The sequence below is a fragment of the Levilactobacillus namurensis DSM 19117 genome (genome assembly GCF_001434785.1).
GTDB classification, from domain to species: Bacteria; Bacillota; Bacilli; order Lactobacillales; family Lactobacillaceae; genus Levilactobacillus; species Levilactobacillus namurensis.
In genome coordinates, this window is sequence record NZ_AZDT01000062.1 from 1 (window position 1) to 57627 (window position 57627).

48 protein-coding genes, 8 tRNA genes and 1 riboswitch are annotated in these 57627 nt (G+C 51.4%); of the genes, 15 read left to right on the forward strand and 41 right to left on the reverse strand.

The features are described 5' to 3' along the window. Positions 1-110: 110 nt before the first annotated feature. The 3 genes from fusA to rpsL form a co-directional block, all read right to left on the reverse strand. Positions 111-2210 (reverse strand): elongation factor G, encoded by a 2100-nt coding sequence (gene fusA, locus FD30_RS09065; protein ID WP_056944768.1) that lies wholly within the window; start codon positions 2208-2210, stop codon positions 111-113. A 187-nt stretch (positions 2211-2397) separates the two neighbouring features. Then, positions 2398-2868, reverse strand: a complete 471-nt coding sequence (rpsG, locus tag FD30_RS09070) for a 30S ribosomal protein S7 (protein ID WP_024746865.1) — start codon at positions 2866-2868, stop codon at positions 2398-2400. Between the two features lie 76 nt (positions 2869-2944). Next, positions 2945-3358, reverse strand: a complete 414-nt coding sequence (rpsL, locus tag FD30_RS09075; protein ID WP_024746864.1) for a 30S ribosomal protein S12 — start codon at positions 3356-3358, stop codon at positions 2945-2947. A gap of 275 nt (positions 3359-3633) precedes the next feature. On the opposite strand from rpsL, the gene FD30_RS11455 reads away from it, so the two are divergent. The 3 genes from FD30_RS11455 to FD30_RS09090 all read left to right on the forward strand — a co-directional run bounded on the left by FD30_RS11455 (position 3634) and on the right by FD30_RS09090 (position 5393). Next, positions 3634-4305, forward strand: coding sequence for a prepilin peptidase (locus tag FD30_RS11455; protein ID WP_162255435.1), 672 nt, complete (start codon positions 3634-3636; stop codon positions 4303-4305). 103 nt (positions 4306-4408) lie between these two features. Beyond that, positions 4409-4756, forward strand: a complete 348-nt coding sequence (locus FD30_RS09085; RefSeq protein WP_056944770.1) for a PadR family transcriptional regulator — start codon at positions 4409-4411, stop codon at positions 4754-4756. Continuing rightward, positions 4728-5393, forward strand: coding sequence for a DUF1129 domain-containing protein (locus FD30_RS09090; protein WP_056944771.1), 666 nt, complete (start codon positions 4728-4730; stop codon positions 5391-5393). The genes FD30_RS09085 and FD30_RS09090 overlap by 29 nt, the downstream gene beginning before the upstream one ends. Positions 5394-5497: 104 nt before the next feature. On the opposite strand, the gene rpoC is transcribed toward FD30_RS09090, so the two are convergent. From rpoC to FD30_RS09175, 17 genes are all read right to left on the reverse strand, one after another. Further along, positions 5498-9145 carry a DNA-directed RNA polymerase subunit beta' gene (gene rpoC / locus FD30_RS09095; RefSeq protein ID WP_056944772.1) on the reverse strand — a complete coding sequence of 1216 codons (3648 nt, stop codon included), beginning with the start codon at positions 9143-9145 and terminating at the stop codon, positions 5498-5500. Between the two features lie 21 nt (positions 9146-9166). Continuing rightward, positions 9167-12790 carry a DNA-directed RNA polymerase subunit beta gene (gene rpoB / locus FD30_RS09100; RefSeq protein WP_056944773.1) on the reverse strand — a complete coding sequence of 1208 codons (3624 nt, stop codon included), beginning with the start codon at positions 12788-12790 and terminating at the stop codon, positions 9167-9169. A 235-nt stretch (positions 12791-13025) separates the two neighbouring features. Then, complete coding sequence (locus tag FD30_RS09105) at positions 13026-13631, reverse strand: TetR/AcrR family transcriptional regulator (RefSeq protein WP_056944774.1); 606 nt, start codon at positions 13629-13631, stop codon at positions 13026-13028. Positions 13632-13764: 133 nt separating this feature from the next. Continuing rightward, entirely contained in the window at positions 13765-16251 is a 2487-nt protein-coding gene (locus tag FD30_RS09110; protein ID WP_056944775.1) for an ATP-dependent Clp protease ATP-binding subunit, read from the reverse strand. Positions 16252-16268: 17 nt separating this feature from the next. Then, a complete protein-coding gene (locus FD30_RS09115) occupies positions 16269-16736 on the reverse strand; it encodes a CtsR family transcriptional regulator (protein ID WP_024746856.1) in 468 nt (155 codons plus the stop codon). Between the two features lie 341 nt (positions 16737-17077). Further along, a tRNA-Pro gene (locus FD30_RS09120) sits at positions 17078-17151 on the reverse strand. Between the two features lie 47 nt (positions 17152-17198). Then, positions 17199-17272 (reverse strand) — tRNA-Pro (locus tag FD30_RS09125). A 33-nt stretch (positions 17273-17305) separates the two neighbouring features. After that, positions 17306-17379: transfer RNA gene (locus FD30_RS09130), tRNA-Arg, on the reverse strand. Between the two features lie 22 nt (positions 17380-17401). Then, positions 17402-17487, reverse strand: a tRNA-Leu gene (locus FD30_RS09135). Between the two features lie 12 nt (positions 17488-17499). After that, positions 17500-17571: transfer RNA gene (locus FD30_RS09140), tRNA-Gly, on the reverse strand. Positions 17572-17596: 25 nt separating this feature from the next. After that, positions 17597-17669 (reverse strand) — tRNA-Thr (locus FD30_RS09145). 35 nt (positions 17670-17704) lie between these two features. Then, a tRNA-Leu gene (locus tag FD30_RS09150) sits at positions 17705-17786 on the reverse strand. A 36-nt stretch (positions 17787-17822) separates the two neighbouring features. Next, positions 17823-17895: transfer RNA gene (locus FD30_RS09155), tRNA-Val, on the reverse strand. A gap of 368 nt (positions 17896-18263) precedes the next feature. Next, positions 18264-19535 (reverse strand): serine--tRNA ligase, encoded by a 1272-nt coding sequence (gene serS / locus FD30_RS09160; RefSeq protein WP_056944776.1) that lies wholly within the window; start codon positions 19533-19535, stop codon positions 18264-18266. A gap of 281 nt (positions 19536-19816) precedes the next feature. Then, positions 19817-20449, reverse strand: coding sequence for a deoxynucleoside kinase (locus tag FD30_RS09165; protein WP_024746854.1), 633 nt, complete (start codon positions 20447-20449; stop codon positions 19817-19819). Positions 20450-20655: 206 nt separating this feature from the next. Beyond that, a complete protein-coding gene (locus FD30_RS09170) occupies positions 20656-22167 on the reverse strand; it encodes an amino acid permease (RefSeq protein ID WP_371862350.1) in 1512 nt (503 codons plus the stop codon). A 117-nt stretch (positions 22168-22284) separates the two neighbouring features. After that, positions 22285-22464: riboswitch (Lysine riboswitch) on the reverse strand. A 66-nt stretch (positions 22465-22530) separates the two neighbouring features. Then, positions 22531-23067, reverse strand: coding sequence for a GNAT family N-acetyltransferase (locus FD30_RS09175; protein WP_056944777.1), 537 nt, complete (start codon positions 23065-23067; stop codon positions 22531-22533). Positions 23068-23156: 89 nt separating this feature from the next. Here FD30_RS09175 and FD30_RS09180 point away from each other — a divergent pair, with 89 nt between their 5' ends. Beyond that, positions 23157-23948, forward strand: coding sequence for a lp_1002 family arylesterase (locus tag FD30_RS09180; protein ID WP_056944778.1), 792 nt, complete (start codon positions 23157-23159; stop codon positions 23946-23948). 61 nt (positions 23949-24009) lie between these two features. On the opposite strand, the gene FD30_RS09185 is transcribed toward FD30_RS09180, so the two are convergent. The 7 genes from FD30_RS09185 to FD30_RS09215 all read right to left on the reverse strand — a co-directional run bounded on the left by FD30_RS09185 (position 24010) and on the right by FD30_RS09215 (position 29559). Beyond that, a complete protein-coding gene (locus FD30_RS09185; protein ID WP_056944779.1) occupies positions 24010-24678 on the reverse strand; it encodes a phosphatase PAP2 family protein in 669 nt (222 codons plus the stop codon). A gap of 101 nt (positions 24679-24779) precedes the next feature. Next, entirely contained in the window at positions 24780-25235 is a 456-nt protein-coding gene (locus FD30_RS09190; protein ID WP_034545019.1) for a threonine/serine exporter family protein, read from the reverse strand. A 12-nt stretch (positions 25236-25247) separates the two neighbouring features. Then, positions 25248-26003, reverse strand: a complete 756-nt coding sequence (locus FD30_RS09195; RefSeq protein ID WP_024746848.1) for a threonine/serine exporter family protein — start codon at positions 26001-26003, stop codon at positions 25248-25250. Positions 26004-26147: 144 nt separating this feature from the next. Then, on the reverse strand, positions 26148-26795 hold the full coding sequence (locus FD30_RS09200) for a metal-dependent transcriptional regulator (RefSeq protein ID WP_024746847.1): 648 nt from the start codon (positions 26793-26795) through the stop codon (positions 26148-26150). Positions 26796-26853: 58 nt separating this feature from the next. Further along, positions 26854-27753, reverse strand: a complete 900-nt coding sequence (locus tag FD30_RS09205; protein WP_056944780.1) for a cation diffusion facilitator family transporter — start codon at positions 27751-27753, stop codon at positions 26854-26856. A gap of 302 nt (positions 27754-28055) precedes the next feature. Then, positions 28056-28622, reverse strand: a complete 567-nt coding sequence (locus FD30_RS09210; protein WP_056944781.1) for a GNAT family N-acetyltransferase — start codon at positions 28620-28622, stop codon at positions 28056-28058. Positions 28623-29154: 532 nt separating this feature from the next. After that, positions 29155-29559 (reverse strand): MerR family transcriptional regulator, encoded by a 405-nt coding sequence (locus FD30_RS09215; RefSeq protein WP_235803263.1) that lies wholly within the window; start codon positions 29557-29559, stop codon positions 29155-29157. Between the two features lie 243 nt (positions 29560-29802). On the opposite strand from FD30_RS09215, the gene FD30_RS09220 reads away from it, so the two are divergent. Beyond that, positions 29803-31296 (forward strand): MDR family MFS transporter, encoded by a 1494-nt coding sequence (locus FD30_RS09220; RefSeq protein ID WP_056944782.1) that lies wholly within the window; start codon positions 29803-29805, stop codon positions 31294-31296. Continuing rightward, positions 31293-32018, forward strand: coding sequence for a DUF4811 domain-containing protein (locus FD30_RS09225; protein WP_056944783.1), 726 nt, complete (start codon positions 31293-31295; stop codon positions 32016-32018). The genes FD30_RS09220 and FD30_RS09225 overlap by 4 nt, the downstream gene beginning before the upstream one ends. A 168-nt stretch (positions 32019-32186) precedes the next feature. Here FD30_RS09225 and FD30_RS09230 read toward each other — a convergent pair whose 3' ends face one another. Next, positions 32187-32423: a MerR family transcriptional regulator gene (locus FD30_RS09230; RefSeq protein WP_024746842.1), complete on the reverse strand. Its 237-nt coding sequence runs from the start codon at positions 32421-32423 to the stop codon at positions 32187-32189. A gap of 217 nt (positions 32424-32640) precedes the next feature. Here FD30_RS09230 and FD30_RS09235 point away from each other — a divergent pair, with 217 nt between their 5' ends. Together FD30_RS09235 and FD30_RS09240 are read left to right on the forward strand one after the other, a co-directional pair. After that, the gene (locus FD30_RS09235; protein ID WP_056944784.1) at positions 32641-33345 is read left to right on the forward strand and encodes an AzlC family ABC transporter permease; all 705 of its coding nucleotides are present in this window, start codon (positions 32641-32643) and stop codon (positions 33343-33345) included. Next, positions 33336-33668: an AzlD domain-containing protein gene (locus tag FD30_RS09240; RefSeq protein ID WP_056944785.1), complete on the forward strand. Its 333-nt coding sequence runs from the start codon at positions 33336-33338 to the stop codon at positions 33666-33668. Before FD30_RS09235 ends, FD30_RS09240 begins: the two co-directional genes overlap by 10 nt. A 400-nt stretch (positions 33669-34068) precedes the next feature. Here FD30_RS09240 and FD30_RS09245 read toward each other — a convergent pair whose 3' ends face one another. From FD30_RS09245 to FD30_RS09260, 4 genes are all read right to left on the reverse strand, one after another. Next, positions 34069-34473 (reverse strand): hypothetical protein, encoded by a 405-nt coding sequence (locus FD30_RS09245; RefSeq protein WP_056944786.1) that lies wholly within the window; start codon positions 34471-34473, stop codon positions 34069-34071. 93 nt (positions 34474-34566) lie between these two features. Further along, a complete protein-coding gene (locus tag FD30_RS09250) occupies positions 34567-35103 on the reverse strand; it encodes a GNAT family N-acetyltransferase (protein ID WP_051413252.1) in 537 nt (178 codons plus the stop codon). A 233-nt stretch (positions 35104-35336) separates the two neighbouring features. Then, positions 35337-36080 (reverse strand): DUF1003 domain-containing protein, encoded by a 744-nt coding sequence (locus tag FD30_RS09255; RefSeq protein WP_082604878.1) that lies wholly within the window; start codon positions 36078-36080, stop codon positions 35337-35339. Beyond that, on the reverse strand, positions 36077-36982 hold the full coding sequence (locus tag FD30_RS09260) for an RluA family pseudouridine synthase (RefSeq protein ID WP_056944787.1): 906 nt from the start codon (positions 36980-36982) through the stop codon (positions 36077-36079). Before FD30_RS09260 ends, FD30_RS09255 begins: the two co-directional genes overlap by 4 nt. A gap of 175 nt (positions 36983-37157) precedes the next feature. Here FD30_RS09260 and FD30_RS09265 point away from each other — a divergent pair, with 175 nt between their 5' ends. Both FD30_RS09265 and FD30_RS09270 read left to right on the forward strand, forming a co-directional pair. Beyond that, positions 37158-37343: a hypothetical protein gene (locus FD30_RS09265; RefSeq protein ID WP_024746835.1), complete on the forward strand. Its 186-nt coding sequence runs from the start codon at positions 37158-37160 to the stop codon at positions 37341-37343. 251 nt (positions 37344-37594) lie between these two features. Next, a complete protein-coding gene (locus FD30_RS09270; RefSeq protein WP_056944788.1) occupies positions 37595-37840 on the forward strand; it encodes a hypothetical protein in 246 nt (81 codons plus the stop codon). Between the two features lie 143 nt (positions 37841-37983). On the opposite strand, the gene araA is transcribed toward FD30_RS09270, so the two are convergent. The 8 genes from araA to FD30_RS09310 all read right to left on the reverse strand — a co-directional run bounded on the left by araA (position 37984) and on the right by FD30_RS09310 (position 49240). Continuing rightward, on the reverse strand, positions 37984-39408 hold the full coding sequence (gene araA, locus FD30_RS09275) for an L-arabinose isomerase (protein ID WP_056944789.1): 1425 nt from the start codon (positions 39406-39408) through the stop codon (positions 37984-37986). 47 nt (positions 39409-39455) lie between these two features. Continuing rightward, a complete protein-coding gene (locus FD30_RS09280) occupies positions 39456-40184 on the reverse strand; it encodes an L-ribulose-5-phosphate 4-epimerase (protein ID WP_024746832.1) in 729 nt (242 codons plus the stop codon). A gap of 23 nt (positions 40185-40207) precedes the next feature. Continuing rightward, the gene (locus FD30_RS09285) at positions 40208-41812 is read right to left on the reverse strand and encodes a xylulokinase (protein ID WP_056944790.1); all 1605 of its coding nucleotides are present in this window, start codon (positions 41810-41812) and stop codon (positions 40208-40210) included. A 332-nt stretch (positions 41813-42144) separates the two neighbouring features. Then, on the reverse strand, positions 42145-44511 hold the full coding sequence (locus tag FD30_RS09290; RefSeq protein ID WP_056944791.1) for a hypothetical protein: 2367 nt from the start codon (positions 44509-44511) through the stop codon (positions 42145-42147). Positions 44512-44527: 16 nt separating this feature from the next. Beyond that, positions 44528-45439: a helix-turn-helix domain-containing protein gene (locus FD30_RS09295; RefSeq protein ID WP_082604881.1), complete on the reverse strand. Its 912-nt coding sequence runs from the start codon at positions 45437-45439 to the stop codon at positions 44528-44530. Between the two features lie 31 nt (positions 45440-45470). Further along, the gene (locus tag FD30_RS09300; RefSeq protein WP_024746828.1) at positions 45471-46844 is read right to left on the reverse strand and encodes a glycoside-pentoside-hexuronide (GPH):cation symporter; all 1374 of its coding nucleotides are present in this window, start codon (positions 46842-46844) and stop codon (positions 45471-45473) included. Between the two features lie 327 nt (positions 46845-47171). Further along, positions 47172-48254: a GntR family transcriptional regulator gene (locus tag FD30_RS09305; protein ID WP_056944792.1), complete on the reverse strand. Its 1083-nt coding sequence runs from the start codon at positions 48252-48254 to the stop codon at positions 47172-47174. Between the two features lie 95 nt (positions 48255-48349). Beyond that, on the reverse strand, positions 48350-49240 hold the full coding sequence (locus tag FD30_RS09310) for an ArsR/SmtB family transcription factor (protein ID WP_056944793.1): 891 nt from the start codon (positions 49238-49240) through the stop codon (positions 48350-48352). A 273-nt stretch (positions 49241-49513) separates the two neighbouring features. On the opposite strand from FD30_RS09310, the gene FD30_RS09315 reads away from it, so the two are divergent. From FD30_RS09315 to arfA, 3 genes are all read left to right on the forward strand, one after another. Continuing rightward, on the forward strand, positions 49514-50494 hold the full coding sequence (locus tag FD30_RS09315; RefSeq protein ID WP_056944794.1) for a glycoside hydrolase family 43 protein: 981 nt from the start codon (positions 49514-49516) through the stop codon (positions 50492-50494). A gap of 17 nt (positions 50495-50511) precedes the next feature. Next, positions 50512-51789 (forward strand): oligosaccharide MFS transporter, encoded by a 1278-nt coding sequence (locus tag FD30_RS09320; protein WP_056944795.1) that lies wholly within the window; start codon positions 50512-50514, stop codon positions 51787-51789. Positions 51790-51893: 104 nt separating this feature from the next. Next, positions 51894-53384, forward strand: coding sequence for an arabinosylfuranosidase ArfA (gene arfA / locus FD30_RS09325; protein WP_056944796.1), 1491 nt, complete (start codon positions 51894-51896; stop codon positions 53382-53384). Between the two features lie 408 nt (positions 53385-53792). Here arfA and recQ read toward each other — a convergent pair whose 3' ends face one another. Continuing rightward, the gene (gene recQ / locus FD30_RS09330; RefSeq protein ID WP_056944797.1) at positions 53793-55562 is read right to left on the reverse strand and encodes a DNA helicase RecQ; all 1770 of its coding nucleotides are present in this window, start codon (positions 55560-55562) and stop codon (positions 53793-53795) included. Positions 55563-55780: 218 nt separating this feature from the next. Between recQ and FD30_RS09335 the strand changes: the two genes are divergently transcribed. Continuing rightward, positions 55781-56569, forward strand: a complete 789-nt coding sequence (locus FD30_RS09335) for an acetoin reductase (protein ID WP_056944798.1) — start codon at positions 55781-55783, stop codon at positions 56567-56569. A gap of 198 nt (positions 56570-56767) precedes the next feature. After that, entirely contained in the window at positions 56768-57556 is a 789-nt protein-coding gene (locus FD30_RS09340) for an acetoin reductase (protein WP_056944799.1), read from the forward strand. Positions 57557-57627: the final 71 nt, after the last annotated feature.

Below are 57627 nucleotides of genomic sequence, written 5' to 3' on the forward strand. Positions count from 1 at the left end.
GTACATAAAAATGGTGTTGATGGATTTCATCCATCAACACCAAATATCATAGAACCCAAAAAAACGCGCTGCTATCGCTAGCAACGCGTTCTTTGAAGTTTTCGATCAGACTAGTCTTCGACTGGAGTCCCACCGTTCTTCTTGATAATGTCAGCTTGAACACTCTTAGGCGTTGGTTCGTAGTGGTCGAACGTCATCGTAAACGTCCCACGACCTTGCGAAGCAGACCGTAAAGTCGTCGCGTAACCGAACATTTCGGCAAGTGGCACGAATGAGTGAATCATTTGTGCGTTCCCACGAGCTTCCATACCTTCGACCTTACCACGACGTGCGGTAACTTGGCCCATGATATCACCCATGTATTCTTCAGGAACTTGGATATCAACCTTCATGATTGGTTCCAAGATCACTGGGCCGGCACTCTTAACGGCGTTCCGTAAAGCCAAGGAAGCGGCAACCTTGAAGGCTGCTTCACTAGAATCGACTTCGTGGTAACTACCATCGTAGAGCTTAGCCTTAACGTCAACTAATGGGTAACCAGCTAAGACACCATTGGCCATCGCTTCTTGTAACCCTTGGTCAACTGAAGGAATGAATTCACGAGGAACGACCCCACCAACGATGGCGTCTTCGAATTCGTAACCCTTACCACGTTCGTTAGGGGTAAATTCGATCCATACGTCACCATATTGACCTTTACCACCGGATTGACGAACGAACTTACCTTGGACCTTAGTTGACTTCGTGAAGGCTTCACGGTAGGCAACTTGAGGAGCACCAATGTTGGCTTCGACCTTAAATTCACGCTTCATCCGGTCAATGATGATGTCCAAGTGAAGTTCACCCATTCCGGCAATCAGAGTTTCACCAGTTTCAGGGTTAGTTTCCGCCTTGAAAGTTGGGTCTTCTTCAGAAAGCTTTTGAAGGGCCGTGTTCATCTTATCTTGGTCAGCCTTAGTCTTAGGTTCAACGGCAACTTGGATAACTGGATCTGGGAAGTCCATGGATTCCAAGTGCAGTGGGTGATCCGTAGCCGTCAAAGAGTCACCAGTCGTGGTGTTCTTCAAACCAATGGCACCGGCAATATCCCCGGAGAAGACTTCTGGGATTTCTTGACGGTGATTGGAGTGCATTTGCAGCAGACGTCCAACCCGTTCACGCTTGTCCTTAGTTGCGTTCAAGACGTAAGAACCGGCTTCCAAAGTACCAGAGTAAACCCGGATGTAAGTCAAACGACCAACGAATGGGTCAGTAGCCACCTTGAAGGCCAAAGCAGCGAACGGTGCGTCATCATCGGCACGTAATTCAACCGCTTCATCGGTATCCGGAACAGTCGCGTTGTATGGCTTAACATCCAATGGAGATGGTAAGTAGTCCACAACGGCGTCCATTAACATTTGAACACCCTTATCCTTGAAGGCAGAACCGGCGAAGACTGGGAACATTTCCAGCTTCAACGTTGCCCGACGGATAGCAGCCTTTAATTCTTCCTTGGAGATTTCTTCACCTTCAAGGTACTTTTCCATGATTTCGTCATCGACGTCAGCAACGGCTTCGATGATCCCTTCATGGCGCTTTTCAGCTTCGTCCTTCATGTCGGCAGGAATGTCGACCGTGTCCCACTTGGAACCCAGGTCATCCATGTCGTAGACGTAAGCCTTCATTTCGATTAAGTCAACGACACCACTGAAGTCATCTTCGGCACCGATTGGCATTTGTAAAGCAACCGCGTTAGCGTCCAAACGTTCGTGTAATGACTTAACAGAGAAATCAAAGTTGGCACCCAACTTATCCATCTTGTTAACGAACACGATACGTGGAACGTCGAAGTCGGAAGCTTGACGCCAAACCGTTTCGGTTTGAGGTTCAACCCCGGCTTGGGCATCCAGAACGGCTACGGCACCATCAAGGACACGCAGGGAACGTTCAACTTCGACAGTGAAGTCAACGTGTCCTGGGGTATCGATGATGTTAATCCGGTGTTCCTTCCATTCCGCAGTAGTTGCGGCGGAAGTAATCGTAATTCCCCGTTCTTGTTCTTGTTCCATCCAGTCCATTTGTGAAGCCCCATCATGGGTTTCACCAATCTTGTGGATCTTACCAGTATAATACAGGATACGCTCAGTAGTCGTCGTCTTACCGGCATCGATGTGGGCCATGATACCAATGTTACGCGTCTTCTCAAGCGGAAATTCACGAGTATTAGCCATGATTAATGTGTAACTCCTCTCAATTTGATCGTCGATTTAACAAAAGGTGACTACCATCATCACGCGGATTAAGTAGCCACCTCTAATTAAAGGATTGCTCCTTTAAACTAGAGACGTGAACGCTGCAACAGTGTTCCGCCCTAGTATTTTAGCACACTGGGCAACCAGCAGCTTAAAAACTGCCTGATTACCAGCGGTAGTGTGCGAAGGCACGGTTGGCATCTGCCATCCGGTGCGTATCTTCACGCTTCTTAACTGCCGCACCAGTGTTGTTAGCAGCATCCATGATTTCACGAGCAAGCCGTTCAACCATAGTGTGTTCCCCACGTAAACGTGAGTATTGCACGATCCAACGTAAACCTAACGTGGTCCGACGGTCTGGCCGAACTTCGATAGGAACTTGGTAGTTAGACCCACCAACACGGCGTGCCTTAACTTCCAAGACTGGCATAACGTTCTTCATTGCTTCTTCAAACGTTTCAACTGGATCGTTACCAGTTTCGTTCTTAATGATGTCAAATGCACCATAAATGATCTTCGTAGAAGTTCCACGTTTCCCATCCATCATCGTGTGGTTAATCAAACGAGTAACCAGCTTTGAGTTGTAGATTGGATCAGGAAGGACTTCACGCTTTTGTACGTTTCCTTTTCTAGGCATAGTTCAAATATCCTCCTTGAAGTTACTTATGCTGAATAGCTGACGGAAACCGTGCGGCTATTCGTTCGTTTCTTTTTTAGTCCTTAGGCTTCTTAGTACCGTACTTGGAACGGCCTTGACGACGGTCGGTAACACCGGCAGTATCAAGCGCACCACGGATGATGTGGTAACGAACCCCAGGTAAATCCTTTACCCGGCCCCCACGGATTAAGACAACACTATGCTCTTGCAAGTTGTGGCCAATCCCTGGGATGTAAGCAGTCACTTCAATTAAGTTGGACAAACGTACACGCGCGTATTTCCGTAAGGCTGAGTTAGGCTTCTTTGGCGTCATCGTACCAACACGAGTAGCCACGCCCCGCTTTTGAGGAGCTGGATTCTTAACTTGGACCTTCTTGAAACTGTTATACCCGTAGTTTAAAGCTGGGGCATCTGATTTTGAACTATTAGATTTACGACCTTTACGCACCAATTGGTTGATAGTAGGCATCTAACTAGTCCTCCTTCCTTTTACTTTCTAGAATTTAAGTCCACACATCCAGGTGGTTCATTTTTTCTTAAAGAAAAAAGCCACCGAGATGGGTGTCAATTGAAGTGTCCTCCCCGCCGTCCAGTCAGCATGTCTGGTAAGAATACCCGAGACCTGTCTGCGAAAAGCACCTTGAATAGAATACCATGGTCCCCGCAACGTGTCAACTCACGGCCCGGGTCTTTTCCAGAATATTTCCCCCACCATTTCCGGAATTAACCCTTGAGGTGATCAAATTGCAAATCTTACTCTTTCTCTACGGAAGTTGCTGGGGGTCCTTCCTGGCAGTGGTGACCAGTCGTCACCGTCACGCCGAGTCCATCCTATGGCCCGCTTCCCACTGTGATACCTGTCACACCCCGCTCCGCTACTGGCAACTCATCCCCATCCTAAGTTATCTACTGGTTCGTGGTCGCTGCATCAAATGTACCGCCAACATTCCCCCGGAGACCTTCTTGATGGAAATCGGCTGCGGACTACTGACGATGATCGTGACCGATGGTTCTCAAGTCAGCACCTACCTCTTAGTCACCCTGTGGCTCGCTGCTGCTGGGTGCGACCAAGCGACCCTGACGTTTCCCGGCTGGATCAGTTGGACCAGTTTACTCCTAAGTGGCTGGCACTTAGCCCTCCCCTTACAACTATTAGGCCTCCTTGGATTTTGGTTAATTCAGCAGCTCTATCACCACTGGCCATCCCTTCCCCTAGGAAACGGCGACGCGGAACTCCTCTGGTGTTACGGCCTCAGTCACTCACTTAACGCCAGCGCCGCCTGGTTACTGACCGCCTGTGCAGCGGCCCTCGTCACAGCCTCGCGGGCACCGCACCAGCCCATCGCGTTCGTCCCCTACTTAACCGGTAGTGCTCTCCTTTGGTGGCTATGGTCCACTTTGATAACTGTTCCTTGACCCAGATTTGGGGCTTGTTACGAGCTAGGTAGTTTTACAACATAGTTAATCTTTATTACACTCAGGATAAGCCCTAATTAGCAGTGCAAAGGCGGTCCGACGCGTGAAACAGAGTCAACTCATCAAAGGCGTTCTTGAGGGCTGCGTCTTAGCCATCATTTCTCAAGGCGAAACCTACGGGTTGATGCAAGCCTTGCACCATCATGGGTTCCCCTCCCTAGTTGGCGGGACCCTTTACCCGTTACTCGCCAAGCTCGAAAAGGGCGGCGACATCGTAAGTATCAAGAAGCCGTCGCCAGACGGTCCGGCTCGTAAATACTACATGTTAACGCCGCAGGGCAAGGAGACGTTCCAGAACTTTCAACATCAGTGGTCGCAACTCAGCGGTCACGTTAATCAACTCATAGACGAGGTGCATTCCAATGACGAAAACCCAGGCCACCCTGGATGAAATCAACCGCTTAACCGAACAATTGGCTCCCGCCGACCAAGCCTATTTCACTGACTTACAGCTCTACTTGTCGACTGCGGGATTATTTTACGATGAAGCCCAACTTAACGACCAATTACTTAACATGCTCCTAGACTTACGGGAAGCTAACCAGCATGGTCAAAGTGCCCGAGCCTTCTTTGGCAACGACCCACAAACCATGGGCAACCACCTCATTCAACAGTTTCCGCAACCTAAGCTTCGGGATCAACTTGGCCTATTCAGCCTATTGTTGGGCATCTCCTGGGTATTTCAGATCCTCTCTAGTCCCCAAACAGCTGGTGGCCTGTCGCTGAACCTGGTGGCTTTTATCCTGGTCCCCATCCTCGAGATCTGTGCAATTATCCTGATTATCCGTATCCTTCACACCAGTATCTATCCTAACAACCATCATCAATGGTGGCCCTACCTGCTAACCGGTCTCATTGTCACGATCACCATCAGCCTGATCGTCATCTTGAATTCGTGGGTTACCGTGGGCTGGACCTTCCTCATCCCTGACCCCTGGCACACCATTTTGTTAGCCGCCATGGCCATCGGGGCTACCGTCTACTTGCTGGGCGCCCTACTACACCGCTGGCGTCACCACCAAGCTTAAGCCGCTTGCCCGTTCGGTCACATCACGAGTCTCTGACAACTAAAAAAGCAGGTCCATCCCGTTAAGGACGAACCTGCTTTTTTGCTATCATCAGTGTTACCTGATTAAGCTTGGGAGTCTTCTTGCATTTGCTTTTCGAGATCGCTGATTGAGTAAACGCCCTCGGTAGAAGCACTGCCGACTTCCTTGGGTTTGATCTGTCGGTAATCTGGCATCCCAGTTCCGGCAGGAATAATCTTCCCAATGATAACATTTTCCTTCAGACCAACTAATGGGTCGTTCTTGCCGCGGATAGCCGCGTCGGTCAGAACCCGAGTCGTTTCTTGGAAGGAAGCGGCGGATAAGAAACTGTTGGTTTCCAAAGCCGCCTTGGTAATCCCTAAGATCACCGGACGAGCGGTCGCAGCAATTCCACCAGAAATCAACGTCTGGTAGTTAGCGCGCCGGAAGTCTTGGATATCCATCAGGGTACCTGGTAAGACATCGGTGTCACCTGGATCCATGATCCGGACCTTACGAAGCATCTGCCGAACCATGATTTCCACGTGCTTATCACTGATAGCCACACCTTGCATCCGGTAGACCCGTTGCACTTCACCTAAGATATAGGTTTCCGTAGACAACACGTCACGAACCCGGAGCAATTCCTTAGGATCAACAGACCCGTAGTTCAACGCAGCCCCACGGTGAATGAAGTCACCTTCAGTGACCCGCATCCGTGCCGTGATTGGCAACGTGTAACTCCGCGTATCTGCTTCACCCTTGATGGTGATTTCCTTAGTCCGTTCAGCAGGGTTCTCCTCAATGGATTCAACCGTACCCGTAACTTCGGTAATCTCAGCTTTACCTTTAGGGTTCCGAGATTCAAATAATTCTTGAACCCGGGGAAGCCCTTGGGTGATATCTTCGTTCCCGGCAACACCACCGGTATGGAAGTTCCGCATGGTCAGTTGCGTCCCGGGTTCACCGATAGATTGCGCGGCAACCGTTCCGACAGCTTCCCCAACTTCAACTTCGTCACCAGTAGCCATGTTCCGGCCGTAACAACGTTCACAAACCCCATGTTCCGTGTTGCAAGTGAAAGCTGAACGAATCGTCACTTCTTGAACGCCGGCATCGACGATCTTTTGGGCAGTATCTTCAACGATCATTTGGTTCTTCGGCACAATGACTTCGCCAGTCTTAGGATCGTAAACGGACTTTTGCGTGTAACGACCCAAAATCCGGTCGTACAGTGGTTCGATCATTTCATTACCATCAGTGATGGCCCGAATCTTCAGACCACGGTCAGTGCCACAGTCCTTTTCACGAATAATCACATCTTGCGCAACATCGACCAGCCGCCGAGTCAGGTAACCTGAGTTGGCAGTCTTCAGGGCCGTATCGGTCATCCCTTTACGAGCACCGTGGGTCGAAATGAACATTTCCATAACCGTCAGGCCTTCACGGAAGTTCGACGTGATTGGCAGTTCCATGATTTCCCCGTTAGGAGCAGCCATCAAACCACGCATCCCGGCTAATTGCGTAAAGTTAGAAATGTTCCCCCGGGCACCAGAATCACTCATCATAAAGATAGGGTTCTGTTGCTCGAAACTGTGAATCAAGGCGTTTTGAATATCGTCCTTGGCATCGTTCCAAATTCCGATGACCCGTTCGTAACGTTCATGGTCGGTAATCAACCCACGCCGGAATTGCTTGGTGACCGTCTTGACCTTCTTGTGGGCCTCGTCGATGATCACTGGCTTTTCCTTCAAGTCGGTAACGTCGGAAATTCCGACCGTTAACCCAGACTTGGTGGATTCGTCATACCCTAAGTCCTTGATCCGGTCCAACAACTTAGACGTTGCCGTCACTTTGTATTGTTGGTAGACTGCCGCAATAATGTCACTCAAGAAGCCCTTCTTGAACGGCCCAATCAAGTCAGCATTTTGCAGGTAGTCATGAATGTCTTCCCCTGGTTCCAGGAAGTACTTATCCGGCACGTAGCCGTTCAAGTTCGTGTTCGTTGGTTCGTTCAAGTATGGGAACGACTTTGGCAGGATGTTGTTAAAGATCAACTTCCCGACCGTCGTAACCATAATCTTGTGCCGTTGTTCGTCGGTAAATGGCTTGTCCGGCATTGAGGCAACTTGGACCCCAACCCGCGTGTGCCAGTGAACTAACCCATTCCGGTAAGCCAGCGTCGCTTCGTTCAAATCAGTGAAGATCATGCCTTCACCTTCACGACCGGATTCTTCCATCGTCAGGTAGTAGTTCCCGATAACCATATCTTGAGAAGGCGCAACAACTGGTTTCCCAGAAGCTGGTGCCAGGATATGGTGAGCCGCCAGCATCAGCAACCGTGCTTCAGCTTGGGCTTCATCGGATAACGGCACGTGGATGGCCATTTGGTCCCCATCGAAATCGGCGTTGTACGCTTCACATGCCAGTGGGTGCAACCGCATGGCCTTCCCACTAACCAATACAGGTTCAAACGCTTGAATCCCTAAACGGTGCAGCGTAGGTGCCCGGTTCAACAGAACAGGGTGTTCCTTGATCACATCTTCCAAGACGTTAAACACGTCATCTTCCTCACGGTCGATTTGGCGCTTAGCGTTCTTGATGTTAGAAGCCAATCCCCGAGCAACCAATTCCTTCATAATGAATGGCCGGAATAATTCCAGTGCCATTGGAACTGGTAGACCCATCTGGTTGAACTTCAGTGATGGACCAACATCGATAACGGAACGTCCAGAGTAGTCAACCCGCTTACCCAGTAAGTTTTGACGGAACCGTCCTTGCTTACCTTTCAGCATGTGTGACAGGGACTTCAGTGGCCGGTTACCAGGACCAGCAACTGGACGACCCCGCCGCCCATTATCGATCAACGCATCAACGGCTTCTTGGAGCATCCGCTTTTCGTTTTGCACAATGATACCAGGTGCATTTAAATCAAGTAATCGCTTGAGCCGGCTGTTCCGGTTGATGACCCGTCGATACAGGTCGTTTAAGTCGGACGTTGCAAAACGTCCCCCTTCCAACTGGACCATCGGCCGCAAGTCAGGCGGAATAACCGGAATCGCATCCATGACCATCCATTCCGGACGGTTACCCGATGTGACGAAGGCTTCCAAGATGTCCAAACGCCGAACGGCACGCGTCCGCTTTTGGCCAGTGGCTTCCTTCAGCTCTTCCTTTAATTCCTTAACTTCCTTATCCAAATCAACCGCCATCAACAACTTCTTGATAGCTTCGGCACCCATCTCAGCCTTGAAGGCCTTGGAGCCGTATTCGGCAACCTTGTCCCGGTAATCCCGTTCGGACAGTAATTGCTTACGTTCCAACGCAGTATCACCTGGGTCCAAGACAACGTAGGAAGCAAAGTAAATGATTTCTTCCAACGCCCGTGGACTCATGTCGAGGACCAAGCCCATCCGACTTGGAATCCCCTTGAAGTACCAGATGTGGGTAACTGGGGCAGCCAGTTCGATGTGGCCCATCCGCTCACGGCGGACCTTCGAACGGGTAACTTCAACCCCACAACGGTCACAAACGACACCCTTGTAACGGATCCGTTTGTACTTCCCACAAGCACATTCCCAGTCCTTGGTAGGACCGAAGATGCGTTCGTCGAATAGACCGTCTTTTTCCGGCTTCAACGTCCGGTAGTTGATGGTTTCTGGCTTTTTAACTTCACCGTAAGACCAGCTGCGGATCTTGTCTGGTGAGGCGAGTCCGATTTGCATACTTTCGAACTTATTGACATCGACCAAAGAAGCGACCTCCCTTATGAATTAATCTTGCGTATTCGGTTGACTTTCATTGTGACTGGCAGTCGGCGCAGTCTTAGAATCCTTCGCATCAGTTGCCTGTGCTTGGGCCTTCCGTTGTTCTTCTTGCTGTTGCGCATACTTGCTCAACGCATCAACGTTGACCACGTCATCGTCGTCATCATCCATGTCACGTAATTCGATTTCTTCGTTATTACCGTTCAAGACCTTCATGTCCAGTCCTAAGGATTGTAATTCCTTGACCAACACACGGAAGGATTCAGGAACACCAGGCTTTGGAATTGGATCGCCCTTCACGATAGCTTCGTACGTCTTAACCCGTCCAACAACGTCATCGGACTTGTACGTTAAGATTTCTTGCAACGTGTAAGCAGCCCCGTAAGCTTCCAAGGCCCAAACTTCCATTTCACCAAACCGTTGGCCCCCAAATTGCGCTTTCCCACCAAGTGGTTGTTGCGTAACTAAGGAGTAAGGTCCAATGGAACGGGCGTGCATCTTGTCGTCGACCATGTGGGCCAACTTCAAGTAGTTCATGACACCCACAGCGACCCGCTTATCAAACGGTTCACCGGTCCGGCCATCGTATAAGACCGTCTTGGCATCAGAAGCCATCCCAGCTTCCTTAACGGCGTCCCAGATATCAGAATCTTGGGCCCCATCAAAGACTGGCGTTGCCATGTGAATGCCTAACTTCCGTGCGGCCATCCCCAAGTGAAGTTCGAGCACTTGCCCGATGTTCATCCGGGATGGCACACCCATTGGACTCAACATAATATCGATTGGGGTGCCATCTGGCATGTACGGCATGTCTTCTTCAGGAATCACGACGGAAACCGTCCCTTTGTTCCCATGACGACCGGACATCTTGTCCCCAACTTGGATCTTCCGCTTTTGCGCGATGTAGACCCGAACCATCATGTTGACACCTGGTGATAATTCATCACCGTTTTCACGGGTGAAGATTTTAACGTCTTGGATGATCCCGCCACCACCGTGGGGAACCTTTAAGGACGTATCCCGAACTTCACGCGCTTTTTCACCAAAGATGGCGTGCAATAGCCGTTCTTCGGCTGAAAGTTCCGTAACACCCTTAGGCGTTACCTTCCCAACTAAGATGTCGCCGTCTTGAACTTCGGCACCGACCCGGATAATCCCGTCTTCGTCCAAGTTCTTCAAGGCGTCTTCACCAACGTTAGGAATTTCACGCGTCATTTCTTCCGGTCCAAGCTTGGTGTCTCGGGCTTCGGATTCGTATTCTTCAATATGAATTGACGTGTAGACATCATCGCGAACCAACCGCTCGTTGATGGCGATGGCATCTTCGAAGTTGTACCCTTGCCAAGTCATGAAGGCGACTAATGGGTTTTGCCCTAAGGCTAATTCCCCATTTTCCATGGAAGGACCATCAGCTAAGACTTCATCGTTGTCAACTTTGTCGCCGACTTTAACGATTGGCCGTTGGTTGTAGTTCTTCCCACCGTTAGACCGGCGGAACTTCATTAACTTGTAAGTGTCCAGGGCACCGTCGTCCCGCCGAACGCGAATCTCACGCGCATCGACGTATTCGACAGTCCCGTCATGTTGACTGATCAAAGCGACCCCAGAGTCATGGGCAGCCTTGTATTCAATCCCAGTCCCAATCAAAGGTGCGTGTGGGTTCAGCAATGGCACAGCTTGCCGTTGCATGTTGGCCCCCATCAGCGCCCGGTTGGAGTCATCGTTTTCCAAGAATGGAATACATGCCGTCGCCACCGCAACAACTTGCTTAGGCGAAACGTCCATGTAGTCGATGCGTTCTGCTGACGTTTCGATGTTTTCAGACTTCGCACGGGCCATAATCGTGTCAGTTGCGAAGGAGCCATCGTCGTTCAGCGGCGTGTTGGCTTGAGCCACCACGTAGTTATCTTCTTCGTCAGCCGTCAGGTAATCGATCTTATCGGTAACCTTGTGCGTGTCCCATGAGACCCGCCGGTATGGCGTTTCGATGAACCCGTACTTGTTGACCCGCGCATAACTGGACAGACTGTTGATCAGCCCGATGTTAGGACCTTCAGGCGTTTCAATTGGGCACATCCGACCGTAGTGGGTGTAGTGCACGTCCCGGACTTCATAACCGGCCCGGTCACGCGTTAACCCACCAGGTCCCAAGGCGGACAAACGACGCTTATGCGTCAATTCACCCAATGGGTTGGTTTGGTCCATGAATTGAGACAGTTGTGAAGACCCAAAGAATTCCTTGATCGAAGCGACCACTGGCCGAATGTTGATCAATTGTTGTGGCGTTACCGTCGCAGCATCTTGAATCGACATCCGTTCCCGAACGACCCGTTCCATCCGGGATAACCCGATCCGGAATTGGTTTTGCAGGAGTTCACCCACGGAACGAATCCGCCGGTTACCCAAGTGGTCAATGTCATCCGTGGTCCCAATACCAATCTGTAAGTCGAAGAAGTAGTTCATCGAAGCAATGATATCTGCTGGACGAATGTGCTTCAACTTCAAATCGATATTACCGTTCCCGATAACCGGAACTTCTTGTTCAGGATCATCTGGTGATTGAACCTTAATGATTTGTAATTTCAGTGGTTCCGTAACGACCGCTTCATCAGATGGTTGGAAAGTTACCATCTTAAAGTCGTCGCGGTCCAGGTAAGGTGCCAAGTTCTTCATGACATCCTTATCGACCGTAGTCCCCTTTTGAACGATCACTTCACCCGTATCAGGGTCAGCTAACGTTTCAGCTAAGGTCAGACCCAATAAACGCGTCTTTAAGCTCAACTTCTTGTTGGTCTTGTAGCGACCAACCGGAGCCATGTCGTAACGCTTAGGTTCAAAGAACCGTGCCGTCAGTAAGCTCCGTGAAGAGTCCGCCGTCTTAGGTTCACCTGGACGCAACCGTTCGTAGATGTCCTTCAAGGATTCCTCGACCCGTGAGTCGTCGGTATTCTTGTGGATATCCTTTTCCAACGTCGCCATCAGGCTTTCGTTGTCTCCTAAGATGTCCAAGATCTCATCATCAGAACCGAACCCTAAGGCCCGAACCAATTCAGTCATTGGAATCTTCCGCGTCCGGTCAATCCGCACGTAGGAAATGTTCTTCGCGTCGGTTTCAAATTCCAACCAAGCACCCCGGTTAGGAATGACCGTTGCACCAAAAATGGTCCGGCCGTTCTTATCGGTATCTTCATTGAAGTAAACCCCTGGCGAACGAACTAATTGGGAAACAATTACCCGTTCCGCCCCATTAATAATGAACGTACCTTGGTGCGTCATTAATGGGAAGTCGCCGAAGAAGACATCTTGTGACTTGATTTCGCCTGTTTCGTGGTTCGTTAGACGTAATGTGACGTGTAACGGTGCTGAATAGTTGGCGTCATGTTCCCGCGCTTCATCCACCGTATATTTAGGTTCTAATAATTGATAATCAACAAACTCTAACGAAAGGTTTCCTTGAAAATCCTCGATTGGCATGATGTCATCGAACATATCACGTAACCCTTCATCGAGGAACCAATTATAGGAATTGGTTTGAATCTCGATCAAGTTCGGTAAGTCTAGAACTTCCTTGATCCGTGAATAGCTACGACGTGTACGGTGTTTCCCGTATTTCACTAAGTGTCCTGCCAAGTTGTTCACCTCTCCTATTTATTCTGTGACTGGCCTAACCAAATGTTACATTTTGATTACAAATGCTTTTTGACTTGGTTTTTTGGCAAAAAAAATCCAAAAACAAATCATTATTTGCTTTTGGCTTCTTATAATGGATGATGCCGGACAATAGATCGGCTCAACCAATTTCAGTTCACAGTTGCATACAAATGATATAGTACTAAAAATACCTCGGCTTGTCAATGACTAACGCTTACTTTTTAACCGCAATCCCGTACAAAATTAACTGTAAGAGGGTCACGACTTGTTGATGTTGCGAAGCGTCTGCCGGGCCGACATGGTGAAAGTTGTTAAACAGTGGACTCAGACTGGTCAAATAGAACGACGCTGCCTCTTGGGCATCCAATTCTGGTCGCAGGGTCACCAGTCCCTGGTCAAAGAACGCCGCTAAGGGTCGCATATAATCGGTCATAAACAAGCCACCAAGTTGGTGCCGGTTATCCGGCTGCAAGAACCGGAAGCTCCCGTGGAGGACCGTGAAGACGTCTCGCGGATGCACCGTCAGTAGGACTTCCGTTACAGCTGCCAGCGCTTCGACCGGATCAGTCTGTTCACCGGCCTTGACCTGAGCAGTCACCTGATTAATTCCCTGCTGGGCTTCGGCACCAACTTCCGCTACCACGGCCAAGAAAATGGCTTCCTTATCACTAAAATGATGGTACAAAGCGGGTTGCGTGATGCCCACCTGACGTGCGATCTCACGCGTTGAGGTCGCTTGATACCCCAACGTCAAGAACTGTTGCCGGGCTGCCGCAAGAATCGCCGTATGGGTCTGGGTCAGCTGCTCTTTTCTCTTCATCCTGTTTGAGTCCTTTCCTATGAAAACTGTTGCTAGTGTACCACAGTTTAGGACCCCTCTCAACGCAAAACCACGCGCCAATCCCGCTAACTCGAGATCGACGCGTGGTATTCTCTATACCGCTAGTTATCGTTTAGTGATTCGTCACTGGTTTAGGCGTCGCGGTCGGCTTTACGTTGACCGTGATCTTTCCCCGGGTGGCCCCAATGGTCACTTGATCATTGGTCTTGATGTCCCCCGACAGGAGTGACTCACTCAATTGATCTTCGACCTGGGTCTGGAGCGCACGCCGTAATGGCCGGGCCCCATACTCTGGGTCATATCCATCCTTAGCGATGGCATCGATAGCTGCCGGCGTGAACTTCAACTTGATATCTTGTTCCGCGACCCGCTGTACGATCTTCTGGGCCATCAACTTGACGATTTGATGCAGTTCCGGCTTCTTCAAGGCATGGAAGATGACCGTTTCGTCGATCCGGTTCAAGAATTCTGGCCGGAAGGATTGCTTTAACGTCTGCCGAATGGTATCCGCCATCGCGTGGTAATTATCGGCCATATCGGTGGCCCCGAATCCAACGGTCTTCTCATCCCGTAGCTTGGTAGCCCCCAAGTTCGACGTCATGATCAAAATCGTGTTGCGGAAATCGATCCGCCGACCCTTGGAGTCCGTCAGGTACCCGTCGTCTAAGACCTGCAACAAGAGGTTGAAGACATCCGGGTGGGCCTTTTCAACTTCATCGAACAGGACCACGGAGTATGGCTTCTGCCGTACCTTTTCCGTTAACTGTCCGCCTTCGTCGTAGCCCACGTAGCCTGGCGCCGACCCAATCAAACGACTGGTTGAATACTTTTCCATGTACTCACTCATGTCGACCCGGATCATGTTGTCTTCGGAACCAAACATCGCCGCGGCTAACGCCTTGGCCAGTTCCGTCTTCCCGACCCCGGTCGGGCCTAAGAACATAAACGACCCAATCGGCCGGTTCGGATCCTTCAAGCCAGAACGAGCACGCCGAATTGCTCGTGCCACCGCCGAAACGGCTTCATCCTGACCAACGACCCGCTGGTGTAAGATCTTTTCCAAGTTGACCAATCGGTCGGCATCGGTTTGCTTGAGCTGCGTCAACGGCACACCGGTCCATTCAGCCACGACCTGTGCCACATCTTCCCCCGTTACATCCAGGGTATAATGCTTAGGCTCATCTGGTTGCGCCGCTGCCTTGGCTTCTCTAGCCGCAATCTTCTCACGCAACGCGATTTCTTGCGTCCGCAACTGAGCGGCCTTCTCAAAGTCTTGTTGTTCGATGGCCGCGTCCTTATCACTCGCCAGTTGGGTCAACTCTGCGGCTTGTTTTGACGCCGTCGTTGGCTTGTCCATCTGGTCAATGCGGACCTTAGCCGCCGCTTCGTCCATCAAATCGATGGCCTTGTCAGGTAAGAACCGGTCGCTAATGTAGCGTACGGACAATTTCACGGCTTGATCCAAGGCCTCATCCGTGATGTTCACGTGATGGTGGTCCTGGTACCGTGGTCGTAAGCCCTTCAAGATCTGTAAGGCTTCGGCTGACGTTGGTTCGTCAACTTGGACCGTTGCAAACCGCCGTTCCAACGCTGCGTCAGATTCAATATACTTCTGATATTCGTCTAACGTCGTCGCCCCGATCGTTTGCAGTTCCCCTCGAGCCAAAGCTGGTTTCAAAATGTTCGAGGCATCAATTGCCCCTTCGGCACCACCAGCTCCAATCAGGGTGTGCAATTCATCAATAAAGAGAATGACGTGACCATCGTTATAGATTTCTTCAATCACCTTTTTCAGGCGGTCTTCGAATTCACCACGGTACTTGGTTCCGGCAACTAACGACCCCATATCGAGCATCATCAGCCGCTTCTGTTGCATATCTTCCGGCACGTCTCCCGCAACGATTCGTTGGGCCAAGCCCTCGGCAATCGCCGTCTTCCCGACACCGGGTTCCCCAATCAAAACGGGGTTGTTCTTGGTCCGGCGACTCAGAATCTGAATGACCCGCTTAACTTCCTTATCGCGCCCAACCGTGGGGTCCATCCGACCTTCCTTAGCAGCCTGGGTCAAGTCCCGGGCTAAGGAGTCCAAGGTCGGCGTCCCGCCTTGAGCGGCCGCCCGCCGAGAACGGCTATCGTTCCGCCGCTTAGGCGTATCGGCAATCCCCAGCTTCCGCAAAACGACTTTGCGGGCACTGGTCAAATCAACGTTTAAGTTCTTTAAAATCCGGGATGACAGAATCGTCTCGTCACTCAGCAAAGCTAACAACAAGTGTTCCGTCCCAATCTTAGTGGCGCCCAAACGCTTAGCTTCGTCCCCGGCCATCGCCAACATGGCTTTTGCCTTGGGCGAATATGGCAAGTAACTGTCTTGGTCCGTGCTGGCTAAGGTGCCATACCCCGTAAAGCGTTCAATTTCTTCACGAACATCGTCGTCCGTCACTGAAAACTGCTGTAAGACCTTGTTGGCGATCCCGTTCTTTTCAATGGTGAGGGCTAGCAGCAGGTGTTCAGTACCCACCGCCTGATGCTTAAAATACTTGGCCTGTTCCTGTGCGAGAACGAGTACGCTCTTAGCACTGGGTGTAAATAGGTTATCCATTGCAACTCCTCACTTTCTTAACTCTCGTAACGTAGGTGGTCGAGGATTGAGATTAATACCCGAGCGCGGATGCGTTCATCCACCTCGCGGCTCCCAGTATTAATGGCGCTTTTATCAATCGCCGCCAACATAATGTTGGCCTCTCGCCGATTGATTGAGCCCGCTTCAAACAAGCTCCGGACAATTGCTAACCCGTCATGGCGCGTAATCTGATCACCCACGGCCGTCACTAGTGAATCAATGAAATCTAGGTTATCTAGTAATTTCACCTTTTCGATTCGAATGTAGCCACCGCCGCCCCGTTTACTACGTACCACGTACCCATCCTGGATCGTAAAGCGCGTCTTAATCACGTAGTTGATCTGGGAGGGAACCACGTTAAATTGGTTCGCAATTTCTGAGCGCCGAATCTCAACCTCCTGGGAATCAGCCAGGATCTGCTTGAGGTAAGCTTCAATAATATCCGAAATATTTTGATTCTCCATTATCGTCACCCCTTTGCGCAGTTTTCTTGACTAATATTGACTAATATTATACGAACTTCCAGTAGAAAAGCAATTGATTCGTCTTTCCAGCAGTCGTTCGCCGAGCTTCTTGCTTCTAAAGCCCTACTTATATAGTAGCTTCTTTTGGGCCAAGATGATAGGAAAGCGCCTATTTTGCAAGGGCTAGTCCCGCCTATCAGCCTAACGTTCAGCGGAGACGGCAGCAAAGTAGCAACTGAAAGCTCTGGTAATCCATGATACCAAAAAAGGCCCCGGCTTCCAAACGATTCGATGGAAAGCCAGGACCCACTTAAGTTTATGTTGGTTTAAGGTCTAAAAAATCGGGAAGACAAGATTTGAACTTGCGACCCCCACGTCCCGAACGTGGTGCTCTACCAAGCTGAGCTACTTCCCGATAACAAAACCTGTATTTATCATAATGCAACGACTCTGACGAGTCAATCGGGAAGACAGGATTCGAACCTGCGACCCCCTGGTCCCAAACCAGGTGCTCTACCAAGCTGAGCTACTTCCCGATAAGTCCTTAGGTAAAACCTAAGCAACAAAAATGCACCCAGTAGGAGTCGAACCTACAACCTTCTGATTCGTAGTCAGACACTCTATCCAATTGCGCTATGGGTGCAAATAATAACTATTCAGTTAAATGCCGAGGACCGGGATCGAACCGGTACGGTCATCACTGACCGCAGGATTTTAAGTCCTGTGCGTCTGCCAATTCCGCCACCCCGGCAAAGGGTGTTAAAGCGGAAGACGGGATTCGAACCCGCGACCCCCACCATGGCAAGGTGATGTTCTACCACTGAACTACTTCCGCATTGGCTATTAAATTAATGGTGCCATGCCGACTAGAGGATTCGAACCTCCGACCTCCTCATTACTAGTGAGATGCTCTGCCAACTGAGCTAAGTCGGCAAAATATTAAGGAACATATTTTGCTGTAATCCTAATGCAGGTGAAGGGACTCGAACCCCCACGTCATAAGACACTAGAACCTAAATCTAGCGCGTCTGCCAGTTCCGCCACACCTGCGTAGTGACGATGGTTCCACAGGAACCGGAGTCCCGATGGAGGATACAGGGCTCGAACCTGTGACCCTCTGCTTGTAAGGCAGACGCTCTCCCAACTGAGCTAATCCTCCATAACGTTCAATCGAATTAATCAATAACTCGTTTGAAACAACTATTATAATTTACCATGTCGTGTGAAGCTTGTCAACAGCTTTTTTGAAATCTTTTTGAATAAATATTCGGAAGACTTTCAAATGTTTTGATGTAATGGAACTCGCTCACAACAACTATTCTAATTTACCATGCCATCTAGAAGCTGTCAACAACTTTTTGAATATCTTTTTTGAATAAATATCCGCTAGTTGAATAACTACTCCCTCAACAACATTTATTATTCTAGCGTAACCCTGAATAAAAAGCTACCCCTTTTTTGCATTTTTTTGCAAAAAAGGCCAAAAAAACGGCCGGAAACGAATTTCCGACCGTGCATAACGTATTTTTACTTGGTAATCTTGGTGACGCCACCCATGTAAGGAACCAGAACTTCTGGAATCGTGACGGAACCATCGGCGTTTTGGTAGTTTTCCAAAATCGCTGCAACCGTCCGACCCACAGCCAGTCCTGATCCGTTCAACGCGTGAACGTACTGCAACTTGCCCTTATCGTCCCGGTACTGGATATGTGCCCGACGTGCCTGGAAGTCCGTCGTGTTCGAGCAACTCGAGATTTCCCGGTACGTGTCTTGTTCTGGGAACCAGACTTCCAAATCATGGGTCATCGCCGCCGTAAAGCTCATGTCACTAGTCGTCAGGGTAATTACATGGTAGGCCAACCCTAACTTCTGTAAGAGGTCCTCAGCGTGCTTAGTCAGGGACTCCAATTCATTCCAGGAATCTTCTGGCTTACAGAACTTCACCATTTCAACCTTGTTGAACTGGTGTAACCGAATCAACCCCCGGGTATCCCGGCCGGCACTCCCGGCTTCAGAACGGAAAGCGGGCGTCAACGCCGTAAACCAGACTGGCAAGTCCTCTTCAGGAATCACTTCATCCCGGTAGTAGTTGACCAATGGCACTTCGGCCGTAGGAATCAGCGTCATTTCTTCGTTCTTTAATTGGTAAACGTCTTGCTTAAACTTCGGGAATTGGCCCGTTCCGTACATCGAATCGTCATTCACAATGTAAGGTGGCAGAACTTCCTTAAAGCCAGCGGCCGTGTTTTGGTCCAAGAAGAAGTTATAGACTGCTCGCTCTAACCGAGCCCCTAAGCCCATGTAGTACAGGTAACGACTCCCAGAGACCTTCGCCCCCCGTTCAAAGTCCAAGATCCCCAGATTTTCCCCAATTTCCCAGTGAGGCTTTGGCGTGAAGTCCAGGTTAGGCTTCTCCCCCCACTTACGGATTTCAACACTACCGTCTTCCGTCAGACCAACTGGAACGTTGTCATTAGGAATGTTAGGCAAGTGCGCTGCAGCGTCGTGAACCTGGGCCTTCAAGTCATCCAATTGGGCATCGATCTTCTTAATGTCCCCACTGACCTGCCGCATCTCCGTAATCTTGTCGTCAGCATCCTGCTTATTCCGCTTTAACTGGGAGATTTCGTCGGAAACCTTGTTCCGTTGCGCCTTCATGGTCTCACTCTTCACGATCAATTCCCGCCGCTGAGCGTCCATGGCTAACAAATCATCAATATCGGCCGGGTCAACGCCCCGGGTAGCCAACTTTTCCTTAATAAAATCCGGTTCTTGGCGAATCAACTTTAAATCTAGCATGTGTGTTACTCCCTTCTGGTAGTCGGTGAGACCAAAAAAGGCCCTCGTCACATGGGACGAAGACCTTCGCGGTACCACCCAAGTTCACCACTGGTCGCCCAGTGATACCCTTGAACATGATAACGGTTTGCACCGTGCAGCATTACCTGCCCACTATTTTAGTGCTGGAATCTTCGACGTCGTGGTTCACAGCTTCCCCACTTCTCTGACCGTCTACTTAATAGGCACCCGTGTTTAATAAGTTACGCTCATCATACCGCATTTTCCCCGGCGTGACAACACTAGAGCGTTGCAATCTTTTCATCAATTAATTGTAAAACTTGTTGCCGGGCAGCGGAATCTTCGACAAAGTCAAGTGCATCCCCGTTGATCTGCATCTTCGGCGACTTGTCGTAGTTGGCGTACCAATCCGTATACCGTTGATCCAATTCCTTGTAGTAATCGTAGAGGCTCGGGTCATTGGCAATCTGCTCGTAAGAACGACCCCGCTTCTTGATCCGTTCCAACATGGTCTCAAACGAGATGTTGATGTGGATCAACAGGTCCGGGTTCTTCCGGTAAGTAGCTTCTGGCAATTCCTGCATCATGTTCCGCAACAGGGAATCGTAAATGTCCACTTCCGTGTTGGTGGCCCGTCCCAGATCGGCGTTCAAGTGGAAGAGTAAGGAATCTTCAAAGATCGAGCGATCCATCACGCTTTCCCGGTCAGCATTCGCCGCCTTGATGCTGTCCAGTCGTTTGTTTAAAAAGTAGATCTGCAGTAAGAAAGCATACTTCTGGGGATCCTTGTAGAATAGTGGCAAAATTTTGTTGTCATCCACCGATTCATAAAATGCTGGTTTGTGTAAGTGTTCTGCCAATAAACTGGTTAGACTCGTCTTTCCAGCCCCGATAGTTCCCGATAATACAAGCATGCGATCTCTCCTTTAATTCTATCCCGATACAGTGCCTTTGTGCACTGCCAAAAAGCAACACCACATATTGTACCAACCGGACGCCTAAAAGACAATATATCGTAGAAATTTTCCGGCCGTCACATCACAAGCATTGGCTAACCAGCAGACTAAAAAGCGGTCGCACCGGCTTCCCGGGCAACCGCTCATGCTTCATTTTGTTTTATCTAGCCTTGGTCTTGTTCAGCCGCAGCGTCGTCCTTCAACGTCCCGTCCTTGTGTACGGGGGAAACGTCGACCTTGTCCAACGGAATCAGCTTAGTGTGCTTCTTCAGCTTGTACCCAATGAACAGGATTAAGACTAACGGTACACTGATGTAAGTGACCAGAACTTGTTCCCAGTTCCCAGTGAAGAAGGATTGTGGATCTTGACCCACGATCACAGCCACACACAGAACCAATGCCAGGATTGGTCCGAATGGGAACCACTTTGCATGGTACTTCAATTCAGATAATTGGTGACCTTGCTTGATGAATGCCCGACGGAACCGGAAGTGAGACAACGCAATCCCGAACCAAGCAATGAATCCAGTCAACCCACTAGCAGCCACTAACCACAGGTAGATCTGAGGTCCCGCGATACTACTAATAAACGTCAAGGCAGCCACGATGGTCGTTGCAATCAAAGCAAAGTAAGGAATCCCGTTCTTACCCGTCCGTTCCAAGAAGTGTGGTGCGTACCCTTCCTTAGACAGGGAGTACAGCATCCGCGTTGAGGCATACATCCCAGAGTTGGCCGCGGAGATGACGGACGTCAAGATAACGGCGTTCATCACACTAGCCGCAGCAGCCAACCCGGCACGCCGGAAGACCAACGTGAAGGGACTGATGGCCACATCACTAGCAGAAGACCCTAACAGATCATGACTGGTGTAAGGTAAAACAGCGGCGATGACAAAGATAGCTAAAATGTAGAATAAAATAATCCGCCAGAAGACTTGGTTGATGGCCTTAGGCACACTGTGTTGTGGATCCTTGGATTCTCCCGCAGTGATTCCGACCAGTTCCGTTCCTTGGAACGAGAACCCGGCGACCACGAAGACACTCAAGATGGCTGGGAAGCCACCCACGAATGGGGCTTGCTTGTACGTGAAGTTGCTCAAGCCAGGACCCTTGCCGCCCATGATACCCACGATGGTCATTAACCCAACGGCTAAGAAGACGAAGATCGTGACCACCTTAATCAGCGACATCCAGAATTCGGTTTCCCCGAACGCCTGAACGGATAACGCGTTAATGGTCACAATAATCACTAACGCCAGTAAACTCCAGATCCACCCTGGGACCCCGGGAAGCCAAAACTTCATGACCAACGCTGCCGTCGAAATATCCACGGCGACCGTAATTGCCCAGTTAAACCAGTAGTTCCAGCCCATCGCAAACCCTAAAGCCGGGTCAACGTACTTAGCTGAATAAGCGGCGAATGATCCGGAGATCGGCATGTTGGTCGCCATTTCTCCTAAACTGGTCATCAGGAAGTACACCATCAGGCCCATCGCCGTATAGGCGACTAACGCCCCACCAGGTCCGGCCGTCGAAATCGCCGACCCACTGGCAACGAATAATCCAGTACCGATACAACCACCTAACGCAATCATCGAGACATGTCGCGTCTTGAGACCCCGCTTAACTGAATCCGACGCCTTGCTCGTTGTTGCATTCACCATGCTTTGTTCCATAAAAACTTCCTCCTTCTGTGTATAGAAGGACCTTCTCGAAACGACCAGGGGTACTAAAAAATCTCTTCCACAAATTGCTTTGCGAAAGAGATTTGGAAGTCACAGATCCAAGTCAATATCGTTGAAAGCGCCCCGTAACCCTATCGGCTACGACAGTCCCTGATTTGTTGAATCAGGCCCCAACCCACAGCTTAGATAGCTCACCGTGAGTTTCGGCGATCGCCCCTTTAACATTTTTTCATCGGTGGTACCCACCTCCAAAATGCGACTCTTGTTGACCGCGCCTCTTCTATTCGATACTTGTAGTATACCCATCCCCTAATTGCATTGCAAGCCCAAATCTTAGATTTCCTCATGGTTTTCTCATTCAGTTAACTGATAGCGGTACAAGCAATGCCGGACTAAGCCCCAAGTAACGGCATTAGGCGCCATCATTTGGTCGTCAATCAATTCGAACGCTGACTTAATTAAAACCCGCTGTGAACGCGTATTGGTGGCCAAGGTCGTCGCCCAGACCGTGGTGACCTGGGGGAATTGCCGGGGCAGTGCCGTTAGCCAAGCCGTTAGGGCCTCGGGCATCAACCCACGGCCCCAAAACTCCGGTGCTAACAGGTACCCGACATCTAAGGCCCGCGGGCTGGGAGCCCCCGTTGCTTCCACGTGCGGATAACCAATCAAGGTCCCAATCAGTCGATTTGTCGCCGGCCAAACGATGCCGTAATGCACGGGCTGTTGCCGATCAGCCGCTAAACTTGCCGTCACGCGTCGCGTAGAGACCGGCAGACTCAGCCCGGCCGGACCGGCCACAGCGGGATCCGTCAGTAGTTCCCGGTAGTCCGTTAACTGACTTTCCGTTAACGGACTCAGACGCAACCGCGGCGTCGTCAATTCTGGATGCATTCTCTCACCGTCCCTTTCGTTCCGCTTTAGATGCGGTACAATGATACCATAGTACTGGTTCACTTTAATTAAAATCAGGAGGTTTTTCCATGCAAATCATTACGCAATCCTTAGGCGCTGATACTCAAGCCTACCTACGCGGTTATCTGCGTCAAGACGCACCTCAAGCCACCTATCCGGCGATGATCATTGTTCCCGGCGGTTCTTACACGCACATTCCGGAACAGCAAGCTGAAGATCTCGCCATGGCCTGGTTTGCGCGGGGCTACCAAGCCTTCTTCTTACGGTACAGTTTTGCTGGCGAAAAAAAGCCGCTGCTTCCCGCACCAGTCGTCGAGCTGGCTCGGAGCGTGGCTAATCTGCGCGAACATGCGGCGGATTGGCAGATCGATGCCGCCCACATCAACGTCGCCGGCTTCTCCGTAGGGGGACATATCGTGGCCCTCTTCAACGATCTCTGGGCAACCGACCACTTGAACCAACTGGCCGGGACCACCCCCACGCAGATTCACCCCCACGCAATTCTTCTGGGTTACCCCGTGATTACCCCACAAGCTGGCTTCCCTAACGACGCCGCCACGCTAGCCCAGTGGACGGATGACCCCGCTCAGATTGCCGCAGATCAACGCGTTACCGCACAAAACGCGCCGACCTTTGCCTGGGTCACCGCCAACGACCCACTGGTCCCCGTGCAAAACACGCTAGCCTACGTGCAGGCCTCGCTGGCTCATGGCGTGGACACTGAATTGCACATCTTCCACAACGGTCCTCACGGTTTGGCCTTAGCCAACCAAGTGACCGCGTGGAAGCCGGGAAGCAACCTGCCTCACGTTGCTCACTGGATCGACCTCGCGACCGAATGGCTGGCCGACCTCAACTAAAGCTTCACTAAGGCAAAAATCGCTCGTGATTGTCCACCGACAACCACGAGCGATTTTTTTGCTAAAGTTCTGAATGGGTCAATAACGGCCAGCGCTTCATCACCGGCGCGAGTCGGATGTACAGCCCCTGGGCAACTTGCAACCACAGGTAAGCCAATAATAAGGCACCAATCGTATCCGTTGGGAAATGTGCACCCACGTAGATCCGCGAAATCATGACCATGATGATCCAGACGATCACAATCAGGCGCACCAACCAGGCCCGCCACGGCGTTGCAATCATGGGAATCAAAATCAGCCAAATCATCGCCATCAACAAGAAGGTCCCAAAGACGTGCCCGCTGGGGAAACTGTACCCGTTATCGATGGCCAAATGACCGGCTGGCCGGGCCCGTTGCACCAGGTCCTTGACCACGTAGGCCACCACGTCACCGCCGGCTAAAGTCGCCAGGCACCAGACTGCCGGAATCTTGAACTTGAATCCCCACAACAGGAACGCCAAGATCACTGTCCACACGATGATCATCTTGGGCTCCATCAACGTGGCCACACCTCGCCAGAACAACATTCTCCCGTTAGACTGGTCCTTTTGCACCACATCGATTACCGATGAGTCCAAAAAAGCCACGTAAGCATTTTGCGCCTTTACGTAAAAAGCCAGAATCAAAAAAAGAATCGTGGTGAGACCAAATTTCCAGGGCCGGTCCCGATCCCGATTAAAAAGCATCATAATAATAGATTCCTTTCGTCGTCTCTAAGTCTAAAATCCCTCGCAATTGAGTATACCACCCCAACCCCATTTTTCTAAACGGAAGTCAGGTTAACAATTGTTTAAAAACGCTTATGTTGCCGCCAAACCCGTTGCCGCAAGCGATTAACCAATTCAGACAACAAAAAGCCAAACGCAATGGCACCAGAAATCATCACCACTTGCAACAAGAAGACCAGGGCCTGATTATTCTGCCCCAATGCAAAGTTCTTGATCATCTCGTAGGCTTGACCCCCGGGCACTAACGGGACCAACGCCGGAATGTTAAAAAGAATCATCGGCATCTTCTTCCAGCGAGCCGCCTGCAAGGACGCCACGCCAATCACCACGGCCCCTAACAGGTTGCCAATCACGTAGCCGCCGCCCCACAGAACGATGAACCGGTAGACCAGATAGCCCAGGACCCCAATCAACCCGCCCATATTCAGGGCCCGGCGGGGGATGTTCAGGAGGACCCCGAAGGCAATCGTGGCCACGTAGGTCCCTATTACTTCAATCACAAATTCAATCACGGTCATGCTGAGACCCCCTTACCAGAATTGTAGAACCATGGCGATGCCAAACCCGATGGCGGCGGCACTGACTAGCGCCTCCACGCCACGCGCGGGACCACTCACTAGGTTCCCCGCCAAGATGTCCCGGACCGAGTTGGTAATGGGCACGCCCGGAACCAGTGGCATCACACTACCGATAATGATGTCGTCGGCATTGTTCCCCAATCCCAGTTGGGTCCCCAAGACCGCTAGCAGGCCAATGACCACCGCCGCCGCAAATTCGGACAGGAAGCGAATCCGAACGTACTTACTTAACAGGTAATACACGATCCAGCCCAACGTCCCCACAACGCAGGTAATCCAAAAGTCTGGCAGGTTATGCCGAAAGACCACTTCCAACGGTCCACTGACCAGGGCCGCTGCAATAACCTGAACCCAGAACGGGAAGTACTTACTGGTGGCATCTAGATGGTCCAAATGATCTGCGAATTCCTGTAACGTGATGTCGTGCGTCGCAAACTTACGTGAGAGGTCATTGACCACCGAAATCTTTTCCAAGTCAAAGGTCCGCCGCTTAACGGGTTCAATCTGCGCGCCCACTTCCCCGTTGATGGCCATCAGGATCCCGGTAATCATCACGAAGAGTTGACTGGTCCGTGCTCCGGCATTCTTCGCGATCCGTGCCATGGTATCTTCCACCCGTTCGATCTCCGAGCCATTCTCGATCATGATGCGTCCGGCTGTCAACGCCGTATGTAAAATCAATTGATCGCGGTCCTTCGACGACTGCATGCGACCGCCTCCTGTTTTCATAAAGTTTTTAATTTATTATACGCCGGGACCGCTACGGGGAAAATAACGAATCCGTTAAAATCTGCCCCGTAGAACCCAAAAAAGCGTCCGAGAAGGCCTCTCGAACGCGGGTTAGCTGATCATTTACTTCACAAAAATATAGTGGGCAGCCTTGTAACTCACAATCAACTGCGCATCGTCCGTGAGGTTCTGCACCGTCACGGGGCCCTCGAATGGGTCGTGCTTCAAGACCTTTAATTGGTCCCCAATGTCGAGCTTCAAGTCGCCTAAGTAGGTCAATAGGTCGTGGTTATCGATAAACCGGTCGACCGTGACCACGTCACCATCCTTGGCATCGTTCAACACCGTGTGACTGTCCTCGTGGTAGTGTCCGGAACGGTCCGGAATAACGCCACCATGCGGGCAATGCGTGGGATGACCTAGCATGTCATCCAGCGCATCGATCAACTTGGGACTGGTCACATGTTCCAACACTTCAGCCTCATCGTGAACGTCGGGCAACGCGTAGCCTAGCTTCTCAATCAAGAAGTCTTCCCAGATTCGGTGTTTGCGCACCAGATCTTCCGCTAATCGAATACCCTTGCTAGTTAACGAGATACCCGCGTACGGGGTGTGTTCCGCGAGTCCTTCGGCGGCCATCTTGTTGACCATTTCGGTCACGGAGCCCGCCGCAATATTCAAACTAATGGCGATTTGCTTATTAGAAACCTTCTTTTGCCGACCGCCTAGTTCGAAAATAATCTTTAAATAGTCCTCCTTCATCGGAGTCATTCGTCGTTCACCTCATCTAAATCGTGTTTCTTACCATCAACGTGTTGGTAACCAAGGACTAGTCGTGCCGCCAATCATTTTGCTTATAAAAGAGGGATTCGTCCTTCCCCCGGTAGCACTCCGCCTGAATCGTGACGTGATTTACGTTGTACTTATGACACAACAGGGCCTCAATCTGCCGGTAGACCGGTTCAATCTGGCTTAACGGCAGGTCTTGCATGTTCACGTGGACCGAAAAAACCAAGTTGTTCTCGTCGATCTGCCAAGCGTGCAAATGATGAACGCCTTTGATCTCCGGCAGCGCACAAATATCATGAGCAATGGCGTCATAATCCAGCTTGGGCGCCCCTTCCATCAAGATGGCAAAGGTCTGCTTCACGATGGGCCACGATTCATAGACGATGTAGCCGGCCACCAAAATCGTAATCGTTGGGTCGACCCAGCTGATCTGCCAAACGGTGATCAGAATCGCCCCAATGATGACCCCGATGGAAGCCAATGCATCGCTCAAGAGGTGCAAGTAAGTCGCCCGAATGTTCAAGTTATGCTTCGCTCCGTGATTCAAGAGAATCGTCGACAGCAAGTTCGCTGCAAAACTGACGATTGCCACCAGCAACATCACGTCACCCTTGACCGGTTCCGGCGCTAATAGTCGGCGAACCGCCTCAACCGCCAAGATCACCGAAATCAGAATCAAAACGCCGGCATTCAAGAGCGCCGTCAAAATCTCGACCCGGCGATACCCAAACGTATTCTGCCGTGTCTGGCGCCGCCGACCAATGCGGTGGGCCACGTAACTCAAGACGACCGAAACGGCATCCCCCAAGTTATGAAAAGCGTCGGATAATAAGGAAAGGCTCCCCGATAGTAAGCCACCTAGCAACTCGAATACCGTAATCACGACATTCAGTACCGTCACTAATAGGAAGCGGCCACCTGCCAAACTTTTATTCTCCACTAGTCTCGCCTCCGTTACCAAACATGCCTCTATTATGACAGAGTTTAGGGCGAAAGAAAAGTCAGTGTTGGGGTTCCCTGAACCCGTTCCCCGTAAATCATAAAAAATGACGGTGGAGGCGGGAAACCAGCCCCACTTCTCCCCTAACGTTTAGGAGGAAAATCACTACGCTTCAGCCCACCCAGTCAGCTCGCACAAGCTAAAAAAGACAGCCTGCTCACAGAAAATTCCGCTTAGCAGGCTGTCTTTTGAATTGAATCACTTCATTATAAGTCCGGTTAGTTGGAAGCGCTTCGTCCCAACTAGGCCCAAGTTGGTTGGATCAGGTGTTCTGGCTTCACGTGTGCCGTTACCCGTTCATAGGCAAAGTCTTTAACCCCAGACATCTCTGGCCCCATCCCAGACAAGTCAATCTTTCCCGTCGGCGTAAAGCCGTTCTTCTTAATAATGTGTTGCATGGCCATATTTTGCGGATGCGTGTCGATCCGAATACTTTCGATGGTTTCGGCCTGATCAATCTGCGCAAATAACCGCTGGAATAATTCCCCAGCTAACCCGCGACCGTGATGGTGGGCCGATACTGCTACGCGATGAATCGCTAAGTACGGCGCCTGTTTGGTCAACCACTGACCTTCAATTTGTTGGTACGTTGGATCAACGCCAGGAATGATCGCGGCAGTGCCTAAGATCTCCTGGTCTTCCTCCAGCACGACCGTCCACCCCTGGTGAATGTCGTCGACTAAGACCGCCGTGTTGGGATAAGTTCCCTGCCATTGGTCGATTTCCTGAGCCGCCAAGAGTTGCCGGCCGTCCCGAATAATTGCTTCAATTTGTGGCAAATCCGCCATCGTAGCTTGTCGTAACAGCATGTGTAACACCATCCTTCATGTGATTGATTTAAACGATTTAGCAATCTTAACACGTTCGATTGAAAAAACAAGCCATTGAAATCAACTTTTTTCGGGCTAATCGTTCAAACTAACCAAAAGTAAGGAATATCAAGGGATAGCGGTTCACATGCTTTTCTCATTTTATGGGTTATTTTTCATTTAACGGGCCATCCCGCCATAGAAAAAGCCCCTCCCGAAGAACCTTCTAAACTTCGAGAGGAGCCTATGGCGGCAACCGATGGCGAGTCGAAAATCAAAGCAAGTTAATTTTCAAAAACACGTCATTTCAGTTACGATCGCTTACGTTAGCCTATGACTAGCGTAGTCCAAGCGCAAGTATACGCGCTATTACATATGGTTATTCGCCTAGTTACAACACGTTAAACAACATGATTGACTGCTAATCCAGCCAGAAGATCGATCAGCATCGAAGGTCTTTACTGCCACCGACTGAACTCCGCCATAACTTTAGCCTACCATTCTCGTCGCCGTTGCACAACGAAAAGGGCCCCTATTTAGCCGGATCCAAGCGAAATCGCCAACTGTTATCCTGGCGATACGCTACCAGGTGATAAGCCGGTTCCGGGTCAAAGATTCCCAGATCGATTGTCTCCTGGTGGTCATCGGCCGTCAGCCGAATGAACCGCTGTTCGAAGAAGGAGTGTAAGACCTCCGCGTAAACACCGCGCTTACGGGCCCGGGCAACGGCACTGCTCAACGTATACCCTTGGTCGAGAAACTGTTTGATCTGCTTGACCTGAATCACAGTTTTATAGGAGAACTTGCGGTTGCCCCCCTCCGTTAATTCTGAACTTTGGATATACCCCTTACGTTCCCAGTACCGCAGCTGACTGGTCGAGACCCCCGTGACCCGGGCAACATCCCCGATTCCCAGGATCATTTCATCAATTGGCACTTTTTTTAAAAAATTAGCAACATCGTTTTCTAACACGGCGACCACCTTAGTCCTTTAATTGGCCAACACCCAGCTTATCCGGATGAAAGCACTTGTGAATCTTGTAAAATTATTTCATCTTATTGTTTACTTTTCTCCAAACAGTATATATTTTCTAAAACGGTTGTCAAGCTAGTTGACAAAGGAGCTCAATCTGCGTATATTTGTTCCAGAAATAATTTTTAGGATAAAGAGGGAATTAATTTGGGAAAAGCAATTGATACCAACGGTAAGTCCTATAACCGGGGCTTACTGGTGGCGCTTCTATTGATTGGAAGTTTTTGTACCGTCTTAAACCAAACGATTCTGTCGACCGCCTTTCCAACCTTAATGAAGGCTTTCGACGTTTCGACATCTACTGTTCAATGGTTGACCACGGGGTTCTTGTTGGTCAACGGGATCATGATCCCCATCAGCGCTTGGCTGATCAACAGTATCAGTTCTAAGTGGCTTTATATCGGGGCCATGACCATCTTCTTAGCCGGGACCATCATCTGCTGGTCCGCCATCAACTTCCCGATGATGTTAATCGGGCGGTTGATTCAGGCCGTGGGGGTCGGAATCTCGATGCCGCTCCTGCAAACCATGATGCTAACGATCTTCCCCGCCAACAAACGGGGAACGGCCATGGGACTAGCCGGAATCGTTGTCGGTTTAGCCCCAGCGATTGGCCCGACCCTGTCTGGGTGGGTCATCGATAACGCAACTTGGCGGGACTTATTCGGGATGATCATCCCCATCGTCGCCGTCGTGATCATTGCCAGCTTCTGGATCATGCGTAGTGTTCTGGAAACTGAAAAGTCACCGTTAGACTTCCTGTCCGTCTTACTCTCTACGATTGGGTTCGGGAGCATGCTGTACGGCTTCTCCTCCGTCGGGGACAACGGCTGGGGCAGCACCAAGGTCCTCTCGACGCTGATTGTCGGGGTCATCTTCGTTGCCCTGTTTATCTGGCGGCAACTCAAGATGGACGACCCATTCCTGAACTTCCGGGTCTACAAGTCTAAGGAGTTCACGGTCTCTGCCATCCTGAGTTCCGTGGTCATGATGGCCATGGTCGGGGTCGAAATGGTTATTCCGCTGTACCTACAAATGGTCAAGGGAATGTCGGCCTTCCACTCCGGGTTGACCCTCTTAGCGGGAGCCCTAATGATGGGGATTATGAGTCCCATTACCGGACGCGCATTTGACCGCTTCGGCGCCAAGCGTCTGGCTTTAATGGGGATGTTCCTCTTAACGGCCGGGACGTTACCGTTTGCCTGGCTGACTAAGGATTCAGCCACCATGTACATCGTGGTCCTCTACGCCATTCGGATGTTCGGGATTGCCATGGTCATGATGCCTGCAACCACTGCCGGGATGAACGCCTTACCCATGAACTTAATCAGCCACGGGACGGCGGTCAACAACACCCAACGGCAAGTCGCCAGTTCCGTGGGGACGGCGCTGCTGGTCAGTGTCTTGACTAACGTGACTAAGAACCAGATGCCAGCTAAGCACCTCTTGACCACGAATCCATTGGCTTACGCCGATCACGCAATCAACGCGACTCTGTCGGGGTACCACGCTGCTTTCTGGATCGCCATCGGCTTCAGTGTCGTCGCTTTAATTGTGGCGATGTTCTTAAAGGGCAGCAACCACTCCACTCACGTTGCTGATAGTGAACCGGCAATGGCTAAAGGAGGTGCCGCAGAATGATTGTGATTCTTTTAATCTTAGCGGTCATCGGAGCTTTCGTCTGCTACGTCTACATGTCCAACCGCGTACTCAGTAACCTGATCACCCTAGGCTTGATTCTGGTCATGGGTGTCAGTGGCGTCTTCATCGTGAAGAATGACCGCGACCACTATGGCCTGCATAACGTCACCACCACTACGACTCAGACCATCTACTCGGCCTCTCCTTCCAAGCAGATGCCCATGATGATCTACCAATCACTGGGAACTGCTGATAAGCACCGGGTCTACGTCTACAAGACCAGCGCCAACGCGAAAAAGACGCACCACACGACGGCTAAGGTCACCACGACCAACACGGTCAAACGGACCACGGGTAAGAACCGGATTGTGACCCAAAAGACTTACCGGGAATACCAGTCGAAAGCCTACAAGTTCTGGTTCGGCCTGGCCGATAACGGTCACCAATACGTCAAGGAACACAATACGATCTACCTGAACCGGAATTGGACGGTCCTCAGTACCCAACAGGCCAAGCAACTGCAAAAGAAGGCGCAGTCTAAGACCTACCAGGCCCAACAAAAGAAGGCCGCCAAAGCCTATGTTCAAAAGCAAGTGATGGCTGCCATGACTAAGGATCCGACCATGAGTGCCGCTCAACGGCAAAAGGTCATCCAACAAGCCACGGCCGCGTACCAAGCGCAAGCCATGCAACAACTGATTACCCAAATTAAACAAGGCTAACCCAGCATTTAACGGGTTAACGACGAAAAGGCGGGTCCCCCATCAACTTCTGGGGGACCCGCCTTTTCCTGTATCCTTAGTGATCGACCGCAATGCATGCGGCTTAGAAGCCAAAAAAATAGCGGAGGCCTATCGCCTGCCGCTAATCATCTTCTTGGTTTGAGTCAGCTAGACCTGAGTCATCTTGGCCTGGGCTTGCCGACAACGCGGCATTAAGCCGGATAAGTCACTCAAAGACGTGCCGTTATCCTGAAAGCATTGAATCATATCGATCCAATACAGATCGGAGTCATCGAATTCCGTTGCCGAGTGGTCGGTCCCCAATAATCCGTTCTTGACGTACTCCTCTACGCGCTGCTTGTCAACGTGCGCTGATTGCGCCAATTCAGTTAAGTTCATCTTCATCGTCACTACCCCACTTTCTTTACTGCTTTTTTATCAATGAGAGTATCATACAACCGCTATTTTGAAAAAGCAACCCTTCCACGCTAACTTTTTTTACCAATTTTTTACACTAATTTTGGCAGGAGTCTTTACCCCCATTTAGGGTAAGCGTAGACTAGTTTTTAACCCATTAGTAATGGACTAAATTGACCATTTCTTTACGAAAGGAGTCCTGCCTATGACCCCAGACCTCACGTTTCGGGCTGTCCTGAAAGACGTCCTGCCCACCGTCTTCGGTTACATCGGTGTGGGCCTAGCCTTCGGGATCGTTGCCCACACCAGCCACCTCAGCCTTCTGATGGTGGCCGCGCTGTCCTTTATCGTCTACGCCGGGTCGGCTCAGTTCATCATCACTAGTATGCTCCTGGCCGGGAATCCGCTATCCGCCATTATTTTTTCCACGTTTTTGGTTAATTCCCGGATGATCCTTATGAGCACCAGCCTCGCGCGCTACTTCCGCCACGAATCCTTAGGCAAGAACCTGATGCTGGGTGCGCTGGTCACCGACGAGACCTTCGCTTTAGCCATGAACAAGCAGAACCACACTCAGGGGCGGTTAAGCTACGCTTGGCAGAACGCGGCGAACTGGGTCGCCTACTTAGTCTGGGGCGGTTCGACCATCATCGGGGCCATCCTAGGTGGTTTGATTCCCAACCCCGACCAGTTCGGCTTTGACTTCGCCCTGACCGCCATGTTCATCGGCCTGGTCTACCTCCAATTGATCAGTGACCGCCACCTGGGAATGACCCGCCAACTCCTGGTGATGGCTTGTGTGGCCTTAAGTTATTATCTCATGATTCGGGTTCTCGACGCCAACTTATCGCTCTTGGGGGCCACGATTGTGGGCTGTTTGTTCGGAATGGAGATGAAGCGATGTCATTGACCTTAACGGAACTCTGGGTCGTCTTGGGATGTGGCGCCGTCACGTTACTGTCCCGGGTCCTCCCTTTCGCCCTTTTGAAAAAATTTAAGCTCCCCGCCGGCGTGATCGATTTTCTGACTTTTGTCCCCATCGCCATCATGACCGCGCTGTGCTGTCAGAACCTCTTCGTCGCCCATCCGGGACACTGGGCGACCCTCAACCTCGCCAACTGCTACGCCGCGATTCCCGCAACGTTAGCCGGCATCCTTACCAAGAGCTTATTGGCCGTGGTGGTCGTGGGCATCATGGCCATGGCGGTCTTGCGATACTTCCAGATTGGTTAGTCACCTGGCCCACTGACCGTTGAATCGCTTAACTGATCGTTTGGAGTGGCACAAAAAGCGGAGCTGGCTGCCTTTGGTCGCAGATTTCAGCACCGTAGCGTTATCGTTAAGCATGCAAAAGGCGTCTGGACGTTTGTCCAGACGCCTTTCCTACGTTTAGCCAAGGAGCAGACTGTAGCAGTCCCCCCAAACAGTGTTTCCTAATGTTTGAACAACATGTGTGCCTGCTAAAACCCAATAATCAGGCAAGCCCCATTAGGTTTCGAATCAACAATACGCTTGGGGACCACGGCCTGTTGGTAAATCGTGTTCCGATATGGTTACACGACTGTAAGCCGAGCGGACGGCCAGACAAGGCAGATGACCGTCACGACTACTTTGGTTAGCATGTTTTAACGGACTAGTCTTCGCTGTCGACCATCCGCCAGTTGCCTTCATCGGCCCGCGAGATATCGTTCAAGAACTTCAGAACCCGCTTGGCCCGGTCCGGTTGTTGGGCGTTCAACACGTTCAAGCCTTCCCCCGTAATCATGGGCGCACTCAAGCGGAAGTTCTGTTCATCCTGTTCACCGGTCGCAAACGCCACCACGGTCTCTCCCGACTCGATCTGCGTGGTCAAGAAGAACATGGTAAAGTCATCGTCTGCCGTCATGTAAGCTGGCATGGCCCAGATATCCGGCGCAATCTCCTGCATCTCCCCGTCTAGGAACTTAAACTCCTTGTGGTTCGCTTGCGTTACCGGTTGCTTCAGCACCAACATCATCTTGGCAAATTCATCATCGCCTAATTGTAACTGGTCTTTCATGGTCGTTTTTCCTCCTTATGACGCTCCAGGCGTCCATCAGATGACAGCTAAAAAGGCGCCACGGTCAGTCGCCGAGCGCCTTCACGTTTAAAGTTAGTTCATCACACTGATTGGCTTACCAATCTCGAGTTGCATATGGTCATAGACGTGGTCCCCAATCATCTGGGTCCCCGTAACCTGGTAACCCATCCGGTCATACAGGCGAAAAGCGCCCGGGTTCTCCCGGTCGACGTTCAACCCAATGACCGCTTGACGATCACGCCGGGCGTAGTACGGCAGAGCTTGTAACAACTGCCGACCAATCCCGTGACCTTGATAGTTCGGATCCACTGCCAGGGAGTCCAAGTACCACTCACCTGCGCTGGTTTCGGATTCCGCTTCGTACGGTTCGTCAAAAGCCGCACTCTGCGCGGTCAGATCTGCCATCACATCATCTACGATCTCTTCTCGTTCTCCAGGATAGCCAAAGGCCACCCCCACGACTTGGCCATCGGCCTCGGCCACCACCGTGGTTGCCGCACCGGACAGGTATGTCGGGTTGCGGTACGCCGCCGTGATGACCTTCAGTAAGTCGGGGCCCGGAACGTCTTCCAGGTCGGTCAGAGCCATTTCATCATAGATCAAGTTCATCAGTGGCGCTATCTGAGGGGCGTCCACCGGTTGAGCTTCACGAATTATCACAAAAAATCCTCCATTTCTCTAGTTCCATCACTAGATTAACGGAGGATTAAAGAATTGTCAACGGATTTGCCAAGTCACGCTTAGTGCCCTAATCTACCAGCTGCTCGGTGACCGCAGAGTAGGCCAACTAAGAACAGGGTGCTCGCTGTAATCCAAGTACGCATCGTGGGACTCCCTTCGTGTTACCGTGCTGGTGGCGTCTTCTGCGCCGCCTCTCGTAATTCCGCAAGTTCTTGGCGAATCTCACCTAGAATTTCCAATTGGAAGCGTTCAACTTCCATGGTGTGGGGCACCTGGTTCTGCGCCAGATGGTCCACTTTCGCATGGAGTAATCGTAGTTCGTGTTCGGACTTCAGGTTCACGTGATAGTCGTTTTCGGCCATCATCCGGTCCCGGTCCGCCGAGCGGTTCTGGCTCATCATAATGATGGGCGCCTGAATCGCGGCCACACAGCTAAGTACTAAATTTAACAGAATGTAGGGGTAGTTGTCAAAGTTCACCCCAAAGAGGTGCAACCCGTTGACCAGCATCCACCCTAGTAGCACGAACATAAAAATGAAGATAAAGCCCCAAGAACCGCCAAAGCGGGCTACATCGTCGGAAACCTTCTGACCAAACGTCAGGTTATCCGATAAGACTTCGTTCACATCAATAATATCGTAATCATCGCTCTGCAAGGCCCGCGTCAACTTCTGGTTGATTTTCTTAGTTTGTTTGAGATCCGCATTGATCATCGCATCCACCCGCTCCAAGCGGTACTTCAAGAGGTGGTGTCCACAGATATAGTCCGTGGTCTTCGCCCGCGGATGGTCCCGCTTGATGCGATTCCGCAAGTCCGTCTCCAACTCTGCGAGCTGTAAGGCGGATTCCAAAGAGATGGTTTCCCCATCTACCAAACACGTCACGTCACTCATGGTTTCTGTCATGCCTGTTGCCCTCCTGTCGTCTGCTCTAGCTTAGTGACCAACTGCTGCCAATCGGTCGGAACGGGACTGGTAAAGTGCCGCTCTTGGCCGCCAAAGGGATCCGTAAATTGCAGGCTGGCTGCGTGGAGCGCCTGTCGTTGCATCCCCGCAACTTCCGGACCATCGTAAAGGGCGTCACCAATCAGCGGATACCCTAACCACGCGAAGTGCGCCCGAATCTGGTGCGTCCGTCCCGTGTGCAGTTGAACCTTCACGACCGTGGCCTGAGGAAACCGTTGTTGCACCCAATACTCCGTCTTAGCGGGCTTTCCCGCTGGTGAGACCATCTGGTTATACCCGGTAGGATCCGAGGCTAAGGGTTGGTCGATCAGGCCATGGTCGGCGGGCAACTGCCCACTGACCACCGCCAAGTATCGCTTCTGCACGGCGTGTTGCGCTTGAAGCTGGCTGGCCAGACTATTGGCCAACCGGTGCCGGGCGACCCAGACCAGTCCACTGGTGAAGCGGTCCAGCCGGGTCACAATGTGGGGCACTTGATTCTCCGCCCCCTCAGCAATCAAGTAGCCCTTGATGCGATTGACCAAGGTATCCGTCCGGTTCGCCGGTCCCGGAACCACGTTCAGTCCGGCCGGCTTATCGATCACCAACCAATCCCGGTTCTGGAAAAGAACCGTAATAGGCTCAGAACTCACGGCCACTGCCGGGTCAGCTGTTTCAGCGGGAAGGGACACCATGACCTGATCACCCACGTGGAGTGCCACAGCCGGCGTCTCGACTTGTCCGTTGACGCGAATAATACCCTGTCGTTTGAGGTCATTAAAGACCCGGTGGCTGACCCCCTGTTGTGCTAAAAATCGCTTCAAGCTGGTCACCGGTGTCGTGACCGACCAAGTTAAGTCCATGGTAGTTGCTTCCTTTCTTCCGTCATCTGGACGCCGGGCAATCGCGACGATGACGTTCCGTTACCCAGCGCTCCCTATATGAGTTTTATTTTAACATATTGTTTAAACCCAGGGTCACATCCCCCACTTTCCCGGCAAAACTGGTTATAATAGAAGAAATAAAGGGGGAGTTATGATGTTAGCCAAGAACATGATGACGGGGACACTCATCGCGGTTATCGGCATCTGCTTGTTAATTTTTATGTTGGTTCAAGTCCTACCTAAGACCAAGACGGATCATGACGGACACGTCTTGACCCTGATCTATTCAGTGGTGGCCTTAGGAATCGTCGCAATGGGCGGCTGGATTTTTATGGCGTAACACTTGTATCGAGTTTGAAACCAAGGTAGCTAGTCAACCCGATATCGTGACAGCATCGAAGAAGTCTGGACACTTTGTCCGGGCTCTTTTTTTAACCATTCATCCGGTCATTAATTCCTTTATGCCCCCAACGCAGAATATGACCAGCTTTGCTTTCCCTTTTGCAACGGCTAGGATGAAACTCTGGTATTCCTTTCTCCGTCCTCGTATGATGAAGATAATTCATTTTACTTAGAAAGGTGGGTCACCCTATGCCCCAATTTCTCTTGATTCTACTCCTTTTAATGGCTTACGCCCTATTACAAACGCTAATTGACGACTTTCGGGTCGACTATCCCCACTTCTTCGCTCACGCTTGGATCACTCCCGGGATTTTCCTAGCCTTCTCCACGTACGGGATCCTAATCATCTACGGTTGGCATCTCTGGTCGGTGGTCGTCTTGCTGCTGCTCAACTTAGCCGTCGATGGGACCATCTTTCACCGTCGTCAGTCGTAACCGTTTTCTACATATTATATCCTCATTTTTCAGTCACCTAACGCACTACGCAAAACAGGCAGGAAGCTCCCCACACGAGAGTTTCCTGCCTGTTTGATTAGCGTTTTATCGGCGACCCGGACGGCCACTGCTGGCAACTAAAGCTACTTGATGAACGCCTTGTTCATGTTCATCATCGTCGCAAAGTCTTCCATTTGTTCTTCCGTCAAGGAGAAGGACAGCATGGTGTGGTGACCACCACCGGCCTGCATCCAAGCTAAGGCGCCTTGCTTCAAACCAACCTTTGGCGTCCAGAGTTGCTTAGCAACTGGCAGCTTAGGCGTTTCAGCTTCTGGCTTGTGGGCGTCAACGGCGTAACCGATCATCTTAAAGTTGTCCCGGAAGTCTGAAACCGTCACATCAATAGCGTCACCTTCAGAACCCGTGAAGACCAACCGTGCTGGGTCCGCCTTACCACCAATGTCCAATGGGTGAACTTCAACCCGTGGCTTGTCACTGGCAATCGATGGGTCAACTTCCAACATGTGTGACCCTAAGATGGCTTCGTGGCCCTTCCGAAGGTCCAGCGTGTAGTCTTCCATGAAGGCCGTTTGCTTGTTGTGGGACATGATCTTCATGACCCGACCCAAGGCAGCCGTCTTCCAGTCACCTTCAGCACCGAAGCCGTAGCCGTCGCGAATCAAGAGTTGGGCAGCTAAGCCAGGTAATTGTTCCATACCGTAGAGGTCTTCGAAGTTGGTGGTGAAGGCCGTGTAACCGCCCTTTTCCAAGAACCGCTTGATCCCTAAGTATTGGGCTAATTGAACGCGAACGGAGTGCTTGTAAGTTTCCGCATCGTTGTCGCCTTGAACCATTTCATAACGGGATTCCAAGTCAGCGTATTCCTTGTCCACGTCGGCATCGGAGACCGCGTTGATTTCCTTAACCAGGTCACCAATTCCGTAGTAGTCGACCGTCCAGCCCATTTGAATCTGTGCTTGGACCTTGTCGCCTTCCGTAACGGCCACGTTCCGCATGGTGTCACCAAAGCGGGCAACCTTAACCTTGAAGCTTTCGTTGTAAGCAACGGCAACGTCTTCCCAACGTGCAATCTGTTCTTGCACGTCTTCGTCACCCCAGTAGCCGTAAACGATCTTGTTGTTCTTCTTCAACCGGGCGTTGATGTAGGCGTATTCGCGGTCACCATGGGCACTTTGGTTCAAGTTCATGTAATCAAAGTCAATGGTGTCGTAAGGGATGTTGTTTAAGTATTGCGTTGCTAAGTGCAACAATGGCTTCTGCAACAGTTCGGTCCCCCGGATCCAGTTCTTAGCTGGGGAGAACGTGTGCATCCAAGTAATCACACCGGCAACCTTGTCGTTGTAGTTAACTTCCTTCATGAACTTGGTAATGCCATCGGCCGTGGTCATGACGTCTTTGAAGACCACCTTGTAAGGCAACTTGCCGCTAGCGTTTAACTTGTCGGCAATGTCCTGGGCATCCTTAGCAACGGACTTTAATTGTTCTTCACCATACAGGTGTTGTGAACCGGTAACAAACCAAAACTCGTAATCTGGAACTGATAACATAACAGAAACACTCCTTTTAAAAAGTTGTTAGATTGATTGAATTGAAACTACTCGCGCGCAGCGTGATCCTTAGACTTCGCATTGTTTTGACCGTAGTAGGCGTTGGCCCCATGCTTCCGGTAGTAGTGCTTATCCAAGAGGTACTGTGGCAACTCGGAGTTTGCCCGAGTCAACTGGAGGGTGTGGTAATCCTCACCCGCAACGACTTCCAACACCTTAGCGTTGTAGACCGCCTTGGCTGGCGTCGGACCCCAAGCGAAGGGACCGTGTTGGCTGACTAGCGCTGCTGGCGTGGCTTCGTAATCCAAGCCCCGTTCCTTGAAGGTCTTCACGATGGTCTTCCCCGTGTTCCCTTCGTAGTCGGATTCGATTTCTTCCTTAGTCAACGCATCCGCAGCGGGAACGTCTGTGAAGAACGTGTCCGCGTGCGTGGTGTTCATGGCTGGGATGTCCATCTTAGCCGCCGCAAAGGATACGGCCCAAGGTGAGTGGGTGTGAACGATACCCCCGATATTCGGGAAGGCATTGTACAGCACCGTGTGGGTTGGCGTATCGCTGGAAGGGTTCATGTCCCCTTCAACGACTTCACCCTTCAAGTTCACCACGACCATGTCGCTAGGCTTCAAGTCGTCGTAGTCGACCCCGGAAGGCTTGATAACGAACAAGCCCCGGTCACGGTCGATACCGGAAACGTTCCCCCAAGTGAACGTAACCAGATCTAATTTCGGTAATTGCATGTTGGCATCGTAAACCTCTGCCTTTAATTTCTCTAACATTCTTTCGAAATCTCCTTTGCTGATTAATCGGCTAAGCGGTCAACCGCTTGTCCTTCGATGGCTAATCCTTGCTTGTAGTTGGCGATAAAGGCGTTAGACCCCTTAACACCCGCTGGGTCCGGCGCTAGCGTCGTACTCTCAGGATCCGCAAAGACTTGCTTATCCAAGTAGTCTTCCAGCGTCTCACCGGCGGCTTTGTTCTGAACGTAGAAGCCCAGAACCGCCATCCCCCATGGACCACCCTCACTAGCGGTACTCATGACCGTGATCGGCGTGTTCAGGGAATCGGCTAAGACCTGTTGCCCCACCTTAGGCGTCCGGAACAACCCACCTTGAGCGATCAAGGAATCTAGGTGGATGTGTTCTTCGTTAGCCAAGATGTCCATCCCAATCTTCAGAGGGGCAAAGGCCGCGTACAACTGGGTCTTCACGAAGTTGGCCAAGTTAAAGTGGCTGTTCGGCGTGCGGACAAAGAGTGGCCGGCCCGCCGTCATCTTGGTGATGTTCTCACCAGATAAGTAACTGTAGTTCAGCAACCCACCGGCGTCGGCATCCCCTTCCGTTGACTTGTTGAACAGGGCACCGTAGAGTTCATCCGGCTTCAACTCAACACCAATACTCTGAGCGAATTCCTTAAAGAGGTTGACCCACGCATTGATGTCTGATGAACAGTTGTTGGTGTGGACCATGGCAACGGGTAACCCCGTTGGCGTAGTCACTAGGTCGATATCGCGGTGAACCGCCTTCATCGGTTGGTCCAAGACCACCATGGAGAAGGCTGAGGTCCCAGCCGAGATGTTCCCGGTCCGTTCCCGCACCGCGTTGGTCCCGACCATTCCAGTTCCAGCGTCCCCTTCAGGTGGGGCCATCACACTACCGGCCGTCAAGTTGCCCTTAGGGTCCAATAACTTGGCCCCATCAGTGGTCAACTGACCAGCAGCTTCGCCCGCCACCTTAACGGCAGGTAAGATATCTTGGATGTCCCAGAGGTATTGGCGAACCGCCTTCAAGCCCCGGAACTGTTCTAAAAAGTCGTGCCGGTAAGTCTTGGTCTCGCTGTCAATTGGGAAGATCCCGGAGGCGTCCCCGATACCGACGACCTTTTCGCCGGATAATTGCCAGTGAACGTAACCCGCTAACGTGGTCATGAAGGAAACGTCCTTCACGTGATCTTCTTGATTCAAGATGGCTTGGTATAAGTGCGCAATACTCCAGCGTTGTGGGATGTTGAAATCGAACAACTTGGTCAGGTCATCAGCGGCCTGTTCCGTGATGTTGTTCCGCCAAGTTCGGAATGGAACCAGTAACTGGTCGTCTTGGTTGAAGGCCATGTAGCCGTGCATCATCGCACTGACCCCAATCGAACCAATCTTAGTCAAGGTCACGCCGTATCGGTCGTGTACTTCCGTAGCCATAGCTTGGTAACTGGCTTGGATGCCCGTCCAGACCTTCTCTAAGGAGTAAGTCCACACGCCATCCTTTAATTCGTTTTCCCATACGTAGCTGCCGGCTGCGATGGTCTTAAAATCAGGTGTTACTAAGACTGCTTTGATCCGCGTAGAACCTAATTCGATTCCCAGGGATATGTTACCGCTTTCAACGGCTTGAGCAATTTCTTCCGCACTCATCTGCTTAACCCTCCCGAACACATATCGTGAATTCGTTATTTATCTCTCAGTGACTTTAGTATCACATTTTTATTCGCATAAATCAAGATATTTTTATATTTGTACGGATTATTTATGGGGATTTCTGCTAATTTATAACTCGTGTATCCGGTATCTCTAACCATTTGGTCCCGCTATTATCCGCGTCATTTCGGGAAACGTAGCATAAATTTTTCTGAGATTTCATCCCGTTTATACCGCTTACACCTAAATTCGTTGAATTGTCGCCGAGACCCACTTATCCGTATAAATAAAAATCGTCTCCCAAAATTTCGGAGACGATTTCAACTATGCTAATCTTTCGTGATAAATCCCTGCATCGTGTCATAGATCACCGTTGGCGCCGTAGACTGACAAGATTGGTGCCGGTGCACGAACTTCACCTGACGGGGGTACGGTGCCAGGTTGGTGACTTCGTACTGGGTCGGTGACAGCTGATTCAACCGGCCATTGACCACGGCTAAGTCGCCATTCGCCCGCTGGTACAGGTAAGCCGTCTGCCCAAAGCCCTTCAGGTAGGCCGCCAATTCTTCCCCCATGTCCCAATCGGCCTGGCCCGTATCCCCATCCGGGAAGAGTCGGCTATAGATGCCGCCATCTTGGGCAAAGGTCGATTGACCGAACCGGTTACGGGAAAGGTCCGGTCGGTTGATGTTAGGACCCGCGATACTGTAGGTCGACGCCGCTTCCCCCGCAGCTAACGGGTTGGCAATTGTGGTCGCGTGACTGTCGTACATGTACAGAACGCCCACAAACGCCCGGTACGCGCCTAGCAAAAGCGCGTCGTCATCGAGGACCTCATACGCGTCCAGGGCTGAGGCTGCGGTAATCCCGCCCCACAGTGAATGAATCATGTAGGACTGAGCTTCCCACCAACGGTCCGGGGCTTGGCTCCGAAAATCATTACTGTAGCCGATGTTGGCCTTCAAGAGCTCCGCATACCGCCGGGCTTCCTTCAGGTAACCCGCGTTCGCTAAAGCCCCGGTCGCCGGACCAAAGCCCGCATTGTCGTAGAAGTGTTCCGTGATCGCCGCCTGGTAGTCCTGACTATGGGCTGCGACCCGTTGCGTGGCCTCTTCCCAACATTGTTTGATCTGCTGGTATTCGGCGGTCAAGCCATGCGTCTTCAGGTCCGCCAATAGATCGTTAATGTAGAGGAAGTAGACGCCCAGCATGTGGGCCTCTTCCTTGGCACGAACGGAGGTGTGCAGGTCGGCATTGACCCGCAGGTTAAAGACCTGGGCCGCCCACTTCAGGTAAGTCGCTGCTGAATGCAACGCCAGGGTCGATTGGTCAAACTGAGCTAAGAGGTAGTACACGTGGCCGATGTACTCGAAGTCCATGTCCCGGTAAAAGTCCCCGTACAAGTTGACGGGCTTCAAAAAGTCGCCATCGGTAAACCACTTGTTCTTCACATAGTTCACCGCACTGGCCTCGACCTTGCGGACCTGTTCGACGGTCTGATCCGTCCGGTGTAAGAGGTTCGCCTGTAGAATCAGGCTGAGCTTCCCTAACGATTCCCCCTGATTCGAGATTGGGGTAAAGGCATCTTGAGGTTCCGCGGACTTCCCGTTATAGGCGTGGTCCGTTAACCAGGCTACCCGAGTCTCGACCAGGTCTCTGACCGAATCCATCACGTTGAAGACCACTAAGTCTTCCCGACCATCCGTTAAGGTCACGTGGAGGCAGTGCTCGCCCATCCCACTGATCAGGGTCCGTAACCAGCCATCCCGGTAATCATCCGTTACGTCCCGTTCCACCATCTGACCGGCGGCTTGGTGCACCAGCGTCAAGCGTTCGAGGTGGTGACCCGCTGGGACGGTGATGTGGATATTGGTCATTTGCCCGGTAAACAGGAGTGGGTCGTAGGTGATCTGGGGGTGTCCGTTCAGCCCCGCCACCCGTTGGAAATCATCCGGTGTGGTAAACGGCTGGAGGACAAACTCCCATTGTTGCGTCATTTGTGGTGCTAAGGTTACCCAATCTGAACTATAGATCCAGTCGTTCTTGGGCGCCTGGCCGGCTGCGTAACCGCCAGCCAAGACCAGTTGATGGAACAACAGCCCATCCAGCGACGGCGAAACGTTCTCGAAGAACCGGTTGGTCCATTCATTATAGGTGCCGACCGACCGCATCTCACCGGCCGTCTGGTACAGGCCCAGGTTCGGTCCCTGGTTATCCCGGCGGACGCCCGCCAACTTCGTGAAGTTCGCGGAGATGCTGGGAAAGACGGCCGCCGAATCGGACATGTTCCGGTGAACGTTCTTGTCCCGGAACATCACGTAAGCTAATGACGCCCAAACACCCAGGTTAGTCAACGTCACGGGCTCTTCGGTCGGGTTCTGCAGGTCGATCGCCCAGACCACCCGTTGGTCCTCCAGACGATAACGCTCCGTCAAAACCAAATCTGCGACTAGGTAGGTCACGGTCACCTGTTGGTCTTCCGTGGTCACTTGGGGCTGGTAATCGTAACTGCGATAGACCCGTCCCCCGATGGTCAGGGTGAACTCACCAAAGAGCTTATCCTGGTCCGGATAGCCGATCTGTTCGAGATAAGCTGGGTCAATCACCCAGTTCATCTGGTGGTCGTCCGCACGGTTCTGTAAGTTGACCACGTCACCACGTGCGTTGACCGCTAACTTAAATGCTGCTGATTTCAAACTCTTCAACTCCTCTTTAAGGGTTACACTCGGGAACTTGCCGATCATTCGGGACCACAGTCAGGTTGGTCTGCGCCCGCCGGTACTGCGTCGGGGCCATCCCCGTGTACTGCTTGAACACTGTTGAGAAATAATAGATATTTTGGAACCCCACGTCTTGGGCGATTTCCGTCTCCGACATGGTGGTGTTCAACAGACACTTCTCCGCCTCTTCCATCCGGTACTGCCGGAGATACTCTGTCGGGGTCAAGCCCGTAGTGGCCTTCAACGTCCGAATCAGGTGGTTCGGGTGGAAATGAAACTCCCGACTCAGCGTGGCACTGGTGATCTTTTCATTGAAGTGGTCCCGTAGGTAGCGTTGCAACTGATCGGAGAGCTGGACCATGGCCGACTCCTGTTGCGACTGAACCTGAATCTCCTGCAAAACATCGATAAAGAGCTGCTGGGCTTGCCAGAACCCGTACGATTCGGTGGCCTCACTGTTCTTAAAGATCTGCCGGGTCATCTCGGCCAGCCGGTGGGGATGGCGCATCTTGACGTGTTTCGCCAGATACAGCGTCTCGACCGGGGTGTAGTGGTGCAACGTCGGAACGTTGATCACCGAGCCCATGGGGACCAGACTGGTCTGTTGCTCCCAACGACCGGTCACGTAAAAGTGCAACCAATAATACGCGGTGTCTTCCGTTACCACGTGCCAAGAATAGTGGTGATGCAGGGGCCGCAAGATGAACATCTCGCCGGCCTTGACCGTATAGTTCACCCCGTCTTCAGCAATGTACAGTTCCCCCTTTTCCATCAGCATCAGGATAAAGAACTGTAAATGATGCCGGTTGGGATGCCGGTCACCCGCGTGAAAGGTCGCATACCCCCCTTCAATAAAGGTTGGTAGCGGCAAACACGAAATGGAAATGTAGGCTGGTTGTGCCATGCAATCACCCCTCTATTCTTAATGTAACGCGCTAGTCTTCGACCGTCCCCCGCTTAGCGGCTAAGGTCTCCCGAATACTAGTTTCTTGCTTTTCAAACCGGCCGTAGAAGATCATGATCAACGCCCCAATGACGAAGAAGATGGCTGGTAAGTAACTGATACAGAACCGAATGGCGCTTAAGGCCGCATCGGTCTGGGTAGCGCCGGCCTGGTACCCGGCCTTACTCAAAATCACGGACGGTGCCCAGCCACCAAAGCCGGACCCCATCTTGATGGCGAAGGAACTCCCGATGGCCGTTAAGAACCCACTGGCCCGGATACCGTTCTTCCATTCCCCGTAATCAACGGTGTCAGATAACATCGCGAACGGCATGGAGACGGAAATCCCAGTTCCGACGGAGGCAATCGCCCAAGCAACACCTAACGCGATCAGGGACTTCCCCGTGAAAGCAATCAGGACTTGACCAAAGGCGGCTAAAATTAAACCGAACATCAGGACCCGCGTCTTACTGAACTTCTTAACTAAGAATGGAATCAGCAGCATCCCAATGATTTGGAACATCACTAACCCGTTCAAGACGGAAGCGAACCCCTTAACGCCTAAGTTGTACTGCGTGTAGTAAACGACCACGGCGGACCGGGAAGCGTTCCCTAACCAGTAGAAGATAAAGGCAATGACCAAGATGAACCACGGCCAGTTGCTCTTAGCGGCCCGAATACTATCTATGATTGGTAAGGACTTTTGACGTTCCGTGTTGATTTCCTTGGTGTCAAAGAACGCAAACATCAAGAGTGCAAAACCAACGATTGCTAAGGCAATCGCCGTATTCCGCCAACCAGCGGTTTCGTTGCCGCCACCTAAGACGGCCACGAAGGTCAGGGTAAAGCTCGCGGTGATGAAGAACCCAATGTTCCCCCCGATCATCCGGGTACTGTTCAACTTAATCCGTTCGTCCGAATCGTTACTCAAGTTCGGCAGGATGGAACTGATCGGTGTCCCGACCCCGGTATACGAAATCCCGAAGAGTAAGTACGTGATCATGGCCCACCAGAACTTCCCGGTGGCACTTAGGTCCGGACTCATGAACATCAGGACGAAGAAGATAGCGAACGGAAAGGCCATCCATAAGAAGTACGGTCGACTCTGGCCCCACCGGGTATGGGTATGGTCGATGATGAAGCCCCAGACTGGTGCGTCGAAGGCGTCTAAGACCCGGGCGGCCAGTAAGATGGTCCCGGCGGCAGCGACGCTCAATCCAAAGACGTCGGTGTAGTAATACAGAATAAACGTGGTGACCGTCGTGTAGAGTAAATTCCCCGCCATATCCGTACTGGCAAACGCGAGCATCCGGTGAAACGGGACTTTAGCGTCCGTCTTCATGGCTTCTGCAACTTGACTTTTCACAATAGTTTCCTCCTTAGAAAAGCGTATTTATAAAAACGCACTGCAAAAAGAGTCTCCCACCACATTTTTTGATAACGGTTACATTAAAGATAGCGAAAACCCTGGGATAGGTCAACTCTTACTGACTCACGCTTCTATCTGCCTATAATTTAACCTATATTGGTAGCGCTAACAATCCGATTGTTCACCAGTTGTTTATAATATCTCACACTGGCTGATGCGTGTCATTTTTCTAGTATGTGTTTGACGACACAAGGTGGATCAATAGCCCAACGTAAAAGGGACTGCCCTTCCGTTAGCCGGAAAAGCAGTCCCTTTTATGTTTACTTATTTTGACTCGTGATGAATCGCCGAATGCCGTTTAACCAATTCGGGCTCGTAGGTAATTGAGTCTACCGACTCCCGATTCAGTAACTTGACCAGCATGTGCGCCGCATCGGCCCCCATCTGTTCCTTCTCGTGGTTGACCGTGGTCAGACTAGGCGTAAAGTATTCCCCCATCTGGTAGTTATCAAAACCCACCACCGAAAGTTGGTCGGGAACCTGTAAGTCTTGGGACTTCAGGAAATCAATCACTTCGATCGCCAGTTGGTCGTTGTAGCACGCAATCGCCGTTGGAGCGTCCGCTTGCCGCAAGTAGTTCATGATGCGCTCAAACAACTTCTGAGAGTCTTCCCCGGATTGGTACATGATGATGTTACTCATATAGGAAAGTTCTGGCCGCTGTTGGTAGGCCCGCACGAACCCGTTCATCCGGTTGACCCCCTGAATATCGTCCACTTGGAAGATTCCCAGGATGCTTTGGTGCCCCAGGTCAAAGAGGTAATTGACCAACTGCTGCTCCGCCTCTAAATCGTTCGTATCCACGTACGGGAAATCGTACTTGGGATAGTGGGCGTTAATAAACAGCGTGGGTAGCTCGTCGTCCTTAATCTCCTGGTACAAATCTTGATTGGGGTTGGGCAAGGCACTCTGCGTGGGTTCGATGATCAGCCCCGCGACCTTACTGTCCAACATGTTGATCAGACTCTTCCGCTCCTTCTCGTGGGTGTTGTGGGTGTTACTCAGTAAGATTGAGTAGCCCGCCTGCGACAAGACCTGGTCGATGCCCGAAATAATGTTGGGGAAGATGTAGTCGGCGATGTGGGTGGTAATGACCCCAATCAGCTTGGTGTCCGCTGGGGTCGACCAATCCTTATGCCAATCCTGGACGAACATGCCCCCACCCTGAATCCGGTAGATAAAGTGGTCACTTTCCAAGTCGCCCACGGCCCGTCGCACGGTGTAACGACTGACCGCGTATTGCTTCATCAGTTCTGATTCCGTGGGAAGCTTGTCGTTGACCTTAAACTTCCCCGAAATGATGTCTTCTTTTAAGCCGTCTTTGACTTTTTGATATTTATTCTCCATAGCGCACCTCGTTAATGCTTTTAAGTTTACCGGTTTTAGGCGTACATTTCAAATAAATTCACCGTTACTCTAAATTTATCGCATAATTCATTGGTCTAACTATAGTAGGCTGACAGCTCAATATTCTGGTCATAGTTCCCAAAGCCCTTGCCAAAGATCGTACATCCCCCGGACTTCTTAGCATCCGGCTTGATCTCAAACCGAATGGTCCACAAGTCCTCATCCGCTGGTAAGTCCTTTAAACAAACGTCTGTAAAGGGTTGACCGTCCAGGTAGGTCCCGTGGTCCGTGACCCGTAGAATCTTTAAGATACCGTATTGGTTGACGTTATCGGGGACCCAATCTGGCGTGTACTTCCCCCGGATATCCGAAAAGTCTCCCGGGCTACGCCAAGTGCCGATTTCCTTACCGTTAATGAAGAAGGTAATGTCCGACGGCCAGGTGTTGTTGGAAAAGGGAAACTCTGAGCCCAGTTCCATGGACAGGTCCAGCATCTCCAGTTGTTCGTCCGGCCCCACGAAGTTCGGCGTCTGGTACTCCACGAACCCGTTGTTAAACCAGATCATCCCAGCCGTCATCCGGTCAGCAAACATAAAGTACTTGGGGTTATCGACCTTCCCGATATACCCGTCCGGCCCCGCCAACCCGCAAGAGGGCTCCACGCTGTACTCCGTGTAGTGGCCCACCGGAATCGCATTCTTGTGAACTTTGAATTTCGGGTAGATCTGATGGGGAAACTTCACGTCGATGGTATCGACCTTTAATGAAGAAACTTTCTGATGACCGACCCGTTTGCTGGTAATTAACTCTGCTTCAGTCAACTTGTTCAGGTGCTTAGTGACGATGGGGCTACTCAGGTCTAAAGCCGTAGCCAAATCTTTGACGCTCATGGGGTGTTCCGATAACAGACGAATAATTCGTAATCGGACCGAACTGGCTAACGCTTCATAAACTTTGAGCGAGCCTTCTGAAACATCTAACTGCATGATGAAATTCCTTTCTAGCTTTCTTAATGGCTTACATTTCCTAAAAAGTTAATTCTGTTCTAGAAGTGTGAGATAATATCCGCTTACATTTAACATTATGATTACTTATCAACCTATTTGTCAATTCTTTTTGTAGAAAGATTAACAAAAAGGTTGACAACGTTTTCATACGGTCGTATATTGCAGTTGTACTTATTTATTAGGATTTATTGGAATTAGCAATTTTTAAGTCCTTACAAATTATTTTCATTTTTTAAAGGAGAGACGCATTTTATGGTACAAGCATCAGATTACATCAACCCCTTGATTGTCCAACGGGCTGACCCCTACATCTACAAGCACACTGACGGTTACTACTACTTCACCGCTTCGGTACCTGCTTACAACCTGATTGAGATTCGGCGGGCCAAGACCTTGAACGGTTTAGCGAACGCCGCACCCCGGACTGTTTGGCGTAAGCACCCAGATGGTAGCGGTGCCATGAGCCAGTTGATCTGGGCGCCAGAACTGCACTACATCGATGGCAAGTGGTTCATCTACTTCGCCGCTTCCCACACTAAGGAATTCGACCACAACGGGATGTTCCAACACCGGATGTACTGCATCGAATGTGACAATCCAGATCCAATGCGCGACGAAGCCGACTGGACCGAACATGGTCAAATCGTGACGCCATTAGACACCTTCGCCTTAGATGCCACGGTCTTTGAAGCCCAAAACAAGTTATACTACGTCTGGGCCCAAAAGGATCCAGCCATCAAAGGGAACTCCAACATCTACATCGCCGAAATGGAAAACCCTTGGACGTTGAAGACTAAGCCGGTCATGTTGACCAAGCCAGAATACGACTGGGAAACCAAGATCTTCTGGGTCAACGAAGGTCCAGCTGTCTTACACCGGAATGGTCGCTTCTTCCTGACCTACTCCGCCAGTGCGACTGACGAAAACTACGCCATGGGAATGTTGACCGTCGATGAAAACGCCGACCTCTTGGATCCTGCTAACTGGCAGAAGTCCAAGACGCCCGTCTTCCAAAGCAACATGCCAATTCACCAATACGGTCCCGGCCATAACTCCTTTACGGTGGCTGAAGACGACAAGACCGATATCTTGGTTTACCACTGCCGGAACTACACCGACATCAAGGGTGATCCACTGTACGATCCTAACCGGCATACGATGGTTCAACCATTTACCTGGAATGACGATGGGACGCCGAACTTCGGCAAACCAGTTCCTTACAACTATGACTAAATAGGAGCAGATAAATTATGGATAATACTGCAAAAACTGAATCAAAACATTTCTGGGGATTCCCCATTACCCACTTTAGTTACTTCTTTATCTGGGCGGTCGTTAACGGTTATCTGACCCTCTGGATGGAGCAAGTGGCACACTTGAACGGAACCGAATCTGGTGCCGTGTTCTCCATGATGGCCGGGATTTCATTGATCTTCCAACCAATCTTTGGGGTTGTTTCCGATAAGTTACTCTTTAAGAAGACCTTGATCCTGACGATTTCTATCGTTGGTATCTTCATTGGCCCGTACTTCCAGTGGGTCTTCATGCCAATCCTGCACATCAACGCCTTCTTAGTGGCCATCGTCACTGGGACGTTCCTGAGTTTCGTCTTAAACGGTGGGGTTTCCGTTATTGAACAATATGTTCAACGGGCCAGCCTGGCGAACGGCTTCGAATACGCCCACTCTCGGGTCGGTGGTTCCGTTGCCGGGGTTGTCGCTTCCTTAGTTGCCGGCCGGATCTTCCTCTGGCAACCAAACTCCATCTTCTGGGCCTGCACCATCGCTGCGATTATCTTAACTGGTTTACTGATCTTTAGTGACAAGATCGACTTAGATAACGCCGCAGCTGCCGGTGACACGTCCAACTCCTTGGATATGAAGACGGTTCTGTCCGTGTTCAAGATCAAGAACCTCTGGGTTTTGGCGATCTTCTACATGGGTGCTTCCGCACTGTTCGATGTCTTTGACCAACAATTCATCATCTTCTTCAAGACGTTCTTCGATACGGCTGCTCAAGGGACGCTGGTTTACAGTTACATGAGTTCCGCTCAAACCGCGATTGAATTCTGCTTGATGTTCCCAATGCCTTGGATCATCAACAAGATTGGTTCTCGGAATGGTCTGTTGATTTACGGGTTCATCACTTGTATCCGGATCTTAGGGTCTGCATTATCCCCTAACTGGATCTGGGTCGTGGGCTTCCGTCTGTTGGCTGGTCTGGAAATGCCTTTGCTGTTGACTTCCATCATGAAGTACATTGCCGGTGCCTTCGATATCCGTCTGTACGCCACGGTTTACGCTTTAGCATCTAACTTCGCTAAGCAAATCTCCGTCTTCATCTTCTCGTCTGTTGCTGGGAAGATGTACGATGTGATCGGTTACCAACACACTTACGTGATTATGGGAATCGTGGTCTTCTTCATTACCCTGTTCGCTGTCTTCTTCCTGAAGAAGGAAGACCCTGTTCAAGCTGGTGAAGTTGAAGATCCAAATGCCAAGTCAGAGACTTCGACATCTGCTGACTGACCGCATACGCCTTAGCTTTTAAACAGATTACTCATTAAAGGGGGAGCGCCGATTCTGGCCTCCCCCTTTAATGAAGACACCCTTAGTTTGGAGGAATCATTCTTATGCACGCAAAACTCACCATTGACCCCACGAATCAGATTTCTAAGATTGATGACCGGCTCTACAGCGCCCTAATCGAACATCTGGGTCGCGGTGTCTACGACGGGCTCTATAACCCGGGAAATGCTCACTCAGACGACAATGGCTTTCGTCAAGACGTGGTCAAAGCGGTCAAAGACCTCAACATCGATCTAATCCGCTATCCCGGTGGTAACTTCGTCTCCGGCTATAACTGGGAAGACGGCATCGGCCCCAAAGACCAACGGCCAACACGCCTAGACCTGGCTTGGCGGAGTATTGAAACCAACCAATTCGGGTTACACGAGTTCATGAAGTGGACCCAGCAGACCGGCACGCGGCCAGACATGGCAGTCAACCTAGGGAGCCGGGGCATCGACGCCGCCCGGAACCTGATTGAATACTGCAACTTCCCCGGCGGGACTTACTGGAGCGACCTTCGAAAGAAGAACGGGGCCGAAAAACCGTTTAACATCAAGACCTGGTGCTTAGGGAACGAAATGGACGGCGACTGGCAGATTGGCCACAAGACCGCCGAGGAATACGGCCGGTTGGCTCACGAGACCGCGAAAGTCATGCGGTTAGTTGATCCCAACATCGACCTGGTTGTCAGCGGGAGTTCAACCCGGGAAATGGCCACCTTTGGCAGCTGGGAAGAGACCGTCCTCGACCACACCTACGATGACGTCGACTACCTCTCCCTCCACCGCTACTACGACAACCAAGAAAACGACCTCGAAAACTTCTTGGCGAAGTCCATCGACTTCGACGAATTCATTAGTGGCATTGTAGCCGTTTGTGATGCCGTCAAGGCCCGCAAGCACAGCACCAAGACCTTAAACTTGGCCCTGGACGAATGGAACGTCTGGTATCACTCCCACAAGCAAGACGACGAGACGGCTCCGTGGCAACACGCCCCCCACTTGTTGGAAGACCACTACAACTTCGAAGACGCCTTGATGGTCGGTACCATGCTGATCACCCTCTTGAAGCACGCTGACCGGGTCAAAATCGCTTGCTTAGCCCAACTGGTCAACGTCATCGCCCCAATTATGACGGACGATCAGGGTATCTGGCTCCAGTCGATCTTCTTCCCATTCATGCAGGTTTCCAAGTACGGCCGGGGGATTGCGTTAGCCCCTAAGCAGACCACACCGACCTACAACAGCAAGGACTTCCAAGACGTTCCCGTCCTAGATAGTCTAGCCGTCTACAATCCTGACCAGCACGAAGTCGTAGTCTTTGCCGAAAATAAGGGCCAGACTCCACTGGACTTCAGCACCGAATTGTGCGAGTTCACGGCCAAGAATTTAGTCGAAGCCACCCAATTCTGCGGTTACGGAATCAAGGAGACCAACGAAGACCAACACATGCACCTGCAGCCCAACACCCAGGTCACGGTTGACGCTCACCAGCTCAGCACCACGCTGGCCCCACTCTCCTGGAACATGTTCCGCATCCAGGTGGCCGATTAACCATCCGCTTTAATCATCCGCCTTACCGTATGAGTCGACTTCTGGTATTCCTATTGATGCCCGCGGAACCATTTTTAAAGATTATGGCTTCACGAGGATTGCCCCCCCCGGGGATAAATTCATCCAGTAAGCAGCCTTCTACAGACAACCCAAAAGTGAGCCGAGAGGGCGTCCAGACAGGGCTCAGCCGTGAAATTTGACTTGGGGAGCGTTCTTGGCTGCCCTAGTCAAAGGCCCAACTTCGAGACCGCCCTTTGGCTCGAAGTGGTGCCCACGGTGTTCCAGCCCTGTCTGGACGCCCGGTAAGGCGGATGGACCCGATTATCCCTCAACAAAATAGTGCTAAACGAAAGGCCTCACCACTCGTTAAATTCGAGTAGTGAGGCCTTTTTCATCCTATTATAGGGACTAAGCTTGATTCTCACGAATGACCTGCATGAACGCATCACCGTATTTATCCAACTTGCTCTGCCCGACGCCCCGGACTTCCAGAAAGCCCGCTGGAGTCGTGGGCTGCACGGCACACATGTCGTGTAGCGTGCGGTCGGAGAAGATTACAAACGGCGGAACATGTTGCTCCTCAGCCAACTGATGCCGCAATTCCCGTAACTGACCGAATAAGGCATCGTCTTCCGGAGCCAGCCGCTGCGCTTGCCGGGCCATCTTGCGGAAGACCTGTTGTTCTCCCCGTAAGACCGTGACCCCTAAAGCGGTGACCTGCAACGTCGGGTACTGGCCCCCCACACTCTGGAGGTAGCCTGAGGCAATCAAGAAGTCGATCAGTTCCCCCACGCTCTTTTGCCGCTGGTTACGCATGATGCCGTAAGTCGGCAACTGGTCCAACTGTTGGTCCAGGACCCGCTTATTCCGTGCTCCCGTTAGGACCTGCGCCACGATACCCTTCCCGTACCGGGCCCGCATCCGCACCACACACGACAGAACTTTTTGTACGTCCGTGGTGATGTCTTGTGACTCGCGGTCATCCTTACAGTTACTGCACCGGCCACAGGGCTCCGAGGTTTCCCCGAAGTAGCTCAAAATGAATTGCTGGAGGCACCCCTGGGTATTGGCGTACTGACTCATTTTCTGTAACTTCCGGTAGGCGCTTTGCTTATGCGCGTCGTCCATCTCGGACTGGTCGATAAAGAAGTGCTGAATCTGCAAGTCCTGTGACCGGTACAGGAGGATCGCCTCGCTAGGCAACCCGTCCCGACCAGCCCGGCCAGCTTCTTGGTAATAAGCTTCCAAGGTCCCCGGAACCTGAGCGTGGATCACGAACCGCACGTTACTCTTGTCGATACCCATTCCAAAGGCGTTGGTGGCAACCATCACCTGTATCCGATCATAGAGAAAGTCCTCTTGGTTCTGGCGCCGCTCCTGGTCGGGCAAGCCGGCATGATACGGCGCCACATTAACGTGGTGCCTGGTCAACAGGTCCGTCAGCCGTTTAACTTCCTTTCGGGTACTGGCATAGATGATGCCCGATTGGTCCGCGTTCACTTTCAGATAATCCAGAATATACCGGTCGGTGTCCTGGTCCTTGACCACCGCTAGGTTCAGGTTATCCCGGGCGAATCCCGTGTTGACCTCATCGTCGGCCGGAATCTGTAGCCGTTCCCGAATATCCGTGGCCACCTGCTGCGTGGCGGTCGCAGTCAACGCCAGTACTCGGGGATGGGTCGGCAACTGTTCGATGGCCGTGCTGAGTTCCAGATAGCTGGGCCGAAAGTCATGGCCCCATTGTGAGATACAGTGGGCCTCGTCGACCGCCAACAGGTCGATGGGCAACTGGCCCAGCGCATGTAAGAACGCCGCCGAATCTAATCGTTCGGGCGCGACGTACAAAAGCTTGAACGCCCCCTGATGCAGGGCAGCTAACCGGTCCTGAATCTCCGGCCACTCCAAGGTACTGTTGATGTAAGTCGCCGGGATCCCGCTGTCGTTTAGGGCATCCACTTGATCCTTCATCAGCGAAATCAGGGGTGAGACCACCACCGTGATCCCCTCAAAAAGCAGTGCCGGAATCTGGTAGCATAGCGATTTCCCGCCACCGGTCGGCATAATTGCCAGGGTGTTCTCCCCCGCTAGAACGTGTTCGATGACCGCCCGTTGTCCCGGACGAAAATCATCATACCCAAAGGTCGTCTTGAGGACCTTTTGTGCCGCCGATAAATCCATGGTTTGCTCTCCTTCTCTGTTTACTCAATGCCTCTATTTTACCGGCAATGGCGTTCGAGTACAACCGAACACCGCTTGCCAACTCTCTGGACACGGTTTCTGAAAACGGTCGCTCAAGCATAAATTTATTGTGAAAATTCTTGCAAACTCGCTAACTTTTCTCTATACTTAAGCCTCGTAAGGAAAAATCATCAAACCATAAGAAGGAGATTTTCGACATGAGTGAAGAGAAACGCGTAGCAGTAGTTACCGGTTCCGGTCGAGGCATTGGTAAGGGAATTGCTGAACAACTAGCTAAAGACGGGTACAGTCTGGTGATTGCCGACTACGACGCCAACACCGCCGCAGCCACCGCTAAGGAACTGAACCAAAACGGCTTCGAAGCCGTCAGCGTGGCCGGTGACGTTTCCGATCCCGCAGCCCACCAAGCCTTTGTAAAAGCGGCCGTTGACAACTTCGGCCGCCTAGACACCTACGTCAACAACGCTGGAATTGCACAGATCAAGCTGTTGCAAGACGAAACGCCGGAAGACATGCAGAAGATCTTCAGCGTGAACGTCTTTGGTGACCTTTACGGAATCCAAGCCGCCGCTGCCCAATTCGAAAAGCAAGACGATGGTGATCAGATTCGTAAGATCATCAACGCCTCCAGTATTGCTGGCCACGTGGCCTTCGACCTGTTAGGGGCCTACTCCGCGACCAAGTTCGCCGTTCGGGGTCTGACCCAAGCGGCTGCCAAGGAACTGGGCAAGAAGCACATCACGGTCAACGCCTACTGCCCAGGAATCGTTGGGACCAGCATGTGGAGCTTGATCGATGAAGAAATGGTCAAGCAACTAGGCGGCACCAAGGGTGAATACCTGAAGAAGTACGCCGAATCCATCACCTTGGGTCGCGTAGAAACGCCAGAAGACGTGGCCAACTACGTCTCCTTCTTAGGATCCACCAAGTCCGATTACATGACGGGCCAATCCGTTCAAATCGACGGTGGGATTCAATTCATCTAACCCTCGATTCAATCTGCCGAATGCCGATCAGCGATGCTGGTCGGCATTTTTTAGCCCCCATCCCCTAGTCATCACTGCTAACGCTAGCTAGTGGCTTGGCTAGTAAAATCACCGATGTAAACGCTTGCAGAAAGACTTTCTTTTCTACTATACTAAGGATGTTGTTGGTCCTTAGGTTTGTGAAGGGAGCGCTTAAGTATGAGTGAAGAAAAACGCGTGGCAGTAGTTACTGGTTCCGGTCGCGGGATTGGTAAAGGCATCGCCGAACGGCTGGCTAAAGACGGGTACGCTGTGGTCATTGCCGACTATGACGCCAACACCGCCGCAGCGACCGCTGAAGAACTGAAGCAAAAGGGCTTCGCCGCCGTCAGCGTTAAGGGTGACGTTTCCGACCCCGCTGCACATAAAGCCTTCGTAAAAGCCGCCGTTGACAATTTCGGCCGCCTAGATACTTACGTCAACAATGCCGGAATCGCGCAGATCAAGTTGTTACAAGACGAAACCCCCGAAGACATGCAAAAGATCTTCAGTATCAACGTCTTCGGTGACCTCTACGGAATCCAAGCGGCGACCGCTCAATTTGAAAAACAAGACGACGGTGACAAGATTCGCAAGATTATCAACGCTTCCAGTATCGCCGGCCACATTGCCTTCGACTTACTGGGCGCCTACTCCGCCACTAAGTTTGCCGTTCGGGGCTTGACCCAAGCGGCTGCCAAGGAACTGGGTAAGAAGCACATCACCGTGAACGCCTACTGCCCAGGAATCGTCGGCACCAGCATGTGGAGTCTGATCGACGAAGAAATGGTCAAGCAGTTGGGTGGAACTAAGGGCGAGTACCTGAAGAAGTACTCCGAGTCCATCACCTTAGGCCGCGTGGAGACGCCAGAAGACGTCGCCAACTATGTCTCCTACCTAGGTTCTCACGACTCCGATTACATGACCGGACAATCCGTTCAGATCGACGGTGGGATTCAATTCATCTAGTCTTAACCTTACGACAAGTCAAGACCACCCGTAAAACGGGTGGCTTGCTCACGGGCTATAAGCCCGGTATG

Excerpts from the sequence above, each read along its gene's own strand:
- FD30_RS09195 (WP_024746848.1), bottom strand. The coding sequence starts at position 26,003 with ATGCAGTCGTCGAAGGACCGCGATCAATTGATTTTACATACGGCGTTG.
- FD30_RS09200 (WP_024746847.1), bottom strand. The coding sequence starts at position 26,795 with ATGACTCCGATGAAGGAGGACTATTTAAAGATTATTTTCGAACTAGGC.
- FD30_RS09310 (WP_056944793.1), bottom strand. The coding sequence starts at position 49,240 with ATGCAGTTAGATGTTTCAGAAGGCTCGCTCAAAGTTTATGAAGCGTTA.
- serS (WP_056944776.1), bottom strand. The coding sequence starts at position 19,535 with ATGCTAGATTTAAAGTTGATTCGCCAAGAACCGGATTTTATTAAGGAA.
- FD30_RS09335 (WP_056944798.1), top strand. The coding sequence starts at position 55,781 with ATGAGTGAAGAGAAACGCGTAGCAGTAGTTACCGGTTCCGGTCGAGGC.
- FD30_RS09265 (WP_024746835.1), top strand. The coding sequence starts at position 37,158 with ATGTTAGCCAAGAACATGATGACGGGGACACTCATCGCGGTTATCGGC.
- FD30_RS09210 (WP_056944781.1), bottom strand. The coding sequence starts at position 28,622 with ATGCTGTTACGACAAGCTACGATGGCGGATTTGCCACAAATTGAAGCA.
- FD30_RS09185 (WP_056944779.1), bottom strand. The coding sequence starts at position 24,678 with ATGATGCTTTTTAATCGGGATCGGGACCGGCCCTGGAAATTTGGTCTC.
- FD30_RS09245 (WP_056944786.1), bottom strand. The coding sequence starts at position 34,473 with ATGAAAGACCAGTTACAATTAGGCGATGATGAATTTGCCAAGATGATG.
- FD30_RS09190 (WP_034545019.1), bottom strand. The coding sequence starts at position 25,235 with ATGACCGTGATTGAATTTGTGATTGAAGTAATAGGGACCTACGTGGCC.
- FD30_RS09105 (WP_056944774.1), bottom strand. The coding sequence starts at position 13,631 with ATGAAGAGAAAAGAGCAGCTGACCCAGACCCATACGGCGATTCTTGCG.
- FD30_RS09225 (WP_056944783.1), top strand. The coding sequence starts at position 31,293 with ATGATTGTGATTCTTTTAATCTTAGCGGTCATCGGAGCTTTCGTCTGC.
- FD30_RS09340 (WP_056944799.1), top strand. The coding sequence starts at position 56,768 with ATGAGTGAAGAAAAACGCGTGGCAGTAGTTACTGGTTCCGGTCGCGGG.
- FD30_RS09320 (WP_056944795.1), top strand. The coding sequence starts at position 50,512 with ATGGATAATACTGCAAAAACTGAATCAAAACATTTCTGGGGATTCCCC.
- FD30_RS09285 (WP_056944790.1), bottom strand. The coding sequence starts at position 41,812 with ATGAGTGCGGAAGAAATTGCTCAAGCCGTTGAAAGCGGTAACATATCC.
- FD30_RS09170 (WP_371862350.1), bottom strand. The coding sequence starts at position 22,167 with ATGGAACAAAGCATGGTGAATGCAACAACGAGCAAGGCGTCGGATTCA.
- rpsL (WP_024746864.1), bottom strand. The coding sequence starts at position 3,358 with ATGCCTACTATCAACCAATTGGTGCGTAAAGGTCGTAAATCTAATAGT.
- FD30_RS09165 (WP_024746854.1), bottom strand. The coding sequence starts at position 20,449 with ATGCTTGTATTATCGGGAACTATCGGGGCTGGAAAGACGAGTCTAACC.
- FD30_RS09175 (WP_056944777.1), bottom strand. The coding sequence starts at position 23,067 with ATGCATCCAGAATTGACGACGCCGCGGTTGCGTCTGAGTCCGTTAACG.
- FD30_RS09295 (WP_082604881.1), bottom strand. The coding sequence starts at position 45,439 with ATGGCACAACCAGCCTACATTTCCATTTCGTGTTTGCCGCTACCAACC.
- FD30_RS09180 (WP_056944778.1), top strand. The coding sequence starts at position 23,157 with ATGCAAATCATTACGCAATCCTTAGGCGCTGATACTCAAGCCTACCTA.
- FD30_RS09235 (WP_056944784.1), top strand. The coding sequence starts at position 32,641 with ATGACCCCAGACCTCACGTTTCGGGCTGTCCTGAAAGACGTCCTGCCC.
- FD30_RS09315 (WP_056944794.1), top strand. The coding sequence starts at position 49,514 with ATGGTACAAGCATCAGATTACATCAACCCCTTGATTGTCCAACGGGCT.
- arfA (WP_056944796.1), top strand. The coding sequence starts at position 51,894 with ATGCACGCAAAACTCACCATTGACCCCACGAATCAGATTTCTAAGATT.
- araA (WP_056944789.1), bottom strand. The coding sequence starts at position 39,408 with ATGTTATCAGTTCCAGATTACGAGTTTTGGTTTGTTACCGGTTCACAA.
- FD30_RS09260 (WP_056944787.1), bottom strand. The coding sequence starts at position 36,982 with ATGGACTTAACTTGGTCGGTCACGACACCGGTGACCAGCTTGAAGCGA.
- FD30_RS09115 (WP_024746856.1), bottom strand. The coding sequence starts at position 16,736 with ATGGAGAATCAAAATATTTCGGATATTATTGAAGCTTACCTCAAGCAG.
- FD30_RS09090 (WP_056944771.1), top strand. The coding sequence starts at position 4,728 with ATGACGAAAACCCAGGCCACCCTGGATGAAATCAACCGCTTAACCGAA.
- FD30_RS09280 (WP_024746832.1), bottom strand. The coding sequence starts at position 40,184 with ATGTTAGAGAAATTAAAGGCAGAGGTTTACGATGCCAACATGCAATTA.
- FD30_RS09230 (WP_024746842.1), bottom strand. The coding sequence starts at position 32,423 with ATGAAGATGAACTTAACTGAATTGGCGCAATCAGCGCACGTTGACAAG.
- FD30_RS09250 (WP_051413252.1), bottom strand. The coding sequence starts at position 35,103 with ATGAACTTGATCTATGATGAAATGGCTCTGACCGACCTGGAAGACGTT.
- FD30_RS09305 (WP_056944792.1), bottom strand. The coding sequence starts at position 48,254 with ATGGAGAATAAATATCAAAAAGTCAAAGACGGCTTAAAAGAAGACATC.
- FD30_RS09240 (WP_056944785.1), top strand. The coding sequence starts at position 33,336 with ATGTCATTGACCTTAACGGAACTCTGGGTCGTCTTGGGATGTGGCGCC.
- rpsG (WP_024746865.1), bottom strand. The coding sequence starts at position 2,868 with ATGCCTAGAAAAGGAAACGTACAAAAGCGTGAAGTCCTTCCTGATCCA.
- FD30_RS09110 (WP_056944775.1), bottom strand. The coding sequence starts at position 16,251 with ATGGATAACCTATTTACACCCAGTGCTAAGAGCGTACTCGTTCTCGCA.
- FD30_RS09255 (WP_082604878.1), bottom strand. The coding sequence starts at position 36,080 with ATGACAGAAACCATGAGTGACGTGACGTGTTTGGTAGATGGGGAAACC.
- recQ (WP_056944797.1), bottom strand. The coding sequence starts at position 55,562 with ATGGATTTATCGGCGGCACAAAAGGTCCTCAAGACGACCTTTGGGTAT.
- FD30_RS09270 (WP_056944788.1), top strand. The coding sequence starts at position 37,595 with ATGCCCCAATTTCTCTTGATTCTACTCCTTTTAATGGCTTACGCCCTA.
- fusA (WP_056944768.1), bottom strand. The coding sequence starts at position 2,210 with ATGGCTAATACTCGTGAATTTCCGCTTGAGAAGACGCGTAACATTGGT.